Origin of the sequence: Brucella sp. MAB-22 (assembly GCF_025908475.1) — a bacterium.
Lineage (GTDB): Bacteria > Pseudomonadota > Alphaproteobacteria > Rhizobiales > Rhizobiaceae > Brucella > Brucella anthropi.
The window spans coordinates 2,638,097-2,695,767 of sequence record NZ_CP109782.1 but is presented as its reverse complement, the minus strand read 5'-3'; the positions used below and the strand labels follow the sequence as shown (position 1 = coordinate 2,695,767).

Genomic DNA, 57,671 nt, shown 5'->3' with positions numbered 1-57,671 from the left:
AGCTGGGTCAGCGCCAGCTCAGCGAGTGTTTCGAGCCCGCGATAAAGCTTTACCGGCTGGCGTGATTCCGAAACGGCGGCAACGCGCTTGGCAATATTCTTGCCCAGATCGCCCACGCGTTCCAGATCGGCAGAGATGCGGATCGAGCCGATGATCTCGCGCAGGTCCACAGCCATGGGCTGACGCTTGGCGATAATCATCACAGCCTTGTCGTCAATCTCGCGCTCGCTGGCATCGAGAATGAGATCGTCGGAGATGACGCGCTGCGCGAGCGCATTGTCCGCATTGACGATAGCGGCGACCGACTGCTCGACCATACGTTCCGCATGTCCGCCCATTTCGGCGATCTTATGGGAGAGAAACTTCAATTCCTCGTCGTAGGAGCGAACGGTATGCTGAGACGGCATAGTAGACCTCGTAATATAAATTGCGGGGAAGCCGCACTGTCTATCTGTTGAAGCGCAGTTGCGGATCAGCCGAAGCGTCCGGTAATGTAGTCCTGCGTGCGCTTTTCGGTCGGCGCGGTGAACATGGTTTCCGTGTCACCCACTTCGACCAGATTGCCGAGGTGGAACATGGCGGTGCGCTGCGAAACACGCGCGGCCTGCTGCATGGAGTGCGTGACGATCACAATCGTATAGTTCTGGCGCAGTTCGTCGATCAGCTCCTCCACCTTCGCGGTCGCAATCGGGTCGAGCGCCGAGCACGGTTCGTCCATGAGAATGACTTCCGGGCTCACCGCAATCGCGCGTGCGATGCAAAGACGTTGCTGCTGGCCACCCGAAAGACCGGTGCCCGCATCGTGCAGACGATCCTTCACTTCCTCGAACAAGCTCGCCTTCTGCAAGCTCGTCACGACGATTTCTTCAAGATCGGCCTTGGTGCGGGCGAGACCGTGAATGCGTGGGCCGTAGGCGACATTTTCATAAATCGACTTCGGAAACGGATTCGGCTTCTGGAACACCATGCCGACACGGGCGCGCAGTTCGACGACATCGATCTTCGGATCGTAGATGTCTTCATTGTCGAGCGTGATCTTGCCACCGACCTTGCAGCCTTCGATCGTATCGTTCATGCGGTTAAGCGAACGCAGGAAGGTAGACTTGCCGCAACCCGAAGGGCCGATCAGCGCCGTGACCATCTTTTCCTGGATTTCCAGATCGACGTCGAACAGCGCCTGCTTCTCGCCATAAAATACGCAAACCTTGTCGCCGCGCATCTTTATGGAATTGGCGTTGGCGTTCATCTTTTCTCCTACGGCTTTCTCGAGAGATCGTTCAGTCATCAGGTTCATAGCTTTCGACTCCCGTTTACCAGCGGCGCTCGAAGCGGCGGCGCAGAATGATTGCTGCAATATTCATCACGGCAAGGAACAGAAGCAGGACGATGATAGCGCCTGACGTGCGTTCCACAAAGGCGCGTTCTGCTTCATTCGCCCACATGTAGATTTGTACAGGCAATGCCGTCGCTGGATCCATTGGCGTGGACGGCACGTCGGCGACGAAAGCCACCATGCCGATGAGAAGAAGCGGTGCGGTTTCACCAAGCGCATGGGCAAGGCCGATGATCGTTCCCGTCAGGATGCCGGGTGCGGCAAGCGGCAGGACGTGGTGGAACACCATCTGTGTTTTCGATGCACCAAGACCGAGGGCCGCAGCGCGGATCGACGGCGGCACCGCGCGAAGGGCGGCGCGGGTCGCGATGATGATGGTGGGAAGCGTCATCAGCGTCAGCACCAGACCACCGACCAGTGACGCCGAACGCGGCAGGCCGAAGAAATTGATGAAGACAGCAAGCCCGAGCAGACCGAACACGATGGACGGAACCGCTGCCAGGTTGTTGATGTTCACCTCGATCATGTCGGTGAAACGGTTCTTCTTGGCGAACTCTTCCAGATAGATTGAAGCGGCGACGCCGATAGGCAGCGACAGACCGAGAACGATCAGCATCATGTAGAGCGAACCGACAAGCGCGACGCCGAGACCGGAGGTTTCCGGACGGCTGGAGGCACCGAAGGTGAAGAGACCTGTATTGAAGGCCTCCTTCATGACGCCTTCTTCCGAAAGCATCTTCATCCAGCCTACCTGACGGTCAGAAACCTTACGGCTCGTCTCCGGCACGGAAAGGTCAATCTGACCTTTGAAGGCAGAATCGATGTCGGCGCCGGCCAGAACAGGAACGGTCTGCGTCGTGCCGATGAGCGATGGATTGTCCATCACCATCTTGCGCAGCTGAATGCGCACGCCGTCGGAATAGAAGCGGCCCAGATCACGCATCGCCGGACGGTCTGTCGCAGCAACACCCAGTTTTTCGGCCAATGCATTGCGCACCAGCAGCGGATAATTGGCCGTGATCAGCACATTCGGATCGGTCGCGCGCTTGTTGCCCGGGTCAATCACCTTTTCTTCAAGCTTGACCGGCAGATAAAGCGTCGTCTGCCAGAAGGCTGTATAGCCCTTGGAAAACACCGAGAAGAGAAGCGCGCACAGAAAGAACACGCCGATGGCGATCGCAGCAATACCGTAATAGCGGAAGCGACGTTCGGCAGCGTAGCGGCGTTTCAGTCCGATATCGCGGCGCGTCGGCTGTGCCGTGGCGCCGCTGGCGTTGAAGGTCGTATCGGTCATTATTCGTACTGCTCCCGGTACTTGCGCACGATATGCAGCGCAAAGATGTTCATGATCAGCGTCAGGACGAAAAGCGTGATGCCGAGTGCAAAGGCCACCAGCGTTTGCGGCGAGTTGAACTCAAGGTCGCCGGTGAGCTGGTTGACGATTTTCACCGTGATGGTGGTCATCGCCTCGAAAGGATTGATGTTGATGCGTGCCGCAACACCGGCGGCAAGAACCACGATCATGGTTTCGCCGATGGCGCGGGATGCGGTCATCAGAAGCGCGCCGACAATTCCGGGCAAAGCGGCAGGAAGGACAACACGTTTGACGGTTTCGGAGCGGGTTGCACCAAGACCAAGCGAACCGTCGCGCAATGTCCGCGGCACGGCTGTGATGATGTCATCGGAGAGCGAGGACACGAAGGGGATCAGCATCACGCCCATGACGAGACCAGCGGTCAGAACGCTCTGCGCCATGATGAAGCCCTGACCGCCTGCAATGGCAATCGAGAGATCGCGCAGGAAGGGCCCGACTGTCACAAGGGCGAAGAAACCGTAAACGATGCTGGGAATACCGGCCAGAAGCTCAAGGACCGGCTTGACGATCGTGCGCACTCGGGGCGACGCATATTCTGCCATGTAGATGGCCGAAAACAAGCCGACTGGAACAGCGAACAGCATGGCCACAAGGGCGATGTAAAGTGTACCAGCCAGAAGCGGAATGAGACCGAACTGGCCTGTCTCACCACCCGAGCCGGCGGCGGCAAAGCGCGGGTCCCATACAGTGCCGAAGAAGAACTCCCACGGCGAGACTGACTGGAAGAAACTGATCGTCTGGAACAACATCGAGCAGATGATGCCGACGGTCGTCAGAATGGCGATACCGGATGCGGCGATCAGCCCCCAGAGAACGATACGCTCGACATTATTGCGTGCACGCATGCGGCGGCTGATCGTGGAAAGGCCGAAGATCAGACCTGCGATGGCGATCACCAAGGAAACAGCCGAACCGATGGTGTGTGTCAGCGCCGTTGCCTTTTTCAGGTAAAGCGCGATAGGCACCATGTAATCCTGGCCTTCAGTCGCGAGCGCCACGCCCTTGGATGCAAGAACGGCGCGAGCATCCTGATAGTTTGCCGGGAAGCTTTCCAGTTCGGCAGGCGTCAGCCGGTCAAGCCCGTTGGCCAGACCACGCACCATGCCAAGCTGCAGGCTGCGATTGGTGAAAGAGCCGTCCTCGATAGCATCCGGCAGACGGGCGGTCGCGCTGTGATCGAGATAGACCGACGTTCCAACGGCCCATACAGCGAGAAACAGAATCGCAGGCAATGCAGAAACGAGGAAAACCCACCAGCCATGATAATGCGGGCGGGAATGCATTTTCTCGGTCGGCGAGGCTTTTGCGGAAGCAGACTGCGCCTTGTCCAGCGCAACGGCACGCTGGCGGCCTATGAAGAATCCGATCAGCCCGATTGCAACGATACTGACGAGAACCAGAAAGAAGGACATTCAATTTCCCCGGTTGCCCTGATGAATGCGGACGGTTTTAGGTGCAGCTTCCACCCATGCCGTTCCACGTGGATGCGCCTGTCATAGTGCAAAGGCGCGAAAGGAGAAGAACGCGGAGATTCGTCATCCCCGCGTTCCACAGATTAAAACTTACTTCGCAGCCAGCGTCTTGCCTTCGGTGAAGGCGGCGCGCTGTGCTTCACGTTCTGCGTCCGGAGCCGGAACCAGACCATATTCGGCGAGCGGGCCGTCAGGACCGATCATCTGGTCATTCAGGAAGAACTCAACATATTCCTTCAGACCCGGGATAACGCCGAGGTGAGCCTTCTTCACGTAGAAGAACAGCGGACGCGACACCGGATATTCGCCCGAAGCGACGGTTTCAGCCGAAGGGGTGATGTCGTTGACGGTCGCAACCTTCAGCTTGTCAGCGTTGTTTTCGAAGAAGTAGAGGCCGAATACACCAACGCCGGTCTTGTTGGAGTCGATGCGGGCGAGCGTTTCGGCATAATCGCCGTCGATGTCGACAGCTTTGCCGTCCTTGCGCACTGCGATACAGGCGGAAGCGGCAGCCTTGTCGTCAAGACCGGTCTTCTTGATTTCGTCCAGAGCGCCGGAGTGCTTGCAGCCGTCGGCGAGAACCTTTTCTTCAAACACTTCGCGGGTGCCGTGCTTTTCGCCTGGGATATAGGCAGCAATGTCCCAGTCCGGAAGGTTCGGGTTGACCTGATTCCACTTGGTGTTCGGATTGTCGACCAGCTTGCCGTCGACGACGAGCTTGGCTGCGAGAGCCTTGTAGACATCTTCCGGCTTCAGCTTCCAATCCGGACCCTTGGCGTCGGTCGCGAAGACGATGCCGTCATAGCCGAAGCGCACTTCCTGAACATCCTTGACGCCAGCGTCGATGCACGACTTCAGTTCCGAGTCCTTCATGGCGCGCGATGCATTGGCGATATCGATGGTGTTTTCACCGACGCCTTTGCAGAATTCCTTGATGCCTGCGCCCGAGCCGCCCGATTCAACAACCGGCGTCTTGAAGTTCGGGAAGGTTTCACCGAAGGTCTCGGCGACGATCTTCGCATAAGGCAGAACGGTCGAGGAACCGGCAACCTGAATCTGATCGCGCGCCTGAGCGGCGGAAACCGACATAACGGCAGCGATGGCAAGCGCTGCGGTCGAGGAAATCATCTTGTTCATGAGCTGCGGCTCCTGTTGTAAAAGACATATGACGATGTGGCGTCGTTAGCCCTCTACGCGCTCTATATTACATTCATATGACACTATTGTTACAGGTTTGTATCAGAGCCGCTTGCCAGTGATTTTGTGGGGTTTTGCCGTGCCTTGAACCGGCAAATATTTCGGGCTTTAAAAATGCGGCAAACGCGCACCGAGATCTTCAATCCCCGAAACATCGACATTGGCGAAGGCAAAGCGCAGAAACGCTTCCTGTCCTTCACCGAAGAACCGGCCCGGCAAGGTGATGATGCCGAGTGACTTCGCAAGGCGCTCGGCCACCTCGACCGATGAGGCATCCGGATAAGGATGACGCACAAAAGCGAAATAGGCGCCAATTGCTTCCACATGCCAGCCTTCGATATTGGCCATGACCGACCGCAATGCAGAGGCACGCCTTGCAATCTCGCCGCGATTATCGTCACGCCAGCCGGTCAACGGCTCGATGGCGCGTGCGACCGCGATCTGTGGCGCGCGGCTTGCGCATATCTGCAGATTGTCCATGACTTTTGCAACGTTCTCGACCATCGCCTTGCCCGCGACAATCGCACCAAGCCGGTGCCCCGGAATGCAGAACGATTTTGAGAAGCTGTAAAGCTGGATCAGATGCGACGACCAGTCCGCCTCGTCAAAAAGCCGATGCGGCGGTTCATTGGCATCGGCCATAAAATCGCGATAGGTCTCGTCCAGAATGAGCCATGTTCCATTGTCGCGACAGAGCGCATAAATTTCTGCAAGGAGCCCATCCGGATAAATTGCCCCCGTTGGGTTGTTCGGGGAAACAAGCGCCAGCGCCGCAATACCCGGACGAAGCACAGCCCGGACATCTTCCGCGCTTGGGATGAAACCATTCTGGGCATGGCAGGGCACCGAACCTGAAGCGATGCCGAGCATTTCCAGCGATGAACGATGGTTGAAATAGAACGGATCGGTGGTCAGCACCCTATCGCCACTTTGCGCCACACACATGATGGCAGCGATAAAGGCCTGATTGCAGCCGGATGTAATATGGACGTTGGAGGCGTCGATCCGCGCGCGATAGAGCTGTCCGACATGCGCAGCATAGGCTTCGCGCAGAACCTTTTCGCCCTCAATCGGACCGTAACCGGCAGAGGCGACCGATCCGGCTGCCTCGCCGAGCAAGTGCAGCATGTCTGGATGCGGAGGATAGCCGGGAACAGCTTGCGACAAATCAATCAGAGCACCACGCGACCCGCCATAATCCCGCGCCCAGGCCTGTACCGCTGGAATGGGCGGCGCGGAAAGGCGATTAATCAGCGGATTGACGGCAGGCAAGGACATTGGCGGCTCCCATGGTGGTTTCGGCCACTCTTATCGCGATCGATGGTGTGGTTGAAGCCATTATTCGCTCGGACGCGAAAGCACGTAAACAGCCGAGCCGAGCATGAAAACAGTTACCGATGTTGCCAGCAGCCAGCCGGGTTTCGCGCCCCACCAGAACAGGCCATAACCGACCGTCATACCAAGACAGGCATAGAGCTTTGCACGTGGCGGAATGGCTCCACGCTCACGCCACTTTATGACCAGGGGACCAAAACGCTGATCGGCAAGCAGGCGAGCCTCAAGCTTCGGCGATGATCGTGCAAAGAACCAAGCGGCAAAAATGATGAAGATCGTTGTTGGCATGACCGGCAGGAAAGCACCGATGATGCCAAGCGCCAGCATAAGGAAGCCGAGGCAAAGATAGAGTATCCGCTTACCCGCCGAAATTGCTGGCGAAGCGGTCTCGATCCTGTCTTTTTCCGGGTGGTCCTGCATGGCGTTCCATCGTCTGATCTGGACGCTTATAACAGGATTCTAGCGCTTTCGTGCAGGTTCACAGCGGTCAAAGAAATGTCATCCCACTGCCTTTCAGCCCCTGTGGATAACTTTTTGAGACCGGTAAGGAATTGTAAAACACAGTCATAAATTGCAGCTTTGCCTCCGAAATGCCTTATTTCCTTAACTTTGCCACTCAGGATGAAAACTTGTTCTACAAATAAAAATTGCAACGCAATCGCACCGAACCTCCGTCCGGGTAAGCAGCTCTTCTTGCAATCAATGCGCGAAAACAAGGCGCAGCAAAGGCTGCCGCAGATTCCTAACGAATCGTAAACGGTATTACAGCAACCAAACAGAATCTTTCCTAATATTCCTTGGTTATGTTTATCTGATTAAATAAACAACGTGTAGTATAGGATGATTTTCCCGATGCGATATAGATTCAATTATCGCATAATGTTCTCATTCGAACCACGTCAGCGCCACATTTAGATTCCAGTTCGCGATTGTCTTTCTCAGCGACAACTGTGGGACACCCCGTTAACAACTAGTGGATCTGGCATGACTTTCAAGACCCGTATGGCTATGCTCGCCGTTGCGGCAACCGGTCTTCTCGCGACCACCGCAATCGAGGCTTCAGCACAGCAATGCGGCGGTGCCTCCTGGTACGCCCTCACTTCCCGTACGGCTTCGGGTGAACGTATGAACCCGGCCGGCCTGACCGCAGCACACCGCACCCTGCCGCTTGGCAGCAAGGTCAAGGTTACCAATCAGAGAAACGGCAAGTCACTCGTCGTGCGCATCAACGATCGCGGCCCGTTCATCAAGGGACGCGTCCTCGACCTGTCGAAGGGTGCCGCAGGCCGCCTTGGCTTCATCGGCGCGGGACACACCAAGGTCTGCTTTACGCCGCTTTGATTTCGGCGACATTTCGTCCGACTGCTGGATATGGAGCATTTCCGATCTAAGTTCGATCGTTAGAAATGCTCCATCGAATTGTTTTCGGCATTTCCTTGCCCAAAACCGGTTCCCACTTTTGGGTGACATGCCTATTTCCGGTCCAGCCGGTCGGTGAACCAGCGGGTCAGCTTGATCCAGACCTCGTCCTTTTCGGCGGCATCCTCGATCCCGTGTTCAAGATTGGGATTGTCGTTGACCTCGATCACCACCACGCCATCGTCCGTTTCCTTCAGATCGACGCCATAGAGTCCGTCGCCGATGCAGCGTGCCGCGCGTAGTCCGGTTTCCAGAACCGATGGCGGCGCATCGCCCAGCGCATAGGAACGAAACCCGCCTTCCAGAGGCTTGCCGCCCGTATCGTGCTTGACGATCTGCCAATGGTTCTTGGCCATCATGTACTGGCAGATGAAAAGCGGCTTTCCGTCGAGAACGCCAACACGCCAGTCGAACTTCGTCGGCATGTATTTCTGCGCCAGCAGAAGATCACTATCCTCCAGCCATAAAGTGGCGAGCGATTTCAGTTCGGCAAAATCCTTCACCTTCTTCACGCCGCGCGAAAATGACGAATCCGGTATCTTTATGACCATCGGAAAGCCGAGCATATCGGCGGCGCGCTCCAGATCCTCCTCACCCGCAATCATCACCGTCGGCGGAACCGCCACGTCGTTCGCCTGCATCAATTCGTGCAGATAAACTTTGTTGGTGCAGCGGATCATGGAAATTGGATCATCAATCACCGGCATGTCTTCCTGCTGCGCCCGCCGGGCGAAACGGTAGGTGTGATTGGAGATCGATGTCGTCTCACGGATGAACAGTGCGTCATAGTTGGCAAGCCGCGGCAGATCGCGCTTGCCGATCGGTTCCACTTCCACCCCGAGCCGGGCTGCGATTCTTGCCCAATGCTTCAGCGTTGAAACGGTCGAGGGCGGCATAGCTTCCTTCGGATCGCACAGCGTTGCGAAGGAATAGCGCGCTGGCACCTTTGGGCGCGCGGCGCGCCACTCACGCTGGGTATAGCGATCAAGCGCGTCCTCGAAGCGTTCCTTCTGTGCTTTGGTAAACTTGGTGATATTCGCAAAGCCGATCTTCTGGATTCGCGCCCATTCACCGGGCTTGACCGTGACTTCCAGCGACGGCGCGCGAAACCAGTCGAAGAGCAGCCGTCCGAAGCGCTCAAACTCGGGGTTATCGGCAAAACCGAAATGCACGTGGATTGTTTCGGGCGCCCTTTCCGGATGCTTGCCGAGCGCCTTGTTCAGCATGTCTTCGAGTTCGGGAATAGCGTTTTCATAAAGTCGCCGTTCCGACAGGTCGATCATCGTTTCCACAGAAGGGATGATGCGATGCCCCCGCGCTTCAGCCAGAAGCGAAGCGTAATAGCCACGGCTTTGATAGGCGTAGGAGCGCGACAGGTTGATGATGCGCGGGCGCAGCTGCCCGTTGAAGAGAGCGGGATGCGCGAGATAGTCACGCGTGGTCATGACCTTGTGCGGCGTCGCCCCATTGTCGATATCCGAGAGGCGCCCTACCAGAATGACGCAGATCGTCATCAGTCCGTCCTTTTTTCCAGAATAACGGCCGCCCTGAGCCCATCACTGCCGAACCGTGCGATGCGGTCGAAAATGTGGAAGGGAACAGGGACATTTGCAGCATCGGCAATGGTTTCGCCGAGCTCTTCCTCCACCCAGGGGTCATGAATGAGAATATGCCGCCCATCTTCGCCATGAGCGAGCACCCAGTGCGGCACTTTCTTGCCGAACATATGATAACCGCTGATCAGCACGATCACTGCCGCCCCACGGCGCAAGGCAGCCAGAATGTCGTGCAGCGTGAAACCGCGATAATCCACCGGAATTGCATAGGCTTCTGTACGCTGGCGGAAATCGGTCTGCGCCAGTTGCATCACCTTGCGCTTTTCCTCCGAACGCACCGATTGCAGGAAAAGCATGTCCTCGATGGAAACGATGATCGAAGCTTTCAGACCGCGCTCATGCGCAGCGACCGCAAGCCCAAACGGCTCACAACCGCCCGGCCCCGACATCATGTAAATCGTCGTCGCATCGCGCCAAAGGCGGACTTCCAGCACGGGGTCGAGCTGCGTCTCCCGATTGTGCCGGGCAAGCACCATCATCAGGCAGGCCGCTCCGCAGGTAAAATCGGTCGTCTGCTCGTAATAGGGAAAGGCCGTGACCGGCGAAATGTCACCACGGACCGTCTTTTCGAAACGCAGCGCATCCGAATGGTCAGCGTAGTAATCGAGATAGCGTCCAATGGGGCGGTAGCCATGCCGCTTGTAAAGCGCGATGGCGCGTTCATTATCCTCGCGCACTTCCAGCCGCAGCAACGGACGGTCGTGGTCGTAAGCTGCCGTTTCCGCCGCCTGCAACAGAAGAGAGCCGACGCCCTTGACCTTGGCCTCCGGGTCGACGGCTATCGAGTAAAGTCGCGCAAGCGCGGTGCCATGACGGAAAAGAATCATCGCATAGCCGATGACCGCGCCATCCATTGTTGCAACAATGGTTTCTGCGGTTGGTCGTGCGATGAGGGCGCGAAATGAACGGCGAGAAATCCGGTCTGCCTCGAAACAGCGCTCCTCGATGCGCAGGAGCGCATCTATGTCGTCTGCCGTGGCCTTGCGCGTCGTTGCGCCTGTCATCTTTTGGCCTTTGCAAAGGGATCGTTACGATCCGGTCGGCACCAACATTGGCTTATTCGAGGCAAAAGACAAGCGCCCGGACCGTGGCAAAATTATGAGTGATTTTTACCGCCTGATCGGTTCCGCTCAGCCGCTAAATTCAATCAATAATTGCAATTTTTGGCGCCACCCGCGTTAACCATTAATTAAGAAGTCCGGCGACCCCAAGATGAACTGAATTGACTCCAGAGTATTTCAGACATTAACGTTTCGTTAACAAATGAGTAACTGGCAAGAGCCAAAGGGCGTTGAGTATGTTTTGCGTTGTTCGCTCGACCACAAAGATTATGGCAGTCGCCGGTTTTGCAGTTTCGCTGCTGATGACAAGCTTTGGTGCACAAGCCGCCTCCGGCGACTTCATGCAGACCGGCAAGCTGACCTCGCAGCCGATTGGACATTATGAATTCTGCAAGCGCGAAGCCAAGGAATGCGGCATCACCAGTCGCGACACCCGCGCACTGCAGCTCAACCATTCAAACTGGCAGCGCATCGTCGAGATCAATCTTTCGGTCAATGAACGCATCAAGCCGATGACCGACATGGAAATCTATGGCGTCGAGGAATACTGGGCTTACCCGACGACCGTTGGTGACTGCGAAGATTACGTCCTGCTGAAGCAGCGTGAATTGCAGAAGGCCGGCATTCCGATCACGGATCTTCTGATCACTGTCGTTCGCAAGCCGGACGGCGAAGGTCATGCAGTCCTCACCGTTCGCACGGATCGCGGTGATTTCGTTCTCGACAATCTGACCGATGAAGTTATGCGCTGGAACGAGACCGATTATACTTATCTGAAGCGTCAGGCAGCCAACGATACCGGTCGCTGGGTCACCATCGAAGGCCCGGACAATCTCCTCGTCGGTTCGGTACGCTGACACAAAACCTTCCCCATATGTTTTTGAAAACGTCCCGGAATGTGCTATTCATTCCGGGTCTAAAAAGGAGAGGTCGGTGCGGTTAGCCCGATCCCCGTTGTAAAGCGGGTCCTGGCCTTCGCAATTGTTTTCATTTCGGCAAATGCGTTGAGTCCCTTGACCTTACACGCCGATGCAATGCTGCATTGGAGAACAAAAGGTCTTGGTTATGAAACAGCAGATCTCCGTCATTACAATTGGTATCGCCGACCTCGAGTGCTCACGTCGTTTTTACACGCAGGGCTTCGGCTGGGTGCCTGTTTTCGAGAATGAAGAAATCATCTTCTATCAGATGAACGGTTTCGTTCTCGGAACCTTCCTGAAAGCTTCGCTCGAAACCGATATGAACCGCAAAGGCCTCCAGCAGCCCGGCGCATTTTCTCTTGCACATAATGTGGAACTGGAAACGGATGTCGCGCCATTGATGGACCGGTTGGTTGGGGCTGGTGGCAAGCTGGTGCGTTCGGCTGACGCGCCGAGCCATGGTGGTTTTCGCGGCTATGTCGCCGATCCTGACGATCACGCCTGGGAAATTGCATGGAACCCGGCCTGGGCCATCGATGAGAATGGCCTTGTAACGTTCAGAATATGAACTCAATGGGTTGGCAACAGGGCGCGAAATGCGCCCTATTGTTTACAATGATACGGCTATTTGGGGCGCGCATGACGAAAATCTACTTTATCTCGCATCCGGAAGTCGTGATCGATCCCGCAAAGCCTGTTCCGTCGTGGAACCTGTCGGAGCGCGGAATTGAACGGATGCGCTCCTTTGCCAGCCAGCCGGAACTGCAATCGATCACATCAATCTGGTCCAGCACGGAAGCAAAGGCAATTGAAGCTGCTGAAATTCTGGCGGATATTTTAAGAGTCAGTCCGTTGACCGACAGCCGCTTTAAGGAGATCGACCGAAGCGCCACTGGCTTCCTGCCCGCCGAACAACACGAGACTGTAGCCGACCAGTTCTTTTCCGCACCCGAAGCAAGTATTCGCGGCTGGGAGCGGGCCATCGATGTGCAACAACGCATCGTGGAAGGTTTTGAAGCGGTAAAGCGGCTTGGAAATTCTGACGATATCGCTATCGTCGGCCACGGTGGTGCCGGTACGCTGCTGCTCTGCTTTCTGGCCGGACGTCCAATCAGCCGCCAGTATGATCAGCCCTTTCAGGGCCATTACTGGTGTTATTCTTGCGAAGACCGGTCCGTCCTCCATCACTGGAAGCCGATAGCGCCACGCTGAAATTTCCTCGTCGTACTGTCTAAGCTACATAGCAGTTCCGCAGACTGACCATTTGCGTTATTCTCCGATTCTGGCTGCTTCCAAGCCTCCCCCCTCCGTTCGGGAAAGCATTTTTCATGCAGGAAGATGAAATCATCGAACCAACTGTTCGGGCACATGCACAAGGAGGGACTGCAATGACAGCTCGTCACAGGAGGTTTATCGATGCGGTTATCGTCCCCTATCTATCACCTGAAGCGGCTTGCCAGGCGTTTGGCAAATGATGCTGATATTCCACTTCATGAAGCGCTTGATCGCGTTGCCGCGCAGGAGGGTTACAGAAGCTGGAGCCTGCTCGTTGACAACACATCCGCTCCCGTTTCTGCTCGCGAAATCTATGGCTATCTCAAGTCCGGCAGCATGGTGCTGATTGGCGCCAGACCGGGCCATGGGAAAACCCTGTTGAGTCTTGATATAATGATTGAGGCCATGCGAGATGGCAATTACGGCCTTTTCTTTTCGCTTGAATACACTGAGACGGATATCGCCGGACGCTTCAAGGCACTCGGCGTCGATCGCGATAACTTCCGGCATCTATTCCGTTTCGATTGCTCGGATGCCATCTGCGCGGATTATATGATCGCCAAACTCGACGCTGCTTCGGCTGGAACCGTCGTGATCGTCGATTATCTGCAGATTCTCGATCAGAAGCGGGAAAAACCCGACCTGTCGACCCAGATTGCGGCGCTCAGGTCATTTGCTTCAAAGCGAAGGCTCACCATTCTGTGTATATCGCAAATCGACCGTTCCTTTGATCCAGCGGCAAAGCCGTGCCCAGGGATCGAGGATGTTCGGCTTCCCAACCCGCTTGATCTCACATTGTTCGATACATGCCTCTTTCTCAACAATGGCGAGATTCGCGTGCAATCGCGTGATCGGATGACGACGCTTGAAAACGTGACGTCGTAGAAGATGTTCAGGCTGCGGAAACCAGCCTTTCCGCACCCATGCGATAGGATATGGCGCTGGCCAAATGAATGCGACCGACTTTGTCGCTCCCGTTCAGATCGGCCAGCGTCCGGGCGACCTTCAGAATGCGATGATAAGCGCGGGCAGAAAAACGCATCTGCTCGCTTGCGTCACGCAAAAGCTTGAGGCCTGCCGCATCCGGCTCAGCAACCTGTTCGATCAGTTTGGCCGAGCAATAGGCATTGGTCAGGGACGGCTCCAGACCGAGCGCTGAATAACGCTGGGTCTGAATCGCACGAGCGCGGGAGACGCGTTGCGCGACCGTCTCGCTCGTTTCCGACCGGGATGGTTTGATGAGATCGAAGGCAGAGACGGCAGGCATATCCACCCGCAAGTCTATACGGTCGAGGAGCGGGCCTGAAATACGCGCCTGATAATCGGCCTGACAACGGGGGCCCCGCGCGCAGACATGACCGGGTTCGCCCGCCATACCGCAACGGCAGGGATTCATGGCGGCGATCAGTTGAAAGCGCGCTGGATAGCTGGTGCGATGATTGACTCGTGCAATGAGACATTCGCCGGTTTCGAGTGGCTGACGCAAGGAATCTAGCACCTGTGGCGAGAATTCCGGAAACTCATCCAGAAACAGCACGCCGTTATGCGCAAGCGATACCTCGCCCGGACGCGCACGCAGTCCACCGCCGACCATTGCCGCCATGGACGCCGAATGATGCGGCGCGCGGAACGGACGGCGATCTGACAGTTTTCCACCCGAAAGCTCACCCGCAATCGAGGCGATCATCGATACGTCCAGCAATTCGCGCGGAGAAAGGCGCGGCAGAATGGATGGCAATCGCTGAGCAAGCATGGATTTGCCGGATCCCGGTGGCCCGACAAGCAACAGATTGTGATTGCCCGCAGCAGCGATCTCAAGCGCTCGCTTGGCGGTCTCCTGCCCTTTGATATCGGCAAGATCGAGTTCCGTTTCACCGGAAAGCCGCATGGATGGTTCCGGTCGGGTCAGAACCTGCGTGCCGCGAAAATGGTTGGCAAGGGCGATGAGACTGCGCGGAGCCAGAATATCGATATCGGCACCCGCCCACGCTGCCTCTGGCCCGCAAGCATAAGGGCAGATAAGTCCTTTCTCATCCCGGTTCGCACCGATTGCAGCAGGCAGGACGCCTGCCACCGGTGTTATCGAACCGTCGAGCGACAATTCACCCAGAACGAGATAGGACTGTATTGCATCCGCCGGAATGGCACCGATTGCCGCCATAAGCCCGACAGCAATGGGCAAGTCATAATGCGACCCTTCTTTCGGCAGGTCGGCAGGTGCCAGATTAACCGTCACCCGCTTGGTCGGCATGGAAAGGCCCGAGGCGTGCAACGCTGCTTGCACACGCTCCCGGCTTTCTGCCACGGCTTTGTCCGGCAAGCCGACAATGGACATGCCCATCTTGCCCGGCGCGACCATCACCTGCACGTCGACAGGCACAGCCTCTATGCCTTGAAAAGCAACTGTTCCAACCCGCGCGACCATGTGCCCCCGCTCGCCACGCACCACATCTCTTAAGTGAGTAAAGACTCAAATACAACTTAGAGAGTTAAGCACGAGCGAGCGGCAAGTTCAAGAACGTTAAGAGAACAAATTAACGCTTGGCTTCTACCGCATCCCAGAACAGGGCCGCGATATTAGTCCCGTCGAAACGCTGGATTTCGCGGATACCAGTTGGAGAGGTAACGTTGATTTCGGTCATGTAGTCGCCGATCACATCAATGCCGACCAGAATGAAACCACGTTCTTTCAGTGACGGGCCAATGCGCTCGCAAATCTCGCGTTCACGTGGCGTTAGCTTGCTCTGTTCCGCACGCCCGCCGACATGCATGTTGGAACGGGCATCGGTTTCCGACGGCACGCGATTGATTGCGCCGACAGGTTCACCATCAATCAGGATGATGCGCTTGTCGCCGGCGCGTACGTCCTTCAGATAACGTTGTGCAATGAACGGCTCCTTGAAGAGCTGACCGAACATTTCCAGAAGCGAGGTCAGGTTGCGGTCACCATCGGCCAGATGGAAGACGCCCGCACCACCATTACCATAAAGTGGCTTCAAAATGATGTCGCCGAACTCGCGACGGAAATCCATGACTTCCTGCGGGTCCTTGGTGATGAGCGTTTCCGGCATCAGGTCGGGAAACTCTGTCACAAAGATTTTTTCGGGACTGTTGCGCACCCATGCCGGATCGTTGACAACCAGTGTTTTCGGGTGAATCCGCTCCAGAAGATGGGTGGTGGTGATATAGTTCATGTCGAAGGGCGGGTCCTGACGCAGAAGCACCACATCCATTTCCGACAGGTCGCGGCGGATCGGCTCACCCAGCGTATAGTGATCGCCCTTGACGTCGCGCACTTCCATCTTTTCCAAGCGGGCGGAAACGACGCCATCGCGCATCGAAAGCCGGTCTGGCGTATAATGGTAAAGCTCATGACCGCGCTTCTGCGCCTCGAGCGAAAGGGCGAATGTGGTGTCGCCCGCAATGTTCACCGTGCTGATATGGTCCATCTGGACCGCGACTTTGAGAGCCATGATTTCCTCGCGATTCGAAGTTGCGGGAAATCTAAAACGGAATGACTGGGCAACATAGTCCTTTCTCTCAATCCGTTCTCGGGTGTCTGTTGTGCACTTACAATGCTTGAAGTTGAACTGGATCAGCTTTCATCCGTTGATTATGTTGGATGCAATCGCTTCGCGCGTCTCGGGAGGAAAAAGTGACCGTCGTTAAAACTACCCTGTTTGCCGACCATGTAGCAGAACTGGGCGAAGGCCCCGGCTACGATCCACTGAGCGGAAATGTCTGGTGGTTCGATATTCTCGGTCAGAAACTGATCGAGAAGAACTGGGACAGCGGCGAAATTCACGTCCATGCGCTCGGCATGAAGGCCAGCGCCCTCGCCGTTATCGACCGTGACCGGCAGCTGATCGTCAGTGAGCATGGGCTGTTCATTCGCGAGCGCGCCAATGGGCGATTGACTCTTCATCATCCACTTGAAGCCGAGAATGACGTCACCCGTTCCAACGATGCGCGTGTGCATCCATCAGGATCGTTCTGGATCGGCACGATGGGCAAAAAAGCCGAGACCGATGCAGGCTCGATCTGGTGGTATCGCGAGGGTCAGGTAAAAAAGTTGTTCTCCGGCATCACGATCACCAATTCGATCTGCTTCTCTCCTGATGGCAAGGTCGCCTATTTCGCCGATACTGATCGCAATATCATCTGGCGTGTCGACACGGACCCCGAAACCGGATTGCCGATATCCGACAAAAGCGTCTTCCATCACCGCATCGAAGACGGCGGTGTCGATGGCTCGGTTGTTGATGCGGAAGGTACGCTGTGGAATGCCTGTTGGGGGGGCAGTTCGCTCAATGCCTATTCATCGCAAGGCCGCCTGATCCGCTCGATTTCACTGCCGGTCCGCCAGCCATCATGCCCTGCTTTTGTCGGACCGGATGCAACGGTGATGATCGTGACCAGCGCCAATGAAGGCCTCGACGAAGAGGCTCGCCGTTCCGATCCCCATGCCGGAAAGGTTCTGCTGCTCGATCTGACGCTTGCCGGACGGCACGATCCACCGGTCCGGCTCTAAACAGCAAATCAAAGGGCCCCTGTGGGCCCTTTGATTTTAGAGCATAATCCGACCGGAGTGAAATGAGGATCAATAAGATTATGCTTAAAATATAATAGGTTAGAGCGCCGATCAGATCCTATCTGATCGGCGCTCTAAACGCCTTCGACGATGACGATTTCACCATCCGCAACCGTCTGGCGGATCGCCTTCGCCGCCTGATATTCCGGCGAATTATAGCAATCGAGCGCGTGCTGCATGGTTTCGAATTCGATGATCACGTTGCGGGCGCGACCCTGTCCCTCAACTGCATCAGCCGTGCCGCCACGTGCGATGAAATTTGCACCATAACGTTCAAATGCCGGTTTCGCCGTTGAAACATAATCCTTGTATCGCTCGGGATCACGGACATCCACACGGGCAATCCAGTAGGCTTTAGTCATGCTGTTTCCTCCACTAACTCGCAATCTTTTCCACCGCATTATCCCGCGCAAAACCGCTTCGCACTTTCGCTGGAAATGCTCTAGGCAACGGAACGCATTTCGTCGAGAATGGCAAGGGCAGCGGCTTTGCGATCAACGGCACCAACAATCGGACGGGCAACGACCAGATGGCTGGCTCCGGCCTTCAAGGCATCCGCAGGGGTCATGACCCGTTTCTGGTCGCCCTTTTCCGAACCGGCGGGACGAATGCCCGGCGTAACGATGGCCATATCCGGGCCGACCGCCTGACGGATGGCTGCCGCTTCGACCGCGGAAGCAACAATGCCGCCCATACCAGCCTCACGCGCCTGAAGGGCGCGTTTCAGCACCAGCGTTTCGGCATCGTCAGAATAACCTGCTTCCCGCAGATCGGCATTGTCCATTGAGGTCAGAACCGTCACGCCGAGCAGGCAGAGGTCCGATCCCTTGGCGGCTTCCACCGCTGCCCGCATCGCTTTCGGATAGGCATGCAGCGTGAGCATGGAAACACCCATCTTCGCGACATTCTCAACACCCTTCGCGATGGTGTTGTCGATATCAAGCAGCTTCATGTCGAGGAAGACTTTCTTCTTCGCCGCCACAAGGCTTTTTGCGAAATCGAGACCACCCGCAAAAACCAGCTGATAGCCGATCTTGTAGAAGGAAACAGTGTCGCCCAGCTCTTCGACCGCCTTCTCAGCATCGGCGGTGGTCGGCACGTCGAGGCCCACGATCAAGCGCCCGGATGCTTGATCGCGCAAATCTGTCGTCGTCATGAGAGTCTCCGTGGTGATTTTTATTCTCTTCGCACAACAAGACTCGTTACGAAAGAGACGGAATCAGCTTTTTGCTTCTTCCACCCGTGCGATGAGGCTACGGCAGACAGCGGAGAGCATTCTCGCGCTGCGTTCTTCTTTCAGCGTACCATCGTCATTGAACGCCACCGATGCATGACCGACCGAGCATTGCTCGGTGACGATCTGTACGCCGACATTCATCAGAACGGCGCGCAGGTGGTAGAGTCCACGCATACCGGCAAACATACCGTCGGAGCTGGAACAGAGGCCGACAGTCAGACCAGCATAAGGCCTGAACGGCCTGTCTCCGTCCCTTGAAATGCGACTGACCCAATCGATGGTGTTTTTCAGAAGCGGCGGGATCGATGCATTATATTCCGGCGAGCAGATCATCAGACCGTCCTGTTCGGCAAACAGGCGACCGAGTCGCATGGCGTTCTCGGGAACGCCATGCTCGTTTTCCAGATTCTGATCCATGATCGGCAGCGGATAGTCGGCAAGCGTGATACGCGTGACCTGAGCACCTTGCGCCCGTAATTCTTTCTCGGCGGCATCTGCCATATGGCCGGAAAACGCGCCGATGCGAACTGAACCCGCGAAGACGAGAATACGTGCAGTCATGAAAAGCCTCGCACAAAACTAGACCAAGGGGCTGCGATAAACCCAAAGCTGCGCCGGTGGCACATTGCGCACCACGAAATCATAGTGCTGGACCGTATAATTGCCGCGACCGGCTGGAACCGGTGGCAAGGGACCATAGGTGATCTGCATCAGAGGCCGTCCGTGTGGAATGCGCGAAAGCAGGCTTTCCACGAGCTGGATGCGCTTGTCCATCGGGAAATTGAGCATCGGCACCGCAGAGATGATGCAGTCAAATTTCTGGTCTTTCTTCTCACCCAACGCGCTATCGAGATCGAAGGCATCGCCCTGAATGATGTTGACCTCCGGAAAGATCGTATTCAAGTGATCCACGAAATCCTGCGAATATTCGATGGAATAGAGGTCAGCAGGTTTCACGCCCTGTTTCAAGATCGCCTTGGTAATCACGCCCGTGCCCGGTCCGAGTTCCAGAACCGGAAGACCGGAACCGGTATCGATGACGCTCGCCATACGGCGCGCGGTAATGGAACTCGTCGGCAAAATAGCGCCGACCGCTTTCGGCCCGTCTATCCATCCCTTGAAAAAACGGATCTCCTCATCGAACTTAGCGGCCAGTTTCCTGCCGAGCTGTCCTGCCATTCTTGCTGCTCCCATTGTCGTTATTGGACAAGTTTATGCCGCTTTGAATTCCCTAAGCAAGGCGTGAATAAGGAAAAGAACAAAAAAGGGAGCCAAAAGGCTCCCTTTATTATTCACCGATACCTTCAAAGAATTCTTTCATCCTTGAGAAGAACCCCGCTGATTTCGGGCTGTTCTCTTGCGAGGAAAGTTTTTCGAACTCTTCCAGCAGTTCACGCTGGCGTTTGGACAGGTTCTGCGGCGTCTCAATGTCGATCTGTATATAAAGATCGCCAACGGCGGCCTGACGCAGAACCGGCATGCCCTTGCCCTTGAGGCGGAACTGCTTGCCGTTCTGTGTGCCGTCCGGAACCTTGACCCTTGTCTGCGTGCCATCGAGTGTCGAAACTTCGAACTGGCCGCCAAGCGCCGCAGTCGTCATCGAGATCGGCACCTTGCAATAAAGGTCGGAACCGTCGCGCTGGAAGAACTCATGCGGCTTGACCGAAAGGAAAATGTAGAGATCGCCCGATGGGCCACCGCGCATACCGGCCTCGCCTTCACCGGAAAGACGGATACGGGTGCCATCCTCAATGCCAGCCGGAATATTGACCGACAGTGAACGTTCCTGGGTGACGCGGCCCTGACCATGGCACTTGCCGCAAGGATCCTTGATCATCTGTCCGCGACCATTACAGGTCGGGCAGGTGCGTTCCACCGAGAAAAAGCCCTGGGCAGCGCGAACGCGGCCCGAACCCGAACACATGGTACAGGTGGTCGGCTGGGAACCGGCCTTTGCCCCGGAACCCGAACATTCATCGCAGGTAATGGAGGTTGGAACGCGGATTTGCGCGGTCTTGCCCGCATAGGCTTCTTCCAGCGTCACTTCCATATTGTAGCGAAGATCGGCGCCGCGTTCGCGTCCGCCATTGGAGCGACGGCGACCACCACCCATCATCTCGCCAAAAATGTCTTCGAAGATATCGGCAAAACCGCCAGAGCCACCAAAACCGTTGCCGAAGCCGCCGCCCATGCCGCCATTTTCAAAGGCTGCGTGGCCGAACCGGTCATAAGCGGCACGCTTCTGCGGATCCTTCAGCGTTTCGTAAGCTTCACCGATTTCCTTGAACTTGCGTTCAGCTTCCGGATTGTTCGGATTGCGATCCGGATGGTACTCCATCGCGAGCTTGCGAAAGGCGGTTTTCAGCACCTTATCGTCTGCCGTTCTTTCAACACCCAGAGCTTCGTAGTAGTCGATCTTCATCAGTTCGTTATCCCGGCGGCAGGAACGCGCCTTTTGCTTTCACGGACATCGTATCCCGAAACCGGTCCCAGATTCGTGCGACACGCCCCAAAGCGTTCAACACTTGTCAGGGGCCAGCGTTTCCAATTGTTCATCTATCGAAGCGCCTTCCGACTCAATGCGTCAGAGCAGCACTCCGGGTTTCAGCGTCAACACCACTTTGCCCGAAACCGTCTCATGCTTTTCAAGATGTATGCAGGCCAGCGCGATTTTTCAAATAGAGGCTGATCTGCCTGATATTTCCATCGGTACTTTCTACCGATACCAGCCAATATGCAGGCTTATACAAAACCTGCGAATATGAACATCTCGAAAATTGGCAAAAGCCCGGGGCAGAGCCCCGGGCTTGAGCGTATAGAGCCTGAAATTACGACTTCTTCTTGTCGTCGTCGATTTCTTCGTAATCGGCATCGACAACATCGTCGTTCGAAGCAGCTTCTTCGCTACCGCCGGCAGAACCGGTTTCAGCAGCCTGAGCAGCCTCATACATGGCCTGACCAAGCTTCATGGAAGCTTCGGCGAGCGTCTGCGTCTTCGCCTTGATGTCCTCGGCATCGTCGCCTTCAAGCGAGGTCTTGAGGCTTGCGAGAGCATCCTCAATGGCCTTCTTGTCGTCAGCCGAAACCTTGTCACCATATTCGCTCAGCGACTTTTCGGTCGAATGAACGAGGCTTTCGCCCTGGTTCTTGGCTTCCACGGCGTCGCGGCGCTTCTTGTCCGCTTCGGCATTCGCCTCGGCGTCCTTGACCATCTTTTCGATGTCGGCATCGCTCAGACCACCGGATGCCTGGATGCGGATCTGATGCTCCTTGCCCGTGCCCTTGTCCTTGGCCGTCACGTTGACGATACCGTTGGCGTCGATGTCGAAGGTCACTTCGATCTGCGGCACGCCACGCGGTGCGGGCGGAATGCCGACGAGGTCGAACTGGCCCAGCATCTTGTTGTCGGCAGCCATTTCACGCTCGCCCTGGAAGACGCGGATCGTCACGGCCGACTGGTTGTCTTCGGCGGTGGAGAAGGTCTGCGACTTCTTGGTCGGGATCGTGGTGTTGCGTTCGATCAGACGAGTGAACACGCCGCCCAGCGTTTCGATACCCAGCGAAAGCGGGGTCACGTCGAGCAGCAGAACGTCCTTGACGTCGCCCTGCAGAACGCCTGCCTGAATTGCCGCGCCCATGGCGACGACTTCATCAGGATTAACGCCCTTGTGCGGCTCCTTGCCGAAGAAGGCCTTCACGACTTCCTGAATCTTCGGCATGCGGGTCATGCCGCCGACCAGAATCACTTCGTCGATTTCGCCAGCCTTCAGACCGGCATCCTTCAGTGCTGCCTTGCAAGGTTCGATGGTGCGCTGGACGAGATCGTCGACCAGGCTTTCGAACTTGGCGCGCGACAGCTTGATGGCAAGATGCTTCGGACCGGTCTGGTCGGCCGTGATGAACGGCAGATTGACTTCGGTCTGCTGCGCGGACGACAGTTCGATCTTGGCTTTTTCGGCAGCTTCCTTGAGGCGCTGCAGAGCGAGCTTGTCGTTCTTGAGGTCGATGCCGCTTTCCTTCTTGAACTCGGCCACGAGGTATTCGACCAGACGCATGTCAAAGTCTTCACCGCCAAGGAAGGTGTCGCCATTGGTCGACTTCACTTCAAAGACGCCGTCACCGATTTCGAGGATCGACACGTCGAAGGTACCACCGCCAAGGTCATAAACAGCAATGGTCTTGCCTTCGTTCTTGTCCAGACCGTAAGCGAGTGCAGCAGCCGTCGGCTCGTTGATGATACGCAACACTTCAAGACCAGCGATCTTGCCGGCATCCTTGGTTGCCTGGCGCTGAGCGTCGTTGAAGTAGGCCGGGACGGTGATAACCGCCTGCGTAACCGTTTCGCCGAGATAAGACTCAGCGGTTTCCTTCATCTTCTGAAGGATCATCGCAGAAACCTGCGACGGGGAATATTTCTTGCCGTGGACTTCAACCCAGGCATCGCCATTGTCGCCCTTGACGATCTGGTATGGGACAAGGTCCTTGTCCTTGGTAACCATCGGGTCGTCAAAGCGGCGGCCGATCAGGCGCTTGACCGCAAAAATGGTACCTTCCGGATTGGTGACGGCCTGACGCTTGGCAGGCTGGCCGATAAGACGTTCGTCACTATCCGTGAATGCAACGATCGAAGGGGTTGTACGCGCACCTTCGGCATTTTCGATGACCTTCGCGTTTTTGCCGTCCATGACGGATACGCAGGAGTTGGTCGTTCCCAGATCGATACCAATTACTTTAGCCATATTTCTCTCCATTCAGCAAACCGCCAAGACCTCTACCGAGCGTTCCATGGGCGGTTCCTATCGGTTTCACAATGCGCTTTTCACGATGCTTGTCCAGATACCGGACCGGTTTCCAGACGCACATCAATGCCCTGTGCGAGGCGTATATAAGAAACGCGGTTTTTTACTGCAAGTCACAACAGCCAAGCTGAGGCAGATTCCGCACCCGGAAATACTGACAGGGACCTATCGACGTACGAAATAGGGGTCGCCGCTGCACTACATAGTGCGCGCTGACCATCATACCATAGCCGATTTGCCGTCTTTTGCCGCTCGGTAGATCGCATCGATGAATTTCTGGTTCGCCTTCGAGTTTTCAAGCGAGAAAAGCCGCGCATCCTTATCGCCGCGCGCAGCACGCACAAAACTCTCGGCCTGAAGCTGATAATGATTGGCGTCACCGAACGACCATTCCGTCGCCTTCGTGTGACCGGCATCGAAAAGCGCGATGCTGCCATGACCATATTTGCCGGTATTGAACGGCGCATAGACTTCGATGAAGCCCTTGTCGCCATGGAAAACCATCGTTTGTCGAGCGCCAAGTTGCGTGGCGACATAGAAAGTCAGGTCAAAACCGTCGAAGCGCGCCGAAACATTGGCATAACGGTCGGTGCCGAAGGCCGGATCATATTCGACCGACGCCTGAACCGACACCGGTTCCTGACCGGTAACCATACGGGTTACCACAGTCGGATAGACGCCAATATCCGGCAGGGCGCCGCCGCCCAGTTCCGGCTGGTTACGCATATTGCCCGGATCGACATTGAAATAGGAAAAAGCGCCCTGCACATGGCGGAGCCTGCCGATAGCGCCTTCGGCCAGAAGTTCCTGCAGCTTGATCCACTGCGGATGGTAATAGACCATGAAGGCTTCAGCCATCGTAACCTTGTGCTTGTCACGCGCGGCAATAAGCTGGTCGATATCGTCGGCCTTGAGTGCAATCGGCTTTTCGCATAGGACATGCTTGCCTGCTTCAGCCGCCTTGAGGCTCCATTCGATGTGCTGCGAGGTCGGCAGCGGTATATAGACGCCGTCGATAGCGTCGCTGGCCAAAAGTTCTTCATAGGAACCGAATGCCAGCGGTGCACCGAAGCGGTCGGCGACGGCGCGTGCCCGCGACAGGTCGCGGCTTGCAATGGCATGAACAATGCCATTTTCGGACGCGCAAAGCGCTGGAATTACCTGCGTGACGCCAATCTTGGCAGTTGAAAGGATACCCCAACGAAACATGCTGTTCCCTCTTTCATTCAAAGCAAGAACCGGACTCATTCCGGCGTGTCCCAGTCCTGAACTCTCAGTTCCGGCCAGAATTTCAGCGCGCGGGTTGCCTTGATCTCATGCGTTTCGCGGTTATCGATGGCACGATTGGGCCGAATGCGAAATGAAAAAATATCGTCAAAGCCGAATGGAGCGTGGATGAGCAGCCCATCTTCCGTCACCTCGCCGTCTTTTGCCAGCCGCACACCCACACAATGGGCAATCGTCGAATAGCGTTCTATCGATTCGGCCGCAGAGCGAAGCGGTGCATAGGGCTGTCCAAAGCGCTTTTCGAACCACAGATGCACCCGCGCCTGATTGCGAATCTGCACCGGAAGCGGAAAGCCGCGGAAGACGTCAGCCCCGCGCGTGATAACCGCATCCTCTGCTTCCCAGGAAAGATCGCTGCCGTCGAAATAGATAATATCGAGATCCTTGATCCCATGCAGAGCCTGTCGCCCGGTCAGCCGGTTCCAGATGGTGTTGTAGAGGGCACCGGAAACGAGCCAGAATTCGAATGATTCCCCGCCGAGTTCATGCAGCCGATGCAGCGCATCCGTCAGCAGCGGGCTTTCCAGAATCATCTGTGAAAAGATATCCCGCTGCCGTGCGAGTGGCAGACCGGCATGACGCAAATGGTTCGACGTTGCCTTCATTGACCGCTCCCCGACCCATGGCGATAAAAGTCGATGAATGCGCGCAAGGCCGGGCGCATCTGGCGACGGCTTGGATAATAGAGATAAAGCCCGGCGAAAGGCTGGCACCAGTCTTCCAGGACCCGGGCAAGACGTCCATTCGCCAATGCATCGTGAACATAGGCTTCGAACAGATAAGCAAGCCCCGTACCGTTCAGGGCTGCTTCCAGAATAACCCTGTCGTCATTGACAATCAGAGGTCCCTCAATGGCGATTTCCTGCACTTCGCCCGCCTTTTCGAATTCCCAGCGATAGGTTCGTCCGCTCGGAAAGCGATGGCGGATACATGCATGCTGCAAAAGATCGCGCGGTTCGAGGGGAGCTGGACGGTTATCGAAATAAGCCGGTGCCGCAACGATTGCGGCACGAACATGCCCGGTCAGCCGCGTTGCAATCATGTCCGCTTCGAGGCTTTCACCGAGACGCACACCTGCATCGAAGCCCGCCGCTACGATATCGGTGAAGCCATTTTCCACCCGCAGGTCGAGTGTGATATCGGGATAAGCTCTGGCGAATTCGCCCAGACGCGGAGCGATGACAAGTTGCGCCGCCACATAGGGCGCTGTGATGCGCAGCACCCCGGACGGTCGATCCCGCGAATCGACGGCGGCACCCAAAGCCGCATTGATCTCCTCAAGCGCCGGTGCCAGCCTCTCCAGCAATTGCCGCCCGGCCTCCGTCGGGGCGACGCTGCGTGTTGTGCGTGCAAGAAGACGCACGCCCAGACTGTCCTCCAGTGTTGCCACCGCATGGCTGACGGCCGAGGGCGCAATCGCCAGTTCCCGCGCAGCGCCACGGAAACTTCCATGCGCGGCAACGGCGGCTAGAACGGCAAGCTGTGACAGTTGACTTCGATTCATTGTTACAAATTACAGAACAAGCCGTGAAAATAAATCGGTATTATCGAACTGATCACCCTGTTTTATGGTTCGCAACATGGTCCCGGGCTTGGGCGCAGGCAGCTTGAAGGCGCGTCCACCCAGAATCTCCTCCCGATCCTCCCGCACAATTTTCAGTACTTTCAATCAGCCATTCGAAAGGAACTACGATGCAACAGCGCAAACTCGGCCAGCAATTGAACGTTTCCGCCCTTGGTTTCGGCTGCATGGGAATGACACACGCCTATGGGGGGCAGGACGAACAGGATGCAATCCGCACGCTGCACCGCGCCGTCGACGTTGGCGTGACATTTTTCGATACTGCGGAGGTCTATGGCCCGTTCGAGAATGAGAAACTCGTCGGCAAGGCGCTCAAGCCATTCCGTGAACGGGTGACGATTGCAACGAAGTTCGGCTTCAAGATCGAAGACGGCCAGATGAAGGGTGTCGATAGCCGCCCTGAACATATTCGCGACGTAGCCGAGGCCTCCCTGAAGCGGCTTGGCATCGATGTGATCGATCTGTTCTACCAGCACCGCGTCGATCCATCCGTGCCGATCGAAGATGTGGTTGGCACTTTGAAAGACCTGATCGATGAGGGAAAGATACGCGCCATCGGCCTTTCGGAAGCAGGTAGCACCACCTTGCACCGCGCGCATGCGGTCCATCCCATCGCCGCGTTGCAAAGCGAGTATTCGCTATGGGCACGCGATCCGGAAGACAATGTGCTGCCAGTCTGCCGTGAACTTGGTATCGGTTTCGTACCCTATAGCCCGCTTGGGCGCGGTATGCTGACCGGCACGTTGCGTTCACAGTCCGATCTCGCCGAAGACGACTTCCGCAAGACCCTGCCGCGTTTCCAGCCGGGCAATCTGGAAGCCAACAATCGGCAGGTGGATCGTATCGTCGAGATCGCACAGGAAAAGCAGGTCACGCCCGCACAGCTGGCGCTGGCATGGGTACTGAGCCGGGGCGATTTCATCGTGCCGATCCCCGGTGTCCGCAAGATCCATCATCTGGAAGACAATGTGAAAGCCGTGGACATCACACTGACACCACAGGATTTGCAGCGTCTGGATGAGGTATCCGCACCCGCCCTGATCGCAGGCAAGCGTTACAACGAACAGCAGCTTGCTTTGACCGGTCTTTGATAAATGCTCCAAATAAAAGGGGAGCCCGTCGGGCTCCCTTTTTTACATCCTGCGCAGAGCTGGTGGTGCAAGCGTCAGAAGCCCGGCCAATGTCATGGCAAAGCCGACCCATAGTGGTGCATGCAGGCCATAGCCTGCCTCCATTGCCTGTCCACCAACCCACGGCCCAAGTCCGAGACCGATATTGATGACCGATGCATGCATGGCGTTCACCAGCGCGCCCGGATGCGCGATCCGCATCACCCTCGCGATAAAGGCAGGATTAAGTGCTATGCCCGTCAGGCCGATCATCACGATGGCAAGGATCGTAGCCAGTTTCAGCTCGGCGAAAAGCGCGAAAATCAGCATGGCCGACAGCATCAACACAAGACCGATGGCGATAGTCGGAATCGTGTGACGGTCGGCAAAGCGACCGGTGACATAGTTGCCGACGATATTGGCGCCGCCATAGACGGCAAGCAAAAATGGCACCTGCATTGCGGAGAAGCCGGCAAGCTCCACCGTGATCGGTGACAGATAGCTGTAGACCGCGAAAGACGAACCAATGACGAGCGCGCTCGTGGCATAGGCGGCCCAGAGTTTCGGCTTGCGCATTTCCTTCAGTTCAGAGCGCAGATCGGCCTGCGGCGTATCGGGCGACGACTCAATCTTGATTGCGATGACAAGCGCGCATACCAGAATCAGGACCACAATGGCCCAGAAGCTCGCCCGCCAGCCGAACGCATTGGTGATCGCCGTCGCTATCGGCACGCCGAAGACGGTGCAGAGCATGAGGCCGGCAAAGACCAGCGATGAAGCTCGCCCGCGCAGTTCCGGTCCGACGAGCTGTGCCGTAATGGCAAGCATCAGCCCGAAGCTCGTTGCCGCCGCCATACCGGTCAAAACACGGGCGATCAGCAGAATTTGGAAGCTGCTTGTGGACGCGGCCACGCTTTGCGCCGCCGCATAAAATACAAGCAGAATCAGAAGTCCCCGCTTGTTCTCGATCTTCAACGCCAGAAACAGGATCGTGACCAGCGGTCCGCCGATCATCATGCCAAGCGCATAAAGCGAAATGAGATTGCCGATATCGGCGATGGAACGGTCGAACGCCACCTGAAGTGAAGGCAGCATGCCCGAGATCATGAGTTCGGAAGTCGTGAGCGCGAACACGCCTAAGCTGAGGCAATAGACAACCAGCGGGATCGCTCGCGCCTTTTGCGAAGACGCAGAAACCTCTTCCGCCGCAAGGGCGGATTCGCACGTATCGTTCATGGGACGAATCCTAATTATATAGTGTAGACTACATAATTAATATCGCCTTGCCCGAAAGGGTCAAGAGAATTATATAAGGATGATTACAGAAAGGGAGAAAAATGGTTCCACGCGGACGCCCGCGCAGCTTCGACCGCGACGCAGCGCTGGACAAGGTGATGAAGGTTTTCTGGGCCAAAGGCTATGAGTGCGCCCAGATCAACGACTTCACGACCGCCATCGGCATTACGCCGCCAAGTTTCTATGCCGCCTTCGGCAATAAGGAGCAGGCGTTTCGTGAAGCCGTCGACTATTATCGCCGTACCATCGGCGCCGCTCCTTTCGACGCACTGGAAAACGCGACCACCATTCAGGAGGGCATGCGCCGCTGGCTGGAACTGAGCGCAGACAGCGCTTTCGCCTGCCCGGCGGGCGGCTGTATGATCAGTGTAAGCTCGATCCAGTGCAAACCGGAAAATGTGCCTGTGAAGGAATTTCTCCAGGCTATCCGACACGCAAATCATGAGCGGCTTTCCAAGCGCTTGCAGCAGGCGGTAGGGGCAGGTGATCTACCCTCCAATGCCGATACCGCACAGATGACCGAATTCTATCACATGATCCAACAGAGCATTTCTTTTGAAGCCCGCGATGGCAATTCGCGCGCCGCGGTACAAAAGATCATCGATATGGCGATGATGGCTCTGCCAGCAAGGACGAGACAGGCCGCTGAATAGCGCTATGAAAAAGCCCGCCAATCTGGCGGGCTTTTTATTTCATGCTTATCCGCGCAGCACGCCGCCGGTCTGCTTGGCCACACTGGCCACGACCTGCTTCGATAGTGCTTCCAGATCTTCATCCGTCAATGTGCGGTCCTGCGGCTGCAACAGCACTTCAACCGCAATCGACTTCTTGCCCTCACCAAGTGATGCCCCTGTGAAGATATCGAAGACCTGAACACCGGCAATCAGCTTCTTGTCCGCCGACGAAACCGCCTTCACGACATTTCCGGCTTCAACGCTTGCATCCACCACAAACGCGAAATCGCGCTTAAGGCTCTGGAACTGCGAGAGATTCAAAGCCGGCTTGGTGCGTGTGGATTTCGCCTTCGGCTCAGGTATCGCATCGATGTAGACCTCGAAGCCGCAGAGTGCGCCCGAAACATCGAGCGCTTCCAGCGTGTCTGGATGGAACTCACCGAAGGTGCCAAGAACGACCTTCGGTCCGAGTTTCAGCGTTCCCGAACGGCCCGGATGGAACCATTCAGGACCACCGGCTTCGATCTGGATGCGGTCAACCGGAGCGCCAGCAGCTTCAAGTGCTGCCAATGCATCAGCCTTGGCATCGAAGACGCCGACGGGAGCCGCATTACCAGCCCAGAAACGACCCGAGCCATCAACCTTGGCCGTACCGCGGCGCACGCCACCCGCCACGCGACGCTGCTTGTCTGGCGTATCGCCTTCATAAATGCCCGAAACCTCGAACAGTGCCGTATCGCCGAAACCGCGATCCGCATTGCGCTGTGCTGCGACCAGCAGGCCCGGCAGGAGCGAAGGACGCATGTCCGACATATCGGCGGCAATCGGGTTCGCCAGCTTCAGTTCCGGCTTGCCACCACCAAAAGCTTTGGCTTGCGCGTCGGAAATGAAGGAATAGGTCACGGCTTCCATCATGCCGCGCGAAGCGAGCATGCGGCGGGCATGGCGGGTTCTGATCTGCAAGGTGGTCAGGATACGGCCATTGACCGTGCCAAGCCCCGGCAGCGGCTGCGGGTCGATCTGGTTGATGCCATGAATGCGCATGACTTCTTCAACGAGGTCGGCCTTGCCTTCCACGTCGCCACGCCACGTCGGAACAGTGGCCTTGATAACCTTGCCGTCGCCTTCAACGCTGAAGCCAAGACGCTTCAGGATATCGAAGGATGCGTCGTAGGAAACCTCGATGCCCGTCAGGCGCTTGACTTCCGATACCGGGAAATCGATCACGCGCGGCGTAGGCTTGCTATATCCAACCACGTCGAGAACTGTCGGCTCGCCGCCACAGAGTTCCAGCACCAACTTGGTTGCCAGTTCTGCACCCGGAACCATCATTTCCGGATCGACGCCACGCTCGAAACGATAGCGCGCATCGGTAACGATGCCGAGTTCGCGGCCCGTGCGCGCAATCATGCGCGGGTCCCAGAGAGCCGATTCGATCAACACATCGGTGGTGTTTTCATCGCAACCGGAATGCTCGCCGCCCATGATACCGGCGATCGATTCGGGACCGTTCTCATCGGCAATCACATACATGCCCGGCTTGAACTTATATTCACGCTGATCGAGACCGAGAATGGTTTCGCCATCCTTTGCCAGACGCACCGTCAGATTGCCCTTGACCTTGGCAGCGTCGAAGACGTGCAGCGGACGGCCCTGATCGAAGGTCACATAATTGGTGATGTCGACCAGCGCATTGATCGGGCGCAAGCCGATGGCCTTCAGACGCTGCTGCATCCATTTGGGGCTTGGGCCATTTTTCACGCCCTTGACCATGCGCAGTGCGAAACCAGTGCAGAACGGGTTCTCGTCATCCTGATCCAGAATGACCTTGACCGGCGTTTCGCCTTCGCCCTTCACCGCTTCCGGCAAAGTGTTCTTGACCGTGCCTAGACCAGCAGCAGCAAGATCACGTGCAATGCCATGAATGCCGGTGCAATCGGCACGGTTCGGCGTCAGGCCAATCTCGATCACCGCATCGTCCAGTCCGGCATAGGTTGCAAAGCTGGTGCCGACCGGAGCATCTTCCGGCAGGTCGATGATGCCATTGTGCTCGTCGGAAAGCTCCAGCTCGCGCTCGGAACACATCATGCCGAAACTTTCGACACCGCGAATCTTGCCAACGGAAAGCGTGACATCGAGGCCCGGAACATAGTCACCCGGACGGCCCAATACACCGACCAGACCAGCGCGGGCGTTTGGCGCGCCGCAAACGACCTGGACCGGCTTGCCGTCACCCGTATCGACGGAAAGTACGCGCAGCTTGTCGGCATCCGGATGCTGAACAGCGCTTACGACCTTGGCGATCTTGAAGGCCTTGAAAGCAGCGCGGTCGTCGACCGATTCCACTTCCAGACCAATATCGGTCAGCTTCTCGACGATCTGTTCCAGCGTCGCATCGGTTTCAAGGTGATCCTTGAGCCAGGAAAGCGTGAATTTCATTTGTCTTGTCCCTTCCTGTCCTTAAGCGCTCAGTCCGCCGAAAAGCGTCGGAATGTCGAGCGGACGGAAACCGTAATGTTCGATCCAGCGCACATCGGCGTCGAAGAAAGCGCGCAGATCAGGCATGCCGTATTTCAGCATGGCGATGCGATCGATGCCCATGCCCCATGCAAAGCCCTGATAGACGTCTGGGTCGTAGCCGGAAGCGCGCAGCACATTCGGATGCACCATGCCGCAGCCCAGAATTTCAAGCCAGTCATTGCCCTCGCCGAACTTCACATGCGGACCGGAACGGTCGCACTGAATATCAACCTCGACCGATGGCTCAGTGAACGGGAAGAAGCTCGGACGCATACGCATCTTGACCGAAGGCACTTCAAAGAAGGATTTGCAGAACTCTTCCAGCACCCACTTCATGTTGGCGACATTGGCCGACTTATCGACAACCAGACCTTCGACCTGATGGAACATCGGCGAATGGGTGGCGTCGGAATCCATGCGATAGGTCTTGCCCGGAATGACGATGCGGATCGGCTCGTCACGGTCTTCCTTGTCACGGATGGCCGCGAACTTCTCCATCGTGTGCACCTGCACCGGCGAGGTATGCGTGCGCAGCAACTTGCGCTCGCCCTTCTCGTCTGCATTGAAGAAGAAGGTGTCGTGCATTTCGCGCGCCGGATGGCCTTCGGGGAAGTTCAGAGCCGTGAAATTGTAATAATCGGTTTCGATATCCGGACCTTCGGCAATCGAGAAACCCATATCGGCGAAGATTGCGGTGATCTCATCGATGACCTGTGAAATCGGATGAATGCGACCGCGCGATGCAGCGCTTTCACGCACCGGCAGCGTCACATCGACCTTTTCGCGCTCAAGGCGAGCGGCAATCGCTTGCTTGCGCAGTTCCGTCTTGCGCTCGGTCAGCGCTTCGGTAACCCGGTTCTTCAAGCCGTTAATCGCCGGCCCCTGCGCCTGACGCTCTTCCGGCGTCATGCTGCCCAGTGTCTTCAGCTTTTCCGAAACTGAGCCCTTCTTGCCAAGAGCGGCGACACGCACGGCTTCAATGGCAGGCTCGTCAGCCGCCGCCGCGATGTCTTCGAGAATCTGCCGTTCAAGTTGTTCTAGATCACTCATTGTTTAAATCCCTGTCGTGCCTGCGGCACTCCACGCCTCTTGTTTTGAGCTCCCTGTCGCGCTTGCAGCGCTCCACGCCTCTTGTTTTGAGTTACCTGTTGCGCCTGCAGCGCTCCACATATTTCGCTTTGCAGCCAAAGAAGCGTTGTCGTTACTCTCTTTGGCCTGATTGGTGAGACGCATCAAGATTGGCGTCAAAAAATTCCATCGCCTGCAAGAGCCGTCTTCCATCGCCGCCGAGAAAAATGCGGCGGAACAGCCTCAGCGGCGCGATGGTAAATCGGAAGAAGCCGACAATTTTCTTCAATTCCGGAATCACGTCAGCGGGCGCGACCGCACGATAGGCTGCGAATGTCTGCTGCGGTGTCCCGGCAAGACGCGCCTGCGCCGTGATCTGGAAGAACAGGAGCCACACGTCGCGCGCCTGTGCAGCAGCAAGCGGCATGACCGTTTCCGGTTCCTCCTCGAAATCCAGAAAACCGGCAACGCCGTTTTTCTCGAAGAAATCGCGCGGGTGCGGACGCCCATGGCAGAGCCCGGCAGCATGGGCCTCACCCAACGCGCGGGCGCAATGCACCAGAAGTGCATCATGGCCCTGCGGATCATTGCGACGTAAATGGTCAAGCTGGTCCTGGATAATCGGCGCGACATCGCTCAGAACCATCACCGCCCCTTGGTGGTAGACGATCCTGGGAACCTGAAAGCCTGCCTGCAGAAAAGCGCTCATCTTGCGCTCTTCGCGGTCGGCCATGCCTGCTTCTCCAACATCCTTCGGGCTGCGCAGGAACGGATAGGGAAGAAGCGGCGAAATGAGGCTGTGCAGACGCTTCGGAAATGGGCGCCTTTCTGCATCGTAGCGCTTGATCCAGACACGATGACCACCGATGACGGCGCTGGAAATACGCTTGCCCCGGCTCTGGACAAGCAGAACCAGCAGGCTGCGGAGATCATCCGCATCCAGATCCAGTCTCAACTTGCCCGGTTCATCCTTCATGCCCGCTTTGAATCCTTAAAACGAGAAAACCCGCGCCAGCCGAGCCAGCGCGGGTCCCCAAATTATCGATACTGCTTGGGAAAGGCGGCTGGCTTAGCGGACAGCGCCTTCAAAAGCGTTCGGCGTCTCGGTGTTCTTGAGGTACTCGAGAGCCTTCTTTGCCGATGCAACCAGCGCACCAAATGCATCCGGTTCGTGGATTGCGATGTCGGACAGAACCTTGCGGTCGATCTCGATGCCAGCCTTGGCAAGACCGTCGATGAAACGGCCATAGGTCAGGCCCTGCTCGCGGACAGCAGCGTTGATGCGCTGGATCCAGAGAGCGCGGAACGAGCGCTTGCGGTTCTTGCGGTCGCGGTAAGCATACTGCTTCGAACGGTCAACTGCAGCCTTGGCGGTGCGGATGGTGTTCTTGCGACGGCCACGGAAACCAGCAGCCTGATCCAGAACCTTCTTGTGCTTTGCGTGGGCGGTAACGCCGCGTTTTACGCGTGCCATGTTATGATCTCCTTCTCAGACTAATCTTAGAGGCCGTTCGGCAGGAACTGCTTCACGATCTTTGCATCGGCATCGGCGAGAACCATGGTGCCGCGTGCATCGCGAATGAACTTGTTCGAACGCTTGATCATGCCATGACGCTTACCAGCAGCTGCGGCTTTGATTTTGCCGGTGCCGGTGATCTTGAACCGCTTCTTGGCGGCCGATTTGGTCTTCATCTTGGGCATTTTGCTACTCCTTCTTTGCGATCCCCCTCGTGCCTTCGACACTCGACGCCTCTTGCGTGGCGTCCGGTCATGCCTGATGCGGATGGGAACCTAGTTTTACTTCCGGACTGACCAAGCCCGAAAAGCATACGAAACCGCCACGGCATGCCCTGCCGGGCGGTTCGAACGCGGCCTTATAGGCTCAAAGACCGCAAAACGCAATGCCCGAATTGGCCCAAATCGGGTTGAATCGCAACCGGAACGTCAATAAAGCCGCAGAAGTACTGGCAGGACGTGAATGTCCTGCAGATATTCCACGAACTCGAAAAACGGATAGGCCACGAAGAACACCAGGCCGTCCTGAAAAGTGCGATAAATCCGGTCAGGCCGGACGATCAGTTCCTTGTCGTCACGAAACAGCGAAAACTTCGGAAAGAAACGCGGAACGCTCGCACAATAGGCTTCATAAGGCTTGCCGAAATTCTGCTTGAGAAATTTCTCTTCCGTCCGGATGACAACCGAGAAAGCGAGATAGCAAAGCACGCCGAAGGCGATCGCAATGATGATGCTGCCGGTCTGCGCGCCGATACCCATCGCGCCGATGCTGCTGAAGACGTAAAGTGGATTGCGCGTGACCGAATACGGTCCGCTCTGCACGATTTCCGCGCTCTTGCGCCCGCCGATATAGAGCGTGCACCACATGCGTCCGATGATGGCCGCGACGATCAGACTGAGGCCGAACGCCTCGATATATTCATGAAAATGGCCGGTCGATTGCGAGCTGACAAAAAGCAGCGCCACGACCAGAAGCACCACGACGGCGCCGATCGCAAGACGCCGACGCTGCTGATATTTACCCAATTCGCCCAAAGTCTTCATTGCGATTCCATGATCCAATTTGTCTGGCCAAAAGAAAAGCCGCCCGAAGGCGGCTTTTCCAAGGCATTTCGAAATGCTCAGCGCGGAGCGAGAACCATCATCATCTGACGGCCTTCAAGCTTCGGCTCGGACTCAACCTTGGCGATTTCGACAGTGTCTTCCTTGACGCGCTGCAAAAGCTTCATGCCAAGTTCCTGGTGCGCCATTTCACGTCCACGGAAACGCAAGGTAACCTTGACCTTGTCGCCTTCCTCAAAGAAACGCAGAGCAGCCTTCATCTTCACCTCATAGTCATGGGTGTCGATGTTCGGTCGCATCTTGATTTCCTTGATTTCAACCGTTTTCTGCTTCTTGCGCGCTTCGGCGGCCTTTTTCTGATTCTGATACTTCAGCTTGCCGAGGTCGACGATCTTGCAAACCGGAGGCTCTGCGTTCGGCACGATCTCGACGAGATCGAGACCTGCTTCTTCAGCCATGGCGATAGCTTCCTGAATGGAAACATCACCGTGGTTCTGGCCTTCGGCATCGATAAGCTGAACCCGGGGAACCCGGATATCACGGTTGGAGCGCGGTCCGTCTTTCTGAACCGGCGTCGCTCTGAAGGGTCGGCGAATGGTCGTTATCTCCTGAATTGTTACGTCTCATGCGGTCGGATACTCGCTGCCAGACGGCATATCCCCAATCAAACCGCAGTTGATCGCGGAAATGTCGTCAAGCGGGCGGCGAAGTCAATAGCATCTTTGACAGGAAAAATCACCCCCGCGTGATAAACGTTCTTTTTGTTGTCATTTCGCGGCGGACAAGCGGCATATCGGTCACATTTGCCGTCATTTCAAGGGCCTCGCCCCACATGCGGGTTTTCTCTCTTTTGCGAACATGCAAAAACACTCCCGGAAAATGAGGAGATTTGTCATGAGCGTTGCGGGGCCGGAATTCATCGACGTGGACGGAGCGAAAATCGCCCTGCGTTACAGAGCCGGAAGCAAATCTCCCGGTGTGGTCTGGCTCGGCGGCTATCGTTCCGACATGCTGGGCACCAAGGCGGTCGTCCTCGATGAATGGGCGGCTGAGACCGGGCACAGCTCACTCAGGCTCGATTATTCCGGCCACGGCGAATCCGGCGGCGATTTCAATCAAGGCACCATCTCGCGCTGGCTGAACGAAAGCCTCGCCGTTTATCGCAAATTTGCCAAAGGACCGCAGATTCTGGTTGGCTCATCAATGGGTGGCTGGATCGCGCTGCGCATGGCGCAGGAGCTCAAGAAGGAAGGGAACCCGCCTGCCGGGATCGTCCTGATCGCACCTGCTCCGGATTTTACGGCTGTACTTGTGGAGCCAACACTTTCCGACGCGCAGAAAAACGACCTTCAGGAAAAGGGCTATTTTGAAGAACCCTCCGAATATTCGCCCAATCCTTATGTCTATACCCGTGCGCTGATCGAGGACGGACGGAAGAACCTGGTTCTCAAGGGTATTATCGAGACCGGCTGTCCGGTTCATATCCTGCAAGGCATGCAGGACCCCGATGTTCCCTACAAGCATGCGCTGACGCTGGTGGAACACCTGCCCGTCGATGACGTGACCCTGACACTGGTGCGCGACGGGGATCATCGCCTGTCGCGACCGCAGGATCTCGATCTTCTGATCCGCACCGTATCCGGTCTGGCGGAACGCATCGGCGAAAAATCATAACGGAGCGAAATCATGCGGTTTTCGGTTTTCGCTTCCTCAGCGGTTGCGGCCATTGTCGGTTTCGGCGGCACGCTGGCACTCATCATTGCCGCAGCGCAGGTGCTGGGCGCCACACAGGCCGAAACTGCAAGCTGGGTGACGGCGATTTGCCTTGCGATTGCCGCCTCATCCGCCTGGCTCAGCATTCGCTACAAGATGCCGATCATCGCGGCCTGGTCTACACCGGGGCTGGCGCTGATCGGCGCCAGTGCTGGTTTCACCATGCCGGAAGCGGTTGGCGCATTCATCGTGACGGCACTCGCACTGGTCGCCACCGGACTGATCCGCCAATTGTCGGTGCTTGTTTCCCGCATTCCCGCATCCGTCGCATCAGGTATGCTTGCAGGTGTGCTGCTGAGTTTCGTCATTGCCGCCGCCAAGACTGTGCCTGGCGATCCGGTTTTCGTCCTGCCGCTGGTGGCGCTGTTCTTTATTATCCGCCTGTTCAACCCGTCGCTCGCCGTCATTGCCGTTCTGGTGATCGGGATGATCTCCGCATTGCTCACGGGGCGCTCACCAGCCCTGCCCGCGCCTGAAATCTCCACGCTGACCCTCATATGGCCAGAGTTCCACATGGGTGCGATGATCGGCATCGCGATCCCGCTTTATCTGGTGACCATGGCCTCGCAGAACCTGCCGGGTTTCGCCGTACTGCGTGCTTCAGGCTATGAGCCGCCAACCAGCGCCTGCCTGCGCGTAACCGGCCTGTTTTCACTGCTGACGGCTCCTTTTGGCGCCTCTACCACCAATCTTGCCGCGATTTCGGCGGCACTCTGCACCAATCCCGATGCACATCCCGATCACACGAAACGCTGGCTTACCGGTCCGGTCTATGCGGCGATCTATGTGGTGTTTGCCCTCTTCGGGGCGTCATTGGTCGCGATCTTTGCCGTATTGCCGGTAACGCTCATCGCACTTGTTGCCGGGCTTGCCCTGACAGGCCCGTTCATCAACGCCATGTCATTGGCGCTGAGGGATGAACATGAGCGTCTTGCGGCGACCATAACTTTTGCCGTGACGGCCTCCGGTATGGCTTTTTTCGGCGTCGGCTCTGCCTTCTGGGCACTGATCGCCGGGCTTGCCGTCACTTTTCTCGAACATTTTCGCAAAAAAATTTCGAATTAATCACATTGGTTAGCAGAAGCGTGGCCTGAATCCGCAAGTTGCATTCTTGAAAAGCCGCAATCTTTTCACCACGTCGAAGTCAAGCCGCCAGAACAAAATGCCCGCACAGGGCGGGCTGGCAGGCCTTGGTTTTGCGCATGTTGCCGGACGATGTCGAACGGTTGAATGGCATGCGCTTTTCGACGGAGCAGACCATGACCAATACTGCATTGATCCGCCCGGCATGGACGCCAGCCACGATTGCGCTGATGGTGCTCGGCTTTATCCTGTTCTGGCCGCTTGGCCTTGCCATGCTGGCCTATATCCTCTGGGGCGACCGCCTCGAAGGATTCAAGCGTGGCGTGAACGAGAAGACCGATTCCATGTTCGGATCGTTCCGCAACTGCCGCAAGGGCGAAAGCTTCAACTTCGGTAGCACCACCGGCAACGAGGCTTTTGACGACTGGCGCCGCGCCGAGCTGGAACGACTGGCCGAAGAACGCCGCAAGCTTGAGGAAGCACGCGCCGAATTCGAGGCCTACGCTGCAGAACTTCGCCGCGCTCGCGACAAGGAAGAATTCGACCGCTTCATGGCTGAACGCCGTGCGGCCTCGAAGAAGACGCCTGCCCCGCGCGCGAAAGGCGGCAAGGACGACATCACCGATCTTTGATAAGGTATAACACCCTGAAATCTCTCGAAACGGCGCGGTTTGGCTGCGCCGTTTCGGTCAAAATAGCAATTTTTTCTGGCTTTTTAAGCGAATCGCTTATTCTTAAGCGATGGGCTTATCCTTTCTTCGGCAAATCAGCGGTAAAGGGGCATCCGCTGGAACGACAACCGTTCGCAGCGAACGTATCCATGCGGTCGCCGGACGCGAACTTCCCTTACGTGTTTTCGAGAATCCGCGTGCCAAACGACTGACCCTGCGTATCGAAGCAGGCGGCAGGGGACTGCGCATTACGGTTCCGCCCGGCCTTCCCGAGCGCGAGGTGCTGAGCTTCCTCAACCGCCATGAAGGCTGGATCGAAAGCCGCATTGCAAAACTGCCCGACCAGCCAGGCGTGCGCGCCGGTATCAAAATCCCCTTGCGTGGCGTGCCACACAAGATCGTGCACCAGCCCGGGCGCGGCACCACACAGCTTCTCGAAGGCAATATTCTGCTCGTCCATGGCGATCCGGCACATCTGCCGCGCCGCGTTGCCGATCACATCAAGCGCGAAGTGAAGCGCGAGATCGAGGCGCTTGTCGTCCGTCACACCGCAGCTGTCGGCCGCAAGGCCAAGGCAGTGCGCTTCAAGGATACGAAGAGCCGCTGGGGTTCCTGCACCTCCGACGGTGTGCTTTCCTTCTCCTGGCGCATCGGCATGGCCCCTGCCCCGGTGATCAATTATCTCGTTGCCCATGAGGTGGCCCATCTCATCGAGATGAACCATGGGCCGAAATTCTGGAAACTCTGCCATGAGCTTTGCCCCGATACGGAGCGCTGCAAGGCTTGGCTGAAGCGCAACGGCAGCGCATTACAGGCTATCGACTTCACATGACCGCATCCATACTGACCGCCGCCAAGGTGCTGTGGGATTATCACTGCATCTATGATCCGCTGGAAACCGCCGATGTCATTATCGGGCTTGGCAGCTACGATCCACGCGTTGCCGAGAGGGCAGCCGATCTGTTTCTGGCCGGCATGGCGACGTGGCTGGTATTCACCGGCAAAAGTGGTCACTGGACGGACAGGCTCTACAAGGCAAGTGAAGCAGAAGCTTTTGCTGAAATCGCAATCAGGCGCGGCGTGCCTGAAGAAGCGATCACCATCGAACCCAATGCCACCAATATCGGCGAAAATATAAGGTTCAGTCGCGAACGGCTTGCACCCGGTGCAATCAGCACCATCCTTGTGACCAAGCCGCAGACCCAGCGCCGCGTTCTGGCGACCGTGGCCCGGCAATGGCCGGAAGCACGCGCAAGCATCACCGCGCCGCTCGTATCCTTCGAGGACCAGCCAACGGCAGATCATCCGGTCGAAATGCTTATCAGCGAGATGACCGGCGATCTTCAACGCATTCTGGAATATCCCGCCAGGGGCTATCAGATCGCGCAGGCTGTTCCCCTTGAGGTCATGGAGGCGTATGATTTTCTGATCGCACAGGGTTTTGACGGCCATCCGATCTCCGAATAGGTCGACAATGGACGGAATAACTTGAGTAGACCCCGGATTTATGCGACGGAAAACCATGGTTCTCGATATCAAGATATGCGGGCTTAAAACCCCCGATGCTGTTGCCGCCGCTCTCGACGGCGGTGCGACGCATATCGGTTTCATCTTCTTTCCAAAAAGCCCGCGCCATATAACCCCGCAGGCAGCGGCAGGCCTGCGCGATGCGGTCAAGGGACGTGCGCTTGTCGTTGCCGTTACAGTCGATGCGGACGATGAAACGCTGGATGATATCGTGAAAACCGTGAAGCCAGATATTCTGCAGCTTCACGGCCATGAGACGCCGGAACGCGTGGCCTTCATCAAGGCGCGTCATGGCCTGCCGGTCATGAAGGCTTTTTCGGTGCGCGAAGCCAGCGATCTTACCGCGATTGCAGCCTATAAAGGCATAGCCGACCGTTTCCTGTTCGATGCCAAACCGCCAAGGGGCTCTGAGCTGCCCGGCGGCAATGGCGTGTCATTCGACTGGGAACTTCTGGCGGCGCTTGACGCGGATATCGATTACATGCTTTCCGGTGGATTGAATGCGGACAATATCGCCGAAGCGCTGCACAAGACCCAGGCGCCGGGCATCGATATATCGTCCGGCGTCGAGCGCGCGCCCGGCGAAAAGGATGTGCGTCTCATCGAGAATTTTTTCCGGGCTGTCGCCGATGCGCGCCGATGCCCTGTAGACAGCCTGAACTGACGGAGCGGAAGCGTTGAACAAGCCGGTTGCACCCAATTCCTATAAGACAGGCCCCGATGAAGAGGGCATGTTCGGTATTTTCGGCGGACGCTTCGTCGCCGAAACGCTGATGCCGCTGATCCTTGAATTGCAGGAAGCCTATGAAACGGCGAAGAACGACCCTGAGTTCAAGGCGGAGCTGAACGCGCTTTCCACCTATTATGCAGGTCGTCCTTCCAAGCTCTATTATGCCGAAGGCCTGACCAAGCATTTGGGCGGCGCGAAAATCTACTTCAAGCGCGAAGACCTCAATCACACCGGCAGTCACAAGATCAACAATTGCCTCGGCCAGATTCTGCTTGCCAAGCGCATGGGCAAGACCCGTATCATCGCTGAGACCGGCGCCGGACAGCATGGTGTGGCTTCGGCCACCGTTGCCGCGCGTTTCGGCCTGCCCTGCGTGGTCTATATGGGCGCAACCGACGTCGAACGTCAGAAGCCGAATGTGTTCCGCATGAAGCTGCTTGGCGCCGAAGTGATCCCGGTTTCTGCAGGCAACGGCACGCTCAAGGATGCGATGAACGAAGCCCTGCGTGACTGGGTGACGAATGTCGAAGACACCTATTACCTGATCGGCACCGCTGCCGGTCCGCATCCCTATCCGGAACTGGTGCGCGACTTCCAGTCGGTGATTGGCAACGAAGCGCGCCAACAGATTCTGGAACAGGAAGGACGCCTGCCGGATGTGATCGTGGCAGCGGTCGGCGGCGGTTCCAATGCCATCGGTCTGTTCCATCCGTTCCTTGACGACGCCTCGGTGAAGATCGTCGGTGTCGAAGCGGGCGGACGCGGTCTCGACGGTGAAGAACATTGCGCTTCGATGAGCGCAGGTCGTCCCGGCGTTCTGCATGGCAACCGCACCTACCTCCTCCAGAACGATGACGGTCAGATTCTCGAAGGTCATTCCGTTTCTGCCGGTCTCGACTATCCGGGCGTCGGGCCTGAACATTCATGGCTGAAAGACAGCGGGCGCGTCGATTATGTGCCGATCCTCGATGATGAGGCGCTGGATGCATTTCAGCTTTGCACCCGCACCGAAGGCATCATCCCTGCCCTCGAATCCGCACATGCCATCGCGCAGGCTGTGAAAATGGCCCCGACCATGGGCAAGGATCAGGTCATGATCGTCAATCTGTCCGGTCGTGGCGACAAGGATGTCCACACGGTCGGCAAGCTTCTCGGCATGGACATCTGACATGGGTAATGACGTCGCCGAAATCTCCGTCTACAAGCCGCGTGCCGCATGGTTCGACGGCCTGACGACGTGCGGTCCGGCGACGATCAAGCTCAACATCATTGAAGCCGATCCAACCAATCCTGTCGCGGAGGCTGCTGTCGGCCTCGCCCGCAGACAGATCGAAACTGCCGCTGAAAAGCTCACCGCATTGCCGCATCTGGGCGTCGGTTTCGCCGTTCTTCATCAGGGCGAGGAGGGCCTCTGGCTGCTGCTGCACTGGTGGCTGGAGGGCGGCATCGCTACGGAAATCCTCTGGCAGTCGGAACTCGGCGACGAGGTGGACTTCATGCCCGCACAGCCGCTGCTGATGGCCTGCGTGTGGGAACTCGGAATTATAGACTTTGAACGGCGTGCATGGATGGAAACGGCAATGGCGGGCAAGCCCGTTGCCGACTATCTGGCACGCACTTTGCCACGGGGCACGGTATGACTACTCGCATCGACACCAAATTCGCTGAACTGAAGGCCGACGGCCGTCCGGCGCTCGTTACCTATTTCATGGGTGGCGATCCCGATCTGGAAACCTCGCTCAAGGTGATGAAGGCCTTGCCAAAGGCTGGTGCCGACGTGATCGAACTCGGTATGCCCTTCTCCGATCCGATGGCAGACGGACCCGCCATTCAGGCCGCTGGCCTGCGCGCCCTCAACGCCGGTCAGACGCTTGCCAAGACGTTGCACATGGCAGCAGAATTCCGCAAGGAAGACAACACGACCCCGATCGTCATGATGGGCTATTATAACCCGATCTATATTTACGGCGTGGAACGCTTTCTGGCCGATGCCAAGGCTTCCGGCGTGGACGGGCTGATCGTCGTCGATCTTCCGTCTGAAATGGATGCTGAGCTTTGCATTCCGGCCATGAAGGCGGGTATCAATTTTATCCGCCTCACCACGCCAACCACGGACGACAAGCGCTTGCCGAAGGTGCTGCATAATTCATCGGGCTTCGTCTATTACGTCTCGATGAACGGCATCACCGGTTCGGCCATTGCCGATACGGCAAAGGTCGGTGAAGCTGTGCGTCACATCAAGAAGAGCACCGATCTGCCGATCTGTGTCGGTTTCGGCGTCAAGACACCGGAGCAGGCAGCAGCCATCGCCACCCATGCCGATGGCGTCGTCGTCGGCACGGCGATTGTCAACGCGATTGCCGGTGAACTGGACGAAAACGGCAAAGCGAAGGGCGATCCTGTCGCCGCTGCAACCAGACTTGTCCACGCCCTTGCGGAGAGTGTGCGTGCCACACGCCTTGAAGCCGCCCAATAAATCGTCCATTTAGTGCACATCTTAAAAGTGCTAAGCGGCTGAAGCTCTTTGCCGAAGAACAAGAAACGGAAGCAAACGTCATGAACTGGATCACCAACTACGTCCGTCCGAAGATCAATTCGATGCTCGGCCGTCGTGAAATGCCGGAAAACCTCTGGATCAAAGATCCGTCGACCGGTGAAATGGTGTTTCACAAAGACCTTGAGAGCAACCAGTTTGTGATCCCGTCCTCGGGTCATCACATGCGCATCAAGGCGAAGGATCGTCTGCGTTTCTTCTTCGACAATGGCGAATACACCACGCTTGAAGCTCCCAAAGTGCCGGTCGATCCGCTGAAATTCCGCGACGAGAAAAAATATATCGATCGTCTCAAGGATTATCGCACCCGCACGGGCATGGATGACGCTATCGTCAACGGCCTCGGCACCATTGACGGCCTGCCGATTGTCGCCACCGTTCAGGATTTCGGCTTCATGGGCGGTTCGCTCGGCATGGGTGCCGGCGAAGCGATCATTCAAGGCTTTGAAAAGGCCATCGAGCTGAAGCGTCCGCTGGTTCTGTTCGCCGCCTCGGGTGGTGCACGCATGCAGGAGGGCATCCTGTCGCTCATGCAGCTCCCGCGCACCACGGTTGCTGTGGAAATGCTGAAAGAAGCTGGCCTGCCCTATATCGTCGTTCTGACCAATCCGACTACGGGCGGCGTGACGGCTTCCTACGCCATGCTGGGCGATATCCACATTGCCGAACCCGGCGCACTGATCGGCTTTGCCGGCCCGCGCGTCATCGAACAGACGATCCGTGAAAAGCTGCCGGAAGGCTTCCAGAGCGCCGACTATCTCATGGAACATGGTATGGTCGACATGGTCGTCTCGCGTCTCGAGCTGAAGGACACGATTGCGCGCCTTCTCAAGATCATGACCAGGCAGCCGGGCAATAGCGACGCGCCGGAACACGAAAAGACGGAAGCAACCGACAAGGCAGCCTGATCGTGACAGAAAAAGCCGCCGCCGCAATCGAGCGGCTTATGCAGTTGCATCCAAAAGGCTTCGATCTTTCATTAGACCGCATCCGCGGTCTTCTGGAAAAGCTCGGCAATCCGCATCTGAAATTGCCGCCGGTCACCCATATTGCCGGAACCAACGGCAAGGGATCGGCGACGGCTTTCTGCCGCGCGCTTCTGGAAGCGGGCGGCTTCGACGTTCACGTCCATACTTCGCCGCACCTCGTCCACTGGCATGAGCGCTACCGTCTGGCGGCGCCCGGCGGCGGCAGGCTGGTCAGCGACGATGTTCTGGCCGACGCCATAGAGCGCGTTGCGGCAGCCAATGGCGGCCAGCACATCACCGTTTTCGAAATTCTGACGGCTGTGGCTTTCGTACTCTTTTCCGAGCATCCGGCGGATGTCGTCGTTATGGAAGTCGGCCTTGGTGGACGTTTCGACGCCACCAATGTCATTGCCGAGCCTGCCGTCTCGCTCATCATGCCGGTTTCCATCGACCATCAGGCCTATCTTGGCGACCGCGTGGAGCTGATTGCCGCCGAGAAAGCCGGTATCATCAAGAAGGATTGCCCGGTTGTTGTCGGTTTCCAGCCTTTCGATGCAGCGCGGGAAGTTCTCGTCTCGACTGCCGACCGGCTTGGCTGTCCGGTTTCGGTTTACGGGCAGGATTTCCTCGCTTTCGAGGAGCATGGTCGCATGGTGTTCCAGAACGAGGACGGTCTGATCGACCTGCCATTGCCGCGCCTGCCCGGACGCCACCAGATTTCCAATGCCGCAGCGGCAATCGAGGCTGTGCAGATGGCTGGTTTCAGCCTGACCGACAAAGCCGTCGAAAAAGCGTTGATGGTGGTGGACTGGCCAGCACGCATGCAGCGCCTGACCCATGGCGCGCTCGTGGATATGGCCCCGGCAGCCTCCGAAATCTGGCTCGATGGCGGTCATAACCCGGGCGCCGGCGCAGTCATCGCGGAGGCACTCGGCGATCTGGAAGAACGCAATGAACGCCCGCTGTTCCTCATCACCGGCATGATCAACACCAAGGACCCGGTCGGCTATTTCGAAGCCTTTGCCGGTATGGCACGGCATGTTTTCACCGTGCCTGTTCCGTCCAGCGATGCGGGTATCCCCAATGATGAGCTGGCGGTCGCGGCCCAGAAAGCCAACCTGTCGGCAGAGCCTGTGCATTCGGTTGCCAACGCGTTGAAACTTCTGCGTGGCACGTGGCCCCCGGATGAAGCGCCACCGCGTATCCTGATTGGCGGTTCGCTTTACCTTGCGGGTGAAGTTTTGAGAGAGAACGGCACACCACCCGCCTAACGGCAAATTCTAGAGCGGTTCCAGTAAAAACAGAGTCGCTGGAACCGCTCCAAGTATTTATTTCGTCGCATTATCCTGCGCAAAAACCGCTTCACACTTTTGCTGGAAATGCTCCAAACAAAAACCCGGCTCGAAGGCCGGGTTTTGCATTTTTATGATGCTGTTCTTTATGCAGCAGAAGCCTTGATCCAGTCGGCGAGACGGCTCTTCGGAGCAGCGCCGACCATATTGGCGGCGAGTTCGCCGTCCTTGAACATCAGAAGCGTCGGGATCGAACGCACGCCGAACTGGGCTGCCAGTTCTGGATTCTCATCGATATTAACCTTGGCGATCTTGACCTGACCGGCCATTTCGGTCGCGATTTCGTCCAGAGCCGGCGCGATCATCTTGCAGGGACCGCACCATTCCGCCCAGAAATCCACCACGACAGGCTCGCTCGACTGAAGAACGTCCGACTGAAAATTGCTGTTATCGACCTTAACGGTTGCCATAGGGCTATCCTCTTTTCTCACCAAGAACGGCAGACATCTTTTCAGACTCACAACACGATCCGCTCTTCATTCGCTATATCATGTGGCGCGTCTGCTGCCATCCGTCAAGTTCTGGTTCGTCACCTTTCCTTGAGAGTCTTTCAGAGACTGCAGCGCTTCGTCCAGAACCACATCCGGCAGCGGCATCAAAAACGGACCTTCGGTGAACAGAAGCGCCGTTTCGACAATCCGCCCCGGATAGAGCGGAGCCAGCAACTCGCGATAAAGCGCAAGCTGCGCCCGATAGGCGAAAGGAACCGCCTCGATGGTTTTCGGTGGCGGTCGATTGGTCTTGTAATCGACGATCAGGACACGATCCTCGCCAACACTGATGCGGTCGATCTGACCGGACACGGCATGATCGCGCCCGCCAAGCTCGATCGTGCCCATGATGGCAACTTCCCCGCGCGAGCCTTCCGCAAAGACCGGTGCATAGGTGGCATCGTCCAGAATGGTCCTGACGCTTTGCCAGGCAATCTGGCGCTCCGTTTCCGGCCAGTCGGCAGCGATCCGCCCAAGATAGTCGCGTGCCAGCGTTTCACGCCCATCCTGTGGGACATCCGGCAGATATTGCAGCAGCATATGGATCGCCGTGCCGCGTCGCAACGCAAAGGCTGGCGTCCCATTGCCCGGCCCCAGAACAGGCGAAAACGTATCCAGCGGCGGTTCTTCATCCGCTTCGATCAGCGCAGAAGCGCCGGACGGCGCCAGCGGTCGCGGCAGTCCGATTTCCGGCTTTATCGGCTCTCTATATTCATCTGGAAATGATGGCAGCGCATGATCTTCGGTTCTATCCTGCTCAGCAATATCGACCATTCCGCGCGGTGTGTTGCGATAGCGCCTTGCGGCGACTTTCAGCACGGGGTGCACGAATGTCTCGGCCTTGGTGGCCAACGCATCCTCGACAAGGCGATGCCATGTTTCGCCGCTTTCACGCGTGCCGCGATAGCCGCAGATGATGAGCCGGTCTTCGGCGCGCGTCATGCCGACATAGAGCAGGCGGCGATATTCTTCCTCCGCCCGCGTTTTCAGCTTCTCGATCTGAGCGGTCGTGAAGCCGGTCTGGTATCCGGCATTCGGTTGCCAGAGATAGCCTTTCACCGACGGACTATCATTCGAAAAGTCAAAAGGAATGAGCTTTGGCGCACGACTGCCAGTCCAGACCGCACTTCCCGGATCAACGAGAAACACCACCGCCCCTTCCAGCCCCTTGGCGGCATGGACAGTCATGATGCGCACTTCATTGCGCCCCTGATCAAGTTCACGCTTGATTTCCGGCGATGCCGCTTCCAGTGTTTCAAGGTAGGCTTGCAGGCCGGGCAGACCGGCACGCTCGGCTGAAAGCGCATAATTCTGGAATTCGTCGATGATATCGCCCGCCTCCGGCCCCAACCTCGCCAGAAGTTTTCGCCGCGCACCGTCCGCGCTCAATATCCGTGCATAGAACTCGAACACCGGCATCGTGTCGGCCATATTGCGCCAGCGGCTCAAGGTCTTGTGCACCTCGGCCAGTGCAACATCGCCGCGCGAGACCTGATAAAGCCGCTCGAACAATGTGAGGCCTGAACCGCGCGGATGGGCAAGCTCGAACAGCCGGTCGTCATCCCAGCCGAATAACGGGCTTTTCAATACCGATGCCAGCGAAAGATCGTCCGAAGGCTGAAGCACGAAACGACCGAGTGCCATCAGGTCCTGAATGGCAATATGGCTGTTGAGCCGCAGGCGGTCTGCACCTGCTACCGGAACGGACAGGTTTTTCAGCGCCCGCGACAAAGCAGGCATGAACTGGTCGCGCTTTCGTACCAGAACCATGATGTCACGCGGCATGATCCGCCGGTTCTTGCCCGGAATAGGTTCGCCGCGATCCAGCCAGTGGCGAATGGTAACCGCGATCTGATCCGCCAGCCGGACAGCAGGTGCTGCCAGATGATCGACCGGCTCGCGCCAGTCGTCCGGCTCTTCCACCACTTCAGGCGTCAGCATATCCCAGATTTCCACCTCGCCCGGCGCATCGGAGCGAATGGCGGTATGTCTGGTTGCTTCTCCGAGACCTCGATAGGCTTCCGGGCGTCCAAAAACTTCATCTACGGCTTGGAGTACATCGGGGGTGGAGCGGAAAGAAAAATTCAAACGTACTTCGTTGAAAGTCAGATCAGCGTTACGAGTTTTAACGTTAATTGCTCTACCCTGCGCCGCGAAATCCTCCGGCACCGCGCCCTGGAACGAATAGATCGACTGTTTTTCATCGCCGACTGCAAAGAGCGTGCGGCTGATATTGCGTTGGCCGACGCCGGAGAAAAACTCTTCCGACAGCATTCGGATCACCTGCCACTGGTCGGGGCTGGTGTCCTGCGCCTCGTCGACCAGAATATGGTCGATGCCGCGATCGAGCTTGTACTGAACCCACTGCCCTGCCCCGTTGCGGGCGAGCAGCGCCACGGTCCGGGTAATGAGATCCTCGAAATCGAGCAGGCCGCGCTGACGCTTCAGGTCGTGATAGCGTTGCAGCAGATTGTCGATCAGCGTCAGCGCGGCCAGATTGAGCCGCACCAGACGCAATTCCTTCAGCCGATCAAGACCCTGTTCGACACGCGCGGCTGCCGCGTCAAAATCCTCTTCGAAATCCGGCAGAAGTTTCTTGACCGCCGCCGAGCCGACATAGGAACCGGATTTCGGCTCGCCCGTGCTTTTCAGAAACGCGGCGCGCAACACGGCCTCGCGGTCACGCTGGCTCGTCACCTTTTCGAAACGCCGGAGCTGCAGCGCAAAATCCTGCGCGCGCGACGCACCCTTCTGGATCGACATGATGAGCTCGAGCGCATCGTCGGAAAATTCCGGTATCGGCCAGAGATCGGCGATGAGATCGTCTTCGCTGGTTTGCGGATCGAAGCGGAAAGCCCGGTGCAGAGCTTCGCTGCGATGCGCCGCTACGCCCAGTTCGGCGATATAGGTCTGCAGGCCATTGCGCCTGCTTACGGCCTCATCCAGAAGCGATTGAAGCCCCATCTCGCCCGATGCCTGCAGAACATCAGCAAAGGCCGCTGCGAGATCAATATCGCCGCCGCCATGCGCGGTTTCGAGCAGTTGGCGCCGTGCTTCGCCGACAAGGGCTGCCTGCATCAAATCATCCATCATCTCGAAATGACCGGCAATGTTCGCCTCAAGCGGGAACTGGTGCAGGATCGCTTCGCAGAAAGCGTGGATGGTCTGGATTTTAAGCCCGCCCGGTGTTTCGAGCGCACGGGCGAACAGCCGTCGCGCTGCTGCAAGACGAGCATCGTTCGGTCTGCGGCCTTCAAGCGACTTCAGACGTTCGGCGAGTTCTTCGTCAGGCAGGACAGCCCATTCTGAAAGCCGCATGAACACGCGGTTCTGCATCACCGCCGCAGCCGCCTTGGTGTAGGTAAGGCAGAGAATCTTGGAAGGATCAGTACCCTCCAGCAGCAGGCGGATAACACGTTCGGTCAGAACATGGGTCTTGCCGGAACCCGCATTGGCGGACACCCAGACAGAAGCCGCCGGATTTGCCGCGTTGCTCTGTGCCCGTAGCGTTTCTTCGGGGATAATGGGTGCCTTTTTCATTCACCGCCCTCCCCGCCAGCATCGCCCCCGGCAGACCATTCCAGTACTCGCGCCAGATGATCGTAATCGCCTGTCAGGTCCGTCTCGCGAAACGGCAATGCGCGCGACAGGTAGCCTTTTTCCGGCTTTTGATATTCGACGAGCAATTGCGCCAGCCGCTGCCAGGATTCCTCGCCAAGAGCCGGTGCAGTTTTTTCCGATGGCGGTCGTCCGATCTTGAGGATCGATTCCGGCTTCACCTCGCCGCCCGCCTTGAGACGCACATAGGTCAGATCGGATGCACGGACCGAGCCAAGTTCCCGAAACGCACCGCGCACCAGAAGTGCGGCTTCCAGCGCCAGCTGCGGCGACAGCAGCACATGCGCCTGTTTGGGCGATGGTGTCGATCCGGTCTTGTAATCGATGATTTCCGCTGTCCCGTCACGCATCAGATCGATGCGGTCAGCACGACCGGAAAGCGTAATGCCAAGCCCTTCGACCTCGCGTTTATCGGATGAAATCTCCGCAAAGCGGGTCTGGACATTGTAGGCGCGCTCGCGCTCCCAAGCCAGAAACTGCGGAATGAGCGCGGTGAAGCGCGGCCACCAAACGGCCTCTATTTCCGTCGGCAGATCCATATCGGCAAAGAGGATGCACCCCAACTCCATCAACCGCTCTGCAGCGTCGGGAGCCAGCGGATCGATTGCCTCCTGCGTAAAATGGCCCAGAATATCGTGGAACAAAGTGCCGCGTTCGGCTGCAGCCGGGTCGCGGATCAACGGCTCCAGCGGCCGCAGCTTCAATATCTTCTTGGCGAAGATCGCATAGGGATCGCGGCGCAACGTTTCGATTTCCGTCACCGAAAAATGCTTCGGGCGCGCAAGGACCGGCGGCGCAGGCTGTGGCCTTTTCACGAAAGGCACATCTTCGGCACGATCGATTTCGCGCGACCACTGGATGAATCGAACCCCGCGCTTGCGCATTTCGGCGGTTGCATCCGCACCCAGCACCGTTTCAAGCCGCTGCAGCCAGCGCGAAGGAACGGTGGGCGCATTGTCGGAACGCTGCGAGCGCGTCAGCACGACATGATCCATGCCAAGCGCCATCTGGAAATCGTGGGCGGCAAGGCCGGTGCGGCGTTCGGGCGGATCGAGCGCGATCATCGACTTCATGGGACGTGACATGAATGGGTCGTTGCGGGTGCGTGCAGGCCAGCTTCCCTCGTTGAGGCCGCCGATCACCACCGTATCCATGGTTTGCAGGCGTGCTTCAAGCGCACCCCAGATGAAGAGGCGCGGATGACCGCCCGGATGCGGCTTGACCGTCTCGCCCGCCATCAGGGCATCCAGTACGGCTGGCCATTCCGACGCTTCAAAGTCGAGCCCAGCTTCGCTCGAAACCAGACCACGCAAAAAGGTGGCAAGCTGTTCGCCACGTTCACCGGAATAGAAAGGAGCGATGCTGGCCTTTTCATTCCGAGCGAGATTTTCCAATGCTTCGACCGTAGCACGCGCGATTTCACCGATCTCGGTCCTGCGTCCAGCGATAACGAAAGGTACCAATGGTGCCATCGCGTTCGATAGGCTTTCGCAAAGATTTCGGGCAGCGGCGATCATGTCCGGTGTGACCGTGTCGTGCCATGCCGGTTGCCATGGCTGGCCGGCACTTTCCTCCAACCGCCGGTCGAAAAATGCAGGAAGATCGAGCACGGATGCGCGGCCCGTGCCACCGCGAAAGGCGATGAGTTCCAGGGTTTCGGCAGCAAGGCGTCGCTCGATGCGGGGAGCTTCCAGCCGCAGCAGCGGATGCTTGACCAGCGCCAGCAACGCAACCGGGTCGCCCGGGTTGAAGACGGTCTCCACCAGCAGCCGTAGCAATGTCGTGGTCTCGACATCACGCAGATGCCGTCCGCCGGAATCGTCGGCATCAATGCCGAAACGGGCAAGTTCACCCACCACGCGCCGCGCCAGATTGCGGTCTGCCGTAACAAGCGCGGCTGTTTTACCTTCATCATTGATCGCGTCGCGCAAGACGAGAGCCACAGTAAGCGCCTCTTCCCGCTCATTCGCGGTTTCAATCAGGTCAATAGTCTGCGCCGCCTGCCGCAACGCAGTCGGCTGCATATCGGGATCGCGTGCAAGCTGTCCCCACGCATCGGTCGTTTCCGCCGGACGAAGCGCTTCACTGACCACCCGTTCGCGCAGGCGTTTCGAGGCAGGCATATCGTCCAGATGTTCCACATCCGCACGCAATGTCTGCATTGCATCGAGAAGCTTGCGCAAACCGAATTGCGGATGACCGAAGGTCGACGGATTATCGGTTGCCGATGCCAGCATCTGCCAGGCTGCATCATCCAGATCGCGATCCAGCCCGGGCAGCACCACCGCGCCATTCGGCAAGTCCGCAATGGCGGAAATCAGTTCCGCCGTCGCCGGTATGGAACCGGTGGAACCAGCAACGATAACCGGTCCGGCAGGCGGATGGGCGCGCAGCCGCTTCACTTCGCTCCAGATGAGATCGTTGCGATGCGCAGCGGGATTCGAAAGCCTGCGTTCCGCCAGAATATCCGGCCACAGATTGGTGACGATGTTGAGAAAGCCGAGCGTGACCTGCCACCAGTCGGCAAGGTCTTCCGGAGCAATTCCAGCAAGCTCGCTCCATTTAGCCCCATCAGTTTCGACCTGATCCATCAGCCCTGCCAGATCGCGGGCGAGCCAGATCGCATCGGCAGTCGTTGCCGGAACGGAAACGTCGTCAACACCGAAAAGGGCGCGCACATGCGAAGGCAGCGATTCCCGCCAAGGACGGATCAATCGCGCCAGAAGCAGAAGCCGCTCCGCTGTACCGATCGGTGGATTGATATCGAAGACGCCCGACGAGCCCGCATTGAAGAAAGCTGCATCTTCATCCACATCGCCGAGCGGCTTTATTGTCGGCAAAATAGCGCTCTTTTTTTGCGACGCATTTCCGGACGCAATACCGGTTCCCGTTTTTTCTGTAAATTCTTTAGCCGGATTCATATCGACCAAAATGGACCGCAACGCGCGCGCTGCGCGACGCGTGGGCACATAGATGGTGGCATTGGCCAATGCCAGCGGATCGGATGGATTACCGGGGAAACCTTCGACCAGTCGCCCTTCCAGAAGCGCCTTGGCAAAGGCAGGCAGAAACGGCGTGCCGGGAGGAATTGAAAACAGGCGCTGTTTCCCATCTCTGGGCCGTCTTGCGCTCATGCGTTCTACCTCCTCATGCAAATGCGGTAAGCGCTGCCTCCGCCTCGCCGATCGCGTCCGGCGTTCCGACGGTCAGCCAATGTCCGGTCATTGGCATACCATAAAGGCGACCGGCTGCAATCGCTTCGTCGAAATAGCGGTTGAGTGAGGACACACCGGGCTCCGCGCCAGCGAAGATACGAGGATGGATGATCCCTGCTCCCGCATAGATCACCGGCTCGCCGGAGATGTCCCGTGCGCGGCGCAGATGCCCGTTTTCGTCGGCAACGAAATCACCCTTGCCTTCATAACCCGTTTCCTGATCGAGACGTGCCGTCATCAGGAGAATATCCATTCGGTCGGCATCCCAAGCGTCAGCGAGCGCCAACAGATTAGGAGCTTTCTCGTCGCCTACCCAGAATGTGTCGGCATTCAATATGACAAACGGTTCTGTTCCGAGTATCGGCAGCGCCTTCACGATGCCGCCAGCGGAATCGAGCAGCATTTCGCGTTCGTCCGAAATCACGATCTCAAGATCGTTGCGGTCACGAAGATGCGCTTCCAGTTGGCCGGCTAAATAGTGCACATTGACGATTGCCGTGCCGATACCTGCCTGCGCCGCCGCATCGAGCCCCCAGTCGATCAAGGGCTTGCCCGCCACCTTGACCAGCGGTTTAGGAATGGTTTCGGTGATGGGACGCATGCGCTTGCCAAGTCCGGCGGCAAGAACCATAGCCGTCTTCGGGACCATTTCAGGCATTTTCATTGCGCGGCCTCTTCCTGCTGCATCAATCCCAATTCCTCAAACCACGCCGCCACTGGCGCCATGACCGAATGCTTCAGCACACGGCCGAGATAGTCATGAATGCGTGGCAGATGTTTTAGATAATCCGGCTTACCATCACGCTCATCGAGCCGCACGAAAAGACCGAGCAGCTTGGCGTTACGCTGTGCGCCCATGGCCGCATAGGCCTTGCGGAACAAAGCTTCGTCGAACGCATGTCCGAGCGCACAACGCTCATCGCAATAGGCTGCGACCACAGCCTGTTCCAGCTCCGGCGAAATCGTCACACGCGCATCGAGGGCCAGCGAAGCCACGTCATAGGCTGCCGGTCCAATCATCGCATCCTGAAAATCGATGACACCGATCTTGTCCTTGCCTTCCGCTTCTGGAAACCAGAACAGGTTGGGCGAATGATAGTCGCGCAAGAGCAGGCTCTTCTCAACATCGGCAATGTCGGCGATCACGTGGTCCCATGCGGCTTCGTAAGCTTGCTTTTCTGCGTCTGTAAGTTGCCTTCCCATCATGCGCGGCGCGTACCACTGGCCGATGAGGCTGACCTCGATCATCATCGCATCACGGTCGAAACCGGCGATGATGTGGTCGGGATGCCCCGCCACAGGTGCATGGCCTGGCCAGGAAACACCATGCAGATGCGCCAGAAAGCGTCCGGCGGCCTCATAGCGTTCGGCGACAGGTTCACCGGACGATGCCCGCACGCCCTCGGTTCCGAGGTTCTCAAGAATAAGGAACCCGGCATCGAGATTGGCGGCACGCATTTGCGGTACACGGAAGTCCTGCCCTGCCAGAAGCCCATTAATGGCAGCAAAGGCAAGGATGTTTTCCGCAAGATGCGCAATCTGCCGATAGGTTTTTCCGTCACGCAGCGGCGGATCATAGGGCATCTGCGGCGCATTCATCAAAATCTCGACGCCGTGGGCAGCCGTGCGGATCGTCTCGTATTTGCGTGGTGACGCATCGCCCTGCAAATAGCGGCGCGTTGCATCGGCACGGCCATGGAGGTCCAGAAATGCGCGTATCGCATGGCTGCGTTCCAGCCGCTGGATCGCGGCCACTGGTCCCGACACGCTAATACGTCGCCCTGCCCCTTCGTGGCTCAGCGTGACGGCAAAAGACGGTTCAGGCAGGAAACCCTCGCCCTGCTCCGGCCATTCGGCCAGAATCACGCCATCCTCAAGAAACTCCGGCAGTCCCAGCTCATCCAGTTCTTCACCGTGTGAAATACGGTAAAGATCGGCATGGGCAACAGCAATGCGCAGGGCCTCGTAGCTTTGCACCAGCGTGAAAGTCGGGCTTGGGACGTCCAGCCCTTCATCATCAGCAATTGCCCGGATGATAGCGCGGGCAAGCGAGGATTTTCCCGCCCCCAGATCGCCGGAAAGCGTGACAAGATCGCCCTTCTGCAGGGCGAGGGCGAAATCCTCGCCGAAACGCTGTGTTGCAGCTTCGTCGGGCAAGAAATAGCTGATACTGGATTGTGAGGCGCTCATGGGCACCCTTTACCTTATTCGGCAGCGACGCGGAAGCTACGTGTTTCCGACGGAAAACGGCAAATGACCGTTGTTCCACGACCGGAACCCGTATCGATATCGACCGACCCGCCATGCAGCTCGACAAAGCTCTTGACGATGGCAAGTCCGAGGCCGGCACCACGACGGCGACCGCCATTCGGATAGGACTGGAAGCGTTTGAAAACCGTGTCGAGCACTTCTCCGGGCATGCCGGGACCGTCATCGTGGACGGCAAAGACCACTTCCGACCCCTCGCGCGCCACCTGCAGCTGGATGCTGGAGCCTTCCGGCGCATAGTTGGTGGCGTTGGACAGGAGGTTGAAAAGTACCTGACGGACGCGGTTTGCATCGGCCTTGAATACATCCACGTCGTCGGCAATGTCGATGTCGAGCCCGATATCGTGGTCGCGCATACGCTCGCCGACACGGGAGGCGGCAGCGGAAATCGCTTCCACGACGGAAACCTCACCGACCTCCAATTCCATGATGCCTGCATCGACCGTTGCGAGATCAAGAATATCATTGACGATGGTCAGCAAGACCGATGACGACGTGCTGATATGGTCGAGATATTCGATCTGGCGCTCGTTGAGCGACCCGAAAGCCGGTGTCTGCAACAGCTCGGTAAAGCCGATGATGTTTGTGAGTGGCGAACGCAGTTCGTAGGAAACGTGCTGGACGAAATCGTTCTTGATCTGGTCGGCCAGTTCCAGCGCCTCGTTCTTTTCCTTGAGCGCCCGTTCGACGCGCACGGTGTCGGTGACGTCGATGAAGGTCAGCATGGTCTGGCCCTTCGGCAGCGGCACCACGGCGAAGGAAAGAATGGTGCCGTCGTCCAGCTCCACCTGTCCCATGCGCCCGTCACGCGTATCGAGAAAGCCAGTGACGGTGGAGACGAAATCATCCCACAATCCGTTGCCGCCGCGCTCGCCGCAAATCCTGGCAATCGACGAAATATGCGTGCCTTCGACAATGAGCGGCATCGGCAGCGCCCAAAGATCGGCGAAGGACGGGTTGGAAAGCCGGATGCGGCCATCGGAACCGAACACCGCCACGGCTTCCGCCAGATGGTCGAGCGTTTCGCCCTGTACCTTGATGAGCGTGTTGTAACGGCCTTCAAGTTCGAACTTTTCGGTCATGTTCTCGAAGAACCAGGTCACGCCGCCTTGCGGATGCGGATTGGCGACGACGCGCATCGTCCGCGTATCCGGCAGATGCCACATATGTTCCTGCGGCTCGACTGCGCGATAGGCAGAAAGCACCGAATCCTTCCATTTGCGCCATTCCGGCTGCTCTGGAAGTTTACCTTCCGAACGCAGGCGGTCGAGGATCAGCGTATTGCTCGGCTGCGATTCCAGCCAAGCCGTATCGAGCGACCAGAGTTTGGCAAAAGCCTGATTGAAGAATTGCAGCTTCATCTCGGGATCGAAAATCGCCACAGCGGTCGAAAGCTGGTCGAGCGTTTCGGCATGGCTCTTCATGGTGCGGTTCAGTTCTTCCCGCACCGCCTGTACTTCGGTCTGGTCGAAACCGAGGCCGACAGAACCCGTTTCAGCACTCACATCCGTCACGTTGAACAAACGGCGATCACCATGCACCACAGCCGTCAGCTGTTCCTGCAGGACAGGCTCGACAAAGCGATCACGCTCCAGTCGCTGGCGTGCCTGCGCGCCGAAAAGCTCGCGCCCTTCTGAAATGACCTGGCTCGCATCCGCCATATCGACTGCCTGCGCAT

53 protein-coding genes (2 of these 53 running past the window's edge) are annotated in these 57,671 nt (G+C 57.4%); 19 read left to right on the top strand and 34 right to left on the bottom strand.

Annotated elements, in window-relative coordinates:
• The 7 genes from phoU to OHI65_RS22510 all read right to left on the bottom strand — a co-directional run.
• Nucleotides 1-407, bottom strand: the 5' portion of a protein-coding gene (gene phoU, locus OHI65_RS22540) for a phosphate signaling complex protein PhoU (RefSeq protein ID WP_010657755.1). Its footprint begins 316 nt before the window's first position; only the first 407 of its 723 coding nucleotides appear in the window; it begins with the start codon at nt 405-407; its stop codon lies beyond the left edge, outside the window.
• A 65-nt stretch (nt 408-472) separates the two neighbouring features.
• Nucleotides 473-1,246 carry a phosphate ABC transporter ATP-binding protein PstB gene (gene pstB, locus OHI65_RS22535; protein ID WP_010657754.1) on the bottom strand — a complete coding sequence of 258 codons (774 nt, stop codon included), beginning with the start codon at nt 1,244-1,246 and terminating at the stop codon, nt 473-475.
• Between the two features lie 64 nt (nt 1,247-1,310).
• A complete protein-coding gene (gene pstA / locus OHI65_RS22530; protein WP_029926188.1) occupies nt 1,311-2,627 on the bottom strand; it encodes a phosphate ABC transporter permease PstA in 1,317 nt (438 codons plus the stop codon).
• Nucleotides 2,627-4,120, bottom strand: coding sequence for a phosphate ABC transporter permease subunit PstC (gene pstC / locus OHI65_RS22525; protein WP_010657752.1), 1,494 nt, complete (start codon nt 4,118-4,120; stop codon nt 2,627-2,629). The genes pstA and pstC overlap by 1 nt, the downstream gene beginning before the upstream one ends.
• A 150-nt stretch (nt 4,121-4,270) precedes the next feature.
• Nucleotides 4,271-5,317 (bottom strand): PstS family phosphate ABC transporter substrate-binding protein, encoded by a 1,047-nt coding sequence (locus OHI65_RS22520; RefSeq protein ID WP_012091010.1) that lies wholly within the window; start codon nt 5,315-5,317, stop codon nt 4,271-4,273.
• 168 nt (nt 5,318-5,485) lie between these two features.
• Nucleotides 5,486-6,649 carry an aminotransferase gene (locus OHI65_RS22515; protein ID WP_185757980.1) on the bottom strand — a complete coding sequence of 388 codons (1,164 nt, stop codon included), beginning with the start codon at nt 6,647-6,649 and terminating at the stop codon, nt 5,486-5,488.
• A 66-nt stretch (nt 6,650-6,715) separates the two neighbouring features.
• Nucleotides 6,716-7,132 carry a YbaN family protein gene (locus OHI65_RS22510; protein WP_010657749.1) on the bottom strand — a complete coding sequence of 139 codons (417 nt, stop codon included), beginning with the start codon at nt 7,130-7,132 and terminating at the stop codon, nt 6,716-6,718.
• 564 nt (nt 7,133-7,696) lie between these two features.
• Here OHI65_RS22510 and OHI65_RS22505 point away from each other — a divergent pair.
• Entirely contained in the window at nt 7,697-8,053 is a 357-nt protein-coding gene (locus OHI65_RS22505; RefSeq protein ID WP_010657747.1) for a septal ring lytic transglycosylase RlpA family protein, read from the top strand.
• Between the two features lie 131 nt (nt 8,054-8,184).
• Here the strand turns inward: OHI65_RS22505 and OHI65_RS22500 are convergent, their stop codons facing one another.
• Nucleotides 8,185-9,645 (bottom strand): RimK family protein, encoded by a 1,461-nt coding sequence (locus tag OHI65_RS22500; RefSeq protein WP_125300446.1) that lies wholly within the window; start codon nt 9,643-9,645, stop codon nt 8,185-8,187.
• Nucleotides 9,645-10,751, bottom strand: a complete 1,107-nt coding sequence (locus OHI65_RS22495; protein ID WP_125300445.1) for a GNAT family N-acetyltransferase/peptidase C39 family protein — start codon at nt 10,749-10,751, stop codon at nt 9,645-9,647. Before OHI65_RS22495 ends, OHI65_RS22500 begins: the two co-directional genes overlap by 1 nt.
• 293 nt (nt 10,752-11,044) lie before the next feature.
• Between OHI65_RS22495 and OHI65_RS22490 the strand changes: the two genes are divergently transcribed.
• The 4 genes from OHI65_RS22490 (at nt 11,045) to OHI65_RS22475 (ending at nt 13,888) form a co-directional block, all read left to right on the top strand.
• Nucleotides 11,045-11,665: a transglutaminase-like cysteine peptidase gene (locus OHI65_RS22490; protein ID WP_012091016.1), complete on the top strand. Its 621-nt coding sequence runs from the start codon at nt 11,045-11,047 to the stop codon at nt 11,663-11,665.
• Nucleotides 11,666-11,873: 208 nt separating this feature from the next.
• Nucleotides 11,874-12,296, top strand: coding sequence for a VOC family protein (locus OHI65_RS22485; RefSeq protein WP_094514554.1), 423 nt, complete (start codon nt 11,874-11,876; stop codon nt 12,294-12,296).
• Between the two features lie 71 nt (nt 12,297-12,367).
• Nucleotides 12,368-12,940, top strand: a complete 573-nt coding sequence (locus tag OHI65_RS22480; RefSeq protein ID WP_125300444.1) for a histidine phosphatase family protein — start codon at nt 12,368-12,370, stop codon at nt 12,938-12,940.
• Nucleotides 12,941-13,144: 204 nt separating this feature from the next.
• Entirely contained in the window at nt 13,145-13,888 is a 744-nt protein-coding gene (locus OHI65_RS22475) for a DNA helicase (protein WP_012091019.1), read from the top strand.
• 7 nt (nt 13,889-13,895) lie between these two features.
• Here OHI65_RS22475 and OHI65_RS22470 read toward each other — a convergent pair whose 3' ends face one another.
• Nucleotides 13,896-15,428 (bottom strand): YifB family Mg chelatase-like AAA ATPase, encoded by a 1,533-nt coding sequence (locus OHI65_RS22470; RefSeq protein WP_012091020.1) that lies wholly within the window; start codon nt 15,426-15,428, stop codon nt 13,896-13,898.
• A gap of 109 nt (nt 15,429-15,537) precedes the next feature.
• On the bottom strand, nt 15,538-16,476 hold the full coding sequence (gene gshB, locus OHI65_RS22465) for a glutathione synthase (RefSeq protein ID WP_012091021.1): 939 nt from the start codon (nt 16,474-16,476) through the stop codon (nt 15,538-15,540).
• Nucleotides 16,477-16,658: 182 nt separating this feature from the next.
• Here gshB and OHI65_RS22460 point away from each other — a divergent pair, with 182 nt between their 5' ends.
• Nucleotides 16,659-17,534 (top strand): SMP-30/gluconolactonase/LRE family protein, encoded by an 876-nt coding sequence (locus tag OHI65_RS22460; protein ID WP_125300443.1) that lies wholly within the window; start codon nt 16,659-16,661, stop codon nt 17,532-17,534.
• 134 nt (nt 17,535-17,668) lie between these two features.
• On the opposite strand, the gene OHI65_RS22455 is transcribed toward OHI65_RS22460, so the two are convergent.
• The 9 genes from OHI65_RS22455 to OHI65_RS22415 all read right to left on the bottom strand — a co-directional run bounded on the left by OHI65_RS22455 (nt 17,669) and on the right by OHI65_RS22415 (nt 26,421).
• On the bottom strand, nt 17,669-17,956 hold the full coding sequence (locus OHI65_RS22455) for a DUF1330 domain-containing protein (protein ID WP_010657716.1): 288 nt from the start codon (nt 17,954-17,956) through the stop codon (nt 17,669-17,671).
• Between the two features lie 80 nt (nt 17,957-18,036).
• A complete protein-coding gene (gene pyrF, locus OHI65_RS22450; RefSeq protein WP_125300442.1) occupies nt 18,037-18,750 on the bottom strand; it encodes an orotidine-5'-phosphate decarboxylase in 714 nt (237 codons plus the stop codon).
• A gap of 63 nt (nt 18,751-18,813) precedes the next feature.
• Entirely contained in the window at nt 18,814-19,392 is a 579-nt protein-coding gene (locus tag OHI65_RS22445; protein WP_010657714.1) for an NADPH-dependent FMN reductase, read from the bottom strand.
• 18 nt (nt 19,393-19,410) lie between these two features.
• Nucleotides 19,411-20,010 (bottom strand): phospholipid N-methyltransferase PmtA, encoded by a 600-nt coding sequence (pmtA, locus tag OHI65_RS22440; RefSeq protein ID WP_010657713.1) that lies wholly within the window; start codon nt 20,008-20,010, stop codon nt 19,411-19,413.
• A gap of 109 nt (nt 20,011-20,119) precedes the next feature.
• A complete protein-coding gene (gene dnaJ / locus OHI65_RS22435) occupies nt 20,120-21,253 on the bottom strand; it encodes a molecular chaperone DnaJ (protein ID WP_010657712.1) in 1,134 nt (377 codons plus the stop codon).
• A gap of 406 nt (nt 21,254-21,659) precedes the next feature.
• Nucleotides 21,660-23,570: a molecular chaperone DnaK gene (gene dnaK / locus OHI65_RS22430; RefSeq protein WP_010657711.1), complete on the bottom strand. Its 1,911-nt coding sequence runs from the start codon at nt 23,568-23,570 to the stop codon at nt 21,660-21,662.
• Nucleotides 23,571-23,849: 279 nt separating this feature from the next.
• Entirely contained in the window at nt 23,850-24,839 is a 990-nt protein-coding gene (locus tag OHI65_RS22425; RefSeq protein ID WP_125300441.1) for a Gfo/Idh/MocA family protein, read from the bottom strand.
• A 35-nt stretch (nt 24,840-24,874) separates the two neighbouring features.
• A complete protein-coding gene (locus OHI65_RS22420; RefSeq protein ID WP_125300440.1) occupies nt 24,875-25,522 on the bottom strand; it encodes a nucleotidyltransferase family protein in 648 nt (215 codons plus the stop codon).
• Complete coding sequence (locus tag OHI65_RS22415; RefSeq protein WP_125300439.1) at nt 25,519-26,421, bottom strand: LysR family transcriptional regulator; 903 nt, start codon at nt 26,419-26,421, stop codon at nt 25,519-25,521. The genes OHI65_RS22420 and OHI65_RS22415 overlap by 4 nt, the downstream gene beginning before the upstream one ends.
• 188 nt (nt 26,422-26,609) lie before the next feature.
• Between OHI65_RS22415 and OHI65_RS22410 the strand changes: the two genes are divergently transcribed.
• Nucleotides 26,610-27,590 carry an aldo/keto reductase gene (locus OHI65_RS22410; protein ID WP_125300438.1) on the top strand — a complete coding sequence of 327 codons (981 nt, stop codon included), beginning with the start codon at nt 26,610-26,612 and terminating at the stop codon, nt 27,588-27,590.
• A gap of 42 nt (nt 27,591-27,632) precedes the next feature.
• On the opposite strand, the gene OHI65_RS22405 is transcribed toward OHI65_RS22410, so the two are convergent.
• Nucleotides 27,633-28,844 (bottom strand): MFS transporter, encoded by a 1,212-nt coding sequence (locus tag OHI65_RS22405; RefSeq protein ID WP_012091030.1) that lies wholly within the window; start codon nt 28,842-28,844, stop codon nt 27,633-27,635.
• Nucleotides 28,845-28,945: 101 nt separating this feature from the next.
• Between OHI65_RS22405 and OHI65_RS22400 the strand changes: the two genes are divergently transcribed.
• Nucleotides 28,946-29,557, top strand: a complete 612-nt coding sequence (locus OHI65_RS22400) for a TetR/AcrR family transcriptional regulator (protein ID WP_012091031.1) — start codon at nt 28,946-28,948, stop codon at nt 29,555-29,557.
• Between the two features lie 45 nt (nt 29,558-29,602).
• Here the strand turns inward: OHI65_RS22400 and pheT are convergent, their stop codons facing one another.
• From pheT to infC, 7 genes are all read right to left on the bottom strand, one after another.
• Nucleotides 29,603-32,017: a phenylalanine--tRNA ligase subunit beta gene (gene pheT / locus OHI65_RS22395; protein ID WP_094514542.1), complete on the bottom strand. Its 2,415-nt coding sequence runs from the start codon at nt 32,015-32,017 to the stop codon at nt 29,603-29,605.
• A gap of 21 nt (nt 32,018-32,038) precedes the next feature.
• Nucleotides 32,039-33,148 carry a phenylalanine--tRNA ligase subunit alpha gene (pheS, locus tag OHI65_RS22390; RefSeq protein ID WP_012091033.1) on the bottom strand — a complete coding sequence of 370 codons (1,110 nt, stop codon included), beginning with the start codon at nt 33,146-33,148 and terminating at the stop codon, nt 32,039-32,041.
• Between the two features lie 151 nt (nt 33,149-33,299).
• Nucleotides 33,300-34,142 (bottom strand): hypothetical protein, encoded by an 843-nt coding sequence (locus OHI65_RS22385; protein ID WP_012091034.1) that lies wholly within the window; start codon nt 34,140-34,142, stop codon nt 33,300-33,302.
• 93 nt (nt 34,143-34,235) lie between these two features.
• Nucleotides 34,236-34,640, bottom strand: coding sequence for a 50S ribosomal protein L20 (gene rplT, locus OHI65_RS22380; protein WP_006468099.1), 405 nt, complete (start codon nt 34,638-34,640; stop codon nt 34,236-34,238).
• 26 nt (nt 34,641-34,666) lie between these two features.
• On the bottom strand, nt 34,667-34,867 hold the full coding sequence (gene rpmI / locus OHI65_RS22375; RefSeq protein ID WP_006473268.1) for a 50S ribosomal protein L35: 201 nt from the start codon (nt 34,865-34,867) through the stop codon (nt 34,667-34,669).
• A 243-nt stretch (nt 34,868-35,110) separates the two neighbouring features.
• Nucleotides 35,111-35,725 carry a methyltransferase family protein gene (locus tag OHI65_RS22370; RefSeq protein ID WP_010657701.1) on the bottom strand — a complete coding sequence of 205 codons (615 nt, stop codon included), beginning with the start codon at nt 35,723-35,725 and terminating at the stop codon, nt 35,111-35,113.
• Between the two features lie 77 nt (nt 35,726-35,802).
• Nucleotides 35,803-36,339 carry a translation initiation factor IF-3 gene (gene infC / locus OHI65_RS22365; RefSeq protein ID WP_012091035.1) on the bottom strand — a complete coding sequence of 179 codons (537 nt, stop codon included), beginning with the start codon at nt 36,337-36,339 and terminating at the stop codon, nt 35,803-35,805.
• A gap of 298 nt (nt 36,340-36,637) precedes the next feature.
• Here infC and OHI65_RS22360 point away from each other — a divergent pair, with 298 nt between their 5' ends.
• The 11 genes from OHI65_RS22360 (at nt 36,638) to OHI65_RS22310 (ending at nt 46,320) form a co-directional block, all read left to right on the top strand.
• A complete protein-coding gene (locus OHI65_RS22360; protein ID WP_012091036.1) occupies nt 36,638-37,417 on the top strand; it encodes an alpha/beta hydrolase in 780 nt (259 codons plus the stop codon).
• Nucleotides 37,418-37,429: 12 nt separating this feature from the next.
• Nucleotides 37,430-38,581, top strand: coding sequence for a benzoate/H(+) symporter BenE family transporter (locus OHI65_RS22355; RefSeq protein WP_125300437.1), 1,152 nt, complete (start codon nt 37,430-37,432; stop codon nt 38,579-38,581).
• Nucleotides 38,582-38,775: 194 nt separating this feature from the next.
• Nucleotides 38,776-39,231, top strand: coding sequence for a DUF2852 domain-containing protein (locus tag OHI65_RS22350; RefSeq protein ID WP_010657696.1), 456 nt, complete (start codon nt 38,776-38,778; stop codon nt 39,229-39,231).
• A gap of 109 nt (nt 39,232-39,340) precedes the next feature.
• On the top strand, nt 39,341-40,102 hold the full coding sequence (locus OHI65_RS22345) for a M48 family metallopeptidase (protein ID WP_125300436.1): 762 nt from the start codon (nt 39,341-39,343) through the stop codon (nt 40,100-40,102).
• Entirely contained in the window at nt 40,099-40,737 is a 639-nt protein-coding gene (locus tag OHI65_RS22340) for a YdcF family protein (RefSeq protein WP_125300435.1), read from the top strand. The genes OHI65_RS22345 and OHI65_RS22340 overlap by 4 nt, the downstream gene beginning before the upstream one ends.
• A 55-nt stretch (nt 40,738-40,792) precedes the next feature.
• Nucleotides 40,793-41,461, top strand: coding sequence for a phosphoribosylanthranilate isomerase (locus OHI65_RS22335; protein ID WP_125300434.1), 669 nt, complete (start codon nt 40,793-40,795; stop codon nt 41,459-41,461).
• Nucleotides 41,462-41,474: 13 nt separating this feature from the next.
• A complete protein-coding gene (trpB, locus tag OHI65_RS22330) occupies nt 41,475-42,695 on the top strand; it encodes a tryptophan synthase subunit beta (RefSeq protein ID WP_010657692.1) in 1,221 nt (406 codons plus the stop codon).
• 1 nt (nt 42,696) lies between these two features.
• Nucleotides 42,697-43,167, top strand: a complete 471-nt coding sequence (locus OHI65_RS22325) for a hypothetical protein (protein WP_125300580.1) — start codon at nt 42,697-42,699, stop codon at nt 43,165-43,167.
• Nucleotides 43,164-44,003, top strand: coding sequence for a tryptophan synthase subunit alpha (gene trpA / locus OHI65_RS22320; RefSeq protein ID WP_125300433.1), 840 nt, complete (start codon nt 43,164-43,166; stop codon nt 44,001-44,003). The genes OHI65_RS22325 and trpA overlap by 4 nt, the downstream gene beginning before the upstream one ends.
• A gap of 80 nt (nt 44,004-44,083) precedes the next feature.
• Nucleotides 44,084-44,989 (top strand): acetyl-CoA carboxylase, carboxyltransferase subunit beta, encoded by a 906-nt coding sequence (accD, locus tag OHI65_RS22315; RefSeq protein WP_012091042.1) that lies wholly within the window; start codon nt 44,084-44,086, stop codon nt 44,987-44,989.
• Between the two features lie 38 nt (nt 44,990-45,027).
• Complete coding sequence (locus tag OHI65_RS22310) at nt 45,028-46,320, top strand: bifunctional folylpolyglutamate synthase/dihydrofolate synthase (protein ID WP_185757979.1); 1,293 nt, start codon at nt 45,028-45,030, stop codon at nt 46,318-46,320.
• Nucleotides 46,321-46,487: 167 nt separating this feature from the next.
• Here OHI65_RS22310 and trxA read toward each other — a convergent pair whose 3' ends face one another.
• From trxA to OHI65_RS22280, 6 genes are all read right to left on the bottom strand, one after another.
• Nucleotides 46,488-46,811, bottom strand: a complete 324-nt coding sequence (trxA, locus tag OHI65_RS22305; protein WP_006473274.1) for a thioredoxin — start codon at nt 46,809-46,811, stop codon at nt 46,488-46,490.
• 78 nt (nt 46,812-46,889) lie between these two features.
• A complete protein-coding gene (gene addA, locus OHI65_RS22300; protein ID WP_125300431.1) occupies nt 46,890-50,432 on the bottom strand; it encodes a double-strand break repair helicase AddA in 3,543 nt (1,180 codons plus the stop codon).
• Nucleotides 50,429-53,644, bottom strand: a complete 3,216-nt coding sequence (addB, locus tag OHI65_RS22295) for a double-strand break repair protein AddB (RefSeq protein WP_125300430.1) — start codon at nt 53,642-53,644, stop codon at nt 50,429-50,431. Before addB ends, addA begins: the two co-directional genes overlap by 4 nt.
• Nucleotides 53,645-53,657: 13 nt before the next feature.
• A complete protein-coding gene (locus tag OHI65_RS22290) occupies nt 53,658-54,389 on the bottom strand; it encodes a nucleotidyltransferase family protein (RefSeq protein WP_012091047.1) in 732 nt (243 codons plus the stop codon).
• Complete coding sequence (gene tsaE / locus OHI65_RS22285) at nt 54,386-55,915, bottom strand: tRNA (adenosine(37)-N6)-threonylcarbamoyltransferase complex ATPase subunit type 1 TsaE (RefSeq protein ID WP_125300429.1); 1,530 nt, start codon at nt 55,913-55,915, stop codon at nt 54,386-54,388. Before tsaE ends, OHI65_RS22290 begins: the two co-directional genes overlap by 4 nt.
• 14 nt (nt 55,916-55,929) lie before the next feature.
• Nucleotides 55,930-57,671, bottom strand: partial view of a PAS-domain containing protein gene (locus OHI65_RS22280; RefSeq protein ID WP_235824405.1) — the 3' portion only. Its footprint extends 712 nt past the window's final position; only the last 1,742 of its 2,454 coding nucleotides appear in the window; its start codon lies off the right edge, out of view — the gene reads right to left on this strand; its stop codon occupies nt 55,930-55,932.

Bases quoted from the DNA above. Each gene is read 5' to 3' on its own strand.
- pstB (WP_010657754.1), bottom strand. From the start codon at position 1,246: ATGAACGCCAACGCCAATTCCATAAAGATGCGCGGCGACAAGGTTTGC.
- pstA (WP_029926188.1), bottom strand. From the start codon at position 2,627: ATGACCGATACGACCTTCAACGCCAGCGGCGCCACGGCACAGCCGACG.
- pstC (WP_010657752.1), bottom strand. From the start codon at position 4,120: ATGTCCTTCTTTCTGGTTCTCGTCAGTATCGTTGCAATCGGGCTGATC.
- OHI65_RS22520 (WP_012091010.1), bottom strand. From the start codon at position 5,317: ATGAACAAGATGATTTCCTCGACCGCAGCGCTTGCCATCGCTGCCGTT.
- OHI65_RS22510 (WP_010657749.1), bottom strand. From the start codon at position 7,132: ATGCAGGACCACCCGGAAAAAGACAGGATCGAGACCGCTTCGCCAGCA.
- OHI65_RS22505 (WP_010657747.1), top strand. From the start codon at position 7,697: ATGACTTTCAAGACCCGTATGGCTATGCTCGCCGTTGCGGCAACCGGT.
- OHI65_RS22500 (WP_125300446.1), bottom strand. From the start codon at position 9,645: ATGACGATCTGCGTCATTCTGGTAGGGCGCCTCTCGGATATCGACAAT.
- OHI65_RS22495 (WP_125300445.1), bottom strand. From the start codon at position 10,751: ATGACAGGCGCAACGACGCGCAAGGCCACGGCAGACGACATAGATGCG.
- OHI65_RS22490 (WP_012091016.1), top strand. From the start codon at position 11,045: ATGTTTTGCGTTGTTCGCTCGACCACAAAGATTATGGCAGTCGCCGGT.
- OHI65_RS22485 (WP_094514554.1), top strand. From the start codon at position 11,874: ATGAAACAGCAGATCTCCGTCATTACAATTGGTATCGCCGACCTCGAG.
- OHI65_RS22480 (WP_125300444.1), top strand. From the start codon at position 12,368: ATGACGAAAATCTACTTTATCTCGCATCCGGAAGTCGTGATCGATCCC.
- OHI65_RS22475 (WP_012091019.1), top strand. From the start codon at position 13,145: ATGCGGTTATCGTCCCCTATCTATCACCTGAAGCGGCTTGCCAGGCGT.
- OHI65_RS22470 (WP_012091020.1), bottom strand. From the start codon at position 15,428: ATGGTCGCGCGGGTTGGAACAGTTGCTTTTCAAGGCATAGAGGCTGTG.
- gshB (WP_012091021.1), bottom strand. From the start codon at position 16,476: ATGGCTCTCAAAGTCGCGGTCCAGATGGACCATATCAGCACGGTGAAC.
- OHI65_RS22455 (WP_010657716.1), bottom strand. From the start codon at position 17,956: ATGACTAAAGCCTACTGGATTGCCCGTGTGGATGTCCGTGATCCCGAG.
- pyrF (WP_125300442.1), bottom strand. From the start codon at position 18,750: ATGACGACGACAGATTTGCGCGATCAAGCATCCGGGCGCTTGATCGTG.
- OHI65_RS22445 (WP_010657714.1), bottom strand. From the start codon at position 19,392: ATGACTGCACGTATTCTCGTCTTCGCGGGTTCAGTTCGCATCGGCGCG.
- pmtA (WP_010657713.1), bottom strand. From the start codon at position 20,010: ATGGCAGGACAGCTCGGCAGGAAACTGGCCGCTAAGTTCGATGAGGAG.
- dnaJ (WP_010657712.1), bottom strand. From the start codon at position 21,253: ATGAAGATCGACTACTACGAAGCTCTGGGTGTTGAAAGAACGGCAGAC.
- dnaK (WP_010657711.1), bottom strand. From the start codon at position 23,570: ATGGCTAAAGTAATTGGTATCGATCTGGGAACGACCAACTCCTGCGTA.
- OHI65_RS22425 (WP_125300441.1), bottom strand. From the start codon at position 24,839: ATGTTTCGTTGGGGTATCCTTTCAACTGCCAAGATTGGCGTCACGCAG.
- OHI65_RS22420 (WP_125300440.1), bottom strand. From the start codon at position 25,522: ATGAAGGCAACGTCGAACCATTTGCGTCATGCCGGTCTGCCACTCGCA.
- OHI65_RS22415 (WP_125300439.1), bottom strand. From the start codon at position 26,421: ATGAATCGAAGTCAACTGTCACAGCTTGCCGTTCTAGCCGCCGTTGCC.
- OHI65_RS22410 (WP_125300438.1), top strand. From the start codon at position 26,610: ATGCAACAGCGCAAACTCGGCCAGCAATTGAACGTTTCCGCCCTTGGT.
- OHI65_RS22405 (WP_012091030.1), bottom strand. From the start codon at position 28,844: ATGAACGATACGTGCGAATCCGCCCTTGCGGCGGAAGAGGTTTCTGCG.
- OHI65_RS22400 (WP_012091031.1), top strand. From the start codon at position 28,946: ATGGTTCCACGCGGACGCCCGCGCAGCTTCGACCGCGACGCAGCGCTG.
- pheT (WP_094514542.1), bottom strand. From the start codon at position 32,017: ATGAAATTCACGCTTTCCTGGCTCAAGGATCACCTTGAAACCGATGCG.
- pheS (WP_012091033.1), bottom strand. From the start codon at position 33,148: ATGAGTGATCTAGAACAACTTGAACGGCAGATTCTCGAAGACATCGCG.
- OHI65_RS22385 (WP_012091034.1), bottom strand. From the start codon at position 34,142: ATGAAGGATGAACCGGGCAAGTTGAGACTGGATCTGGATGCGGATGAT.
- rplT (WP_006468099.1), bottom strand. From the start codon at position 34,640: ATGGCACGCGTAAAACGCGGCGTTACCGCCCACGCAAAGCACAAGAAG.
- rpmI (WP_006473268.1), bottom strand. From the start codon at position 34,867: ATGCCCAAGATGAAGACCAAATCGGCCGCCAAGAAGCGGTTCAAGATC.
- OHI65_RS22370 (WP_010657701.1), bottom strand. From the start codon at position 35,725: ATGAAGACTTTGGGCGAATTGGGTAAATATCAGCAGCGTCGGCGTCTT.
- OHI65_RS22360 (WP_012091036.1), top strand. From the start codon at position 36,638: ATGAGCGTTGCGGGGCCGGAATTCATCGACGTGGACGGAGCGAAAATC.
- OHI65_RS22355 (WP_125300437.1), top strand. From the start codon at position 37,430: ATGCGGTTTTCGGTTTTCGCTTCCTCAGCGGTTGCGGCCATTGTCGGT.
- OHI65_RS22350 (WP_010657696.1), top strand. From the start codon at position 38,776: ATGACCAATACTGCATTGATCCGCCCGGCATGGACGCCAGCCACGATT.
- OHI65_RS22345 (WP_125300436.1), top strand. From the start codon at position 39,341: ATGGGCTTATCCTTTCTTCGGCAAATCAGCGGTAAAGGGGCATCCGCT.
- OHI65_RS22340 (WP_125300435.1), top strand. From the start codon at position 40,099: ATGACCGCATCCATACTGACCGCCGCCAAGGTGCTGTGGGATTATCAC.
- OHI65_RS22335 (WP_125300434.1), top strand. From the start codon at position 40,793: ATGGTTCTCGATATCAAGATATGCGGGCTTAAAACCCCCGATGCTGTT.
- OHI65_RS22325 (WP_125300580.1), top strand. From the start codon at position 42,697: ATGGGTAATGACGTCGCCGAAATCTCCGTCTACAAGCCGCGTGCCGCA.
- trpA (WP_125300433.1), top strand. From the start codon at position 43,164: ATGACTACTCGCATCGACACCAAATTCGCTGAACTGAAGGCCGACGGC.
- accD (WP_012091042.1), top strand. From the start codon at position 44,084: ATGAACTGGATCACCAACTACGTCCGTCCGAAGATCAATTCGATGCTC.
- OHI65_RS22310 (WP_185757979.1), top strand. From the start codon at position 45,028: ATGCAGTTGCATCCAAAAGGCTTCGATCTTTCATTAGACCGCATCCGC.
- trxA (WP_006473274.1), bottom strand. From the start codon at position 46,811: ATGGCAACCGTTAAGGTCGATAACAGCAATTTTCAGTCGGACGTTCTT.
- addA (WP_125300431.1), bottom strand. From the start codon at position 50,432: ATGAAAAAGGCACCCATTATCCCCGAAGAAACGCTACGGGCACAGAGC.
- addB (WP_125300430.1), bottom strand. From the start codon at position 53,644: ATGAGCGCAAGACGGCCCAGAGATGGGAAACAGCGCCTGTTTTCAATT.
- OHI65_RS22290 (WP_012091047.1), bottom strand. From the start codon at position 54,389: ATGAAAATGCCTGAAATGGTCCCGAAGACGGCTATGGTTCTTGCCGCC.
- tsaE (WP_125300429.1), bottom strand. From the start codon at position 55,915: ATGAGCGCCTCACAATCCAGTATCAGCTATTTCTTGCCCGACGAAGCT.